Source organism: Streptosporangium sp. NPDC051023 (assembly GCF_040689595.1).
Classification (GTDB): domain Bacteria; phylum Actinomycetota; class Actinomycetes; order Streptosporangiales; family Streptosporangiaceae; genus Streptosporangium.
Window position 1 is genome coordinate 57,672 of the sequence record NZ_JBFBCE010000034.1, and the last position, 41,738, is coordinate 99,409.

Genomic DNA, 41,738 nt, shown 5'->3' on the forward strand with positions numbered 1-41,738 from the left:
GTGTAGGCGGTGGAGACGTCGACATGCTGGTGCACCCTGTCGCGAATCTCGTCGGGGATGCCCATCATGTCGCAGATGACATGAATGGGCAGCCGGGCGGCGACCTGGCCGACGAAGTCGCCTGGCCCGGCGGCCACCACGTCGTCGACAATCCTCGCGCACGCCGTGTCGATGTCGCCCTGCAGACCGGCCAGCATCTTGGGACTGAAGGCACGCGAGACGATGCGGCGCAGGCGGGCGTGCCTGGGGTCGTCCATGTTCACCATGGACTCGCCGAACACGTGCTTGACCCAGCCCGGCGGCTCCGGGTTGGTCACCGCGGGCTCGCTGGAGAACACCTTGGCGTTGCGGCTGGCCTCGACCACGTCGGCATGCCGGACCAGGGCGTAGAACCCCTTGCCGGAACGGAGCAGCGGTACTCGTTTCTCCTGGAAGAACACCGGCCGGTCCAGCTCCCGCAGCCGCGCGAACGCCTCGTGGCGCTCCTTGAGCGGGCGGCGCCAGAACCCGAGATCAGCCAGGTCGATTTCCATCAGAGTCTCCCGAGGGGACCGTTGCCTTCAGGCGACGGGGGAATCAGGAGCGGGAGGGCCGTCAGGGCACGAGCGTGCCCTGATCGGGTTGGTCTGCGCATCAGAAATCTCCGATCACCGTGCGTTAGATGTTGTAGTGCTGTTGTAATGGCCGTGTGACTCGTCAGGTACGCACCTCCCCCGGCGCGGCGTATGACTTCGGCTACCACGTCGTGCGGTGTCCGGGGTACCGCCGCCCCGTTCTCGCGGGGCGCGTCAAGACCCGCCTGGAGGGGAGCGGCCGTGCGTAGGTCGTTCAAGTTCCTGCTGCGTCCGACCCGCCACCAGCAGATCGCGCTCGCCGCGTGCCTGGAGGACCACCGTCAGTTGTACAACGGCGCGTTGGAGCACCGCCGTACCGCCTACCGCAAGGCCGGGGTGAGCGTCCGCTACGGTGACCAGTCGGGGGAGTTGAAGCACATCCGCGCCGACGACCCCACCGGGCAGGGCCGTTGGTCGTTCTCCTCCCAGCAGGCCACCCTGCGCCGCCTGGACAAGGCGTTCGCGGCGTTCTTCGCACGGGTCCGCCAGGGCCGCACGCCCGGGTTCCCGCGCTTCAAGGGCAGGGGCCGGTTCGACACGGTCACCTGGCCCAGGGACGGCGACGGCTGCCGCTGGGACTCCCAGCCCGGCCACCCCGCCGCAACGTTCGTGCGCCTGCAAGGCATCGGGCATGTCCGTGTCCACCGGCATCGCCGCGTGCTCGGCACCGTCAAGACGGTCGGCGTCAAACGGGAGGGCTCCCGCTGGTACGTGGTGCTGTCCTGCGAGGACGTGCCCGCCCAGGCCCTGCCCGCCACGGGGGCGGCGGTCGGGATCGACCTGGGCGTCGCCTCCCTGGTGACAACCAGCGACGGCGCTCACCTGGCCAACCCGCGCCACCTGGCCGCCTCCGCCGGCCGCCTCGCCGCGGCGCAGCGGGCTCTGGCCCGCAAGAAGCGCGGCAGCGGGCGTCGCCGTAAGGCCGCCGCCCGGGTGGCGGCGCTGCACGCGAAGGTGCGCCGTCAGCGCCTGGACCACGCGCATAAAGTCGCGCTCGCGCTGGTGGCCGGGTACGGCGTGATCGTGCACGAGGACCTGCGGATCGCGAACATGACCCGCTCGGCGTCCGGCACGCTCAACGCCCCCGGCCAGCGGGTTGCGGCCAAGTCCGGCCTCAACCGGTCGATTCTGGACGCGGGCTGGGGGGTGTTCCTTGCGGTCCTTGCGGACAAGGCTGAAAGCGCCGGTCGCACGCTGATCACGGTGAACCCCGCCCACACCTCCCGCACCTGCGCCCAATGCGGGCACGCGGCGAAGGAGAACCGCGTCAGCCAGGCCGCGTTCCGGTGTACGGCGTGCGGGCACGCCGCGCACGCCGACGTCAACGCGGCGATCAACATCTTGAGGGCAGGGCTTGCCCTTCGCGACGCCGCATAAGCGGTTTGGCGAGAAGCCGCTTTCTTTAGGAAGCGGAGGAGTCACGACCCAATCCTGGCACGTTCTTTACCCGCCCAGCCCACGGAGATCTCATCCCCCGCCGAGCGCCACACCCCACGAGGACCTCATCTCCCGGCGAGCACCACACCCGGGCGAGGGACACGCGGGAAACGCCAGGCGACGGGCGGAAAGTGGCCTGACCTGGCATGTGCCCGGCGGCGGGGAGAGACGGGGCAAACGCCCGCCGCCGGGAACGTCCTCTTCGGCTACAGCTCAGGGGAGACCGTTCCAACGCTCACGGGAGCACCGGTCGCCCGGGTTTCGGGCTTCCCGCGCTCGCGGGCCTCTCGGGCTCCCCCCGAAGCTCACAGCACCTTCGACTTCGCGTTGATGTGGTGGCGGATCGTCTTGGCGAGTCTCTTCACGGAGACGTCCGGATTGTCGGTGACGGCCGCGCCGAACCTCGCCACGGCGGTGCCTCTGCGCGAACCGACCCATCCCCTGATCTTGATGGCCGTCGAGTCTCCCTTGTCGAGAGAGGAGATCATGCAGACCAGGGTCCGCCGCTTGACGGAGCACTTGACGCTGCGCGGCTTGTCGATCACCTTGACCCTGCGGAAGTGCCCGGAGAACTCACCGACGAGCGCCACGTAGTGCTGGCCCTTGGCTTTCCTGTTGCGCACTTTGACGTTGTAGGTGAGGTACCCGCCCCTGCGGGTGTACTTGGGGAAGTAGACCTCGTAGTGGAAGTCGGCGGTGGCCGCGGCGGCTCCCGCGGCGGACACAGTGGACAGGGCGGGGAGGGCCGCGGCCGTTGCGGGGGTCTGGACGAGGAGGGTACCGCCCAGCACAGCGGCGAGGGCCACGGCGGCGAGTCTCCTAGGAAGATCACTCATATGCCGCATCATCCAACAAAATCATCAGAATTCCCTGCGAATAGATCAAGGCAGGATTAGATCAAGGCAGACTGCCCGGCGGGGACGGTGAAGCGGGCACCGGTCTTCGCCGGGGCGCCCCGGCGGCTGATGTAGTCCAGCGTGCGGAAATCGGCGTGCAGTTCCTCCGGGGTGACCCGGCAGACGATGTAGCCACGCCGCTGGTCGATGTAGGAGATGTGCGGGTTCTCCGCGATGGCCTCGGCCATCCTGCCCTCGTCCCGATAGCCGTCGCCGTCACTGGCGACCGAGGAGGTGACGAGCTCGACCGCCACCTGAGGCGAGTCGGGGTCGTCGAAGTCGAGCCTGAGGTCGGCCGCGTGGTGCATGTGCATGTCACCGGTCAGCACCACCGGGTTGGCGGCGCCCGAGTCGCGGAAGCCGGTCAGCAGGCGGGTGCGTTCGGCGGCGTAACCGTCCCAGGAGTCCAGGTTGACCTCGGTGCCGGGGCCGACCTTGTAGTCGCGCTGGGCCATCAGAACCTGCTGGGCGACCAGGTTCCACCGGGCACGCGAGGAGGCGAGCCCGTCCAGCAGCCAGCTCCGCTGGTCCTCCCCCAGCAGGGTGCGCCGGGTCGCGAGCCGGTCGTCGCATCCGGACCTGAGTCCGTCCTCACAGGCCTGGTCGTCGCGGAACTGACGCGTGTCGAGCAGATGGAAGCGGGCCAGCGGCCCCCAGTCGACCCGCCGGTGGATCCGTATCGACGCTCCGTGCGGCACACTCGCCCTGCGCAGCGGCATGTTCTCGTAGTAGGCCTGGAACGCGTTGGCCCTGCGCTGTGCGAACTCCGGCGCGTCGGTGCTGGAGACGCCCCCCGCCCAGTTGTTCTCGATCTCGTGGTCGTCGAAGGCGACCAGCCACGGCGCCACCGCGTGCGCGGCCTGCAGGTCGGCGTCGCTCTTGTACTGCGCGTGCCGCATCCGGTAGTCGGCCAGTGTGGCGCACTTGCCCTCGGTGTGCTTGCGGACGCTGCCGCCGAGGGCGGTGTATCCCTGGGGCCCGTACTCGTACATGTAGTCGCCCAGGTGGACGACCAGGTCGGGGTCCTGCTCCGCCAGTCTCCGATAGGCCGTGTAGTAGCCGTGCTCGTAGTGGGCGCAGGCGGCGACGGCCAGGGTCAGCGGGGGCGGCGCGGAGGCCTGGGCGGCCGGGGCGGTGCGGGTACGGCCCGCCGGGGAAAGGTGGCCCTCGGCCCGGAAGCGGTAGAAGTATTCCCGTCCCGGCTCGAGCCCGTCCAGCTCGACATGGACGCTGTGCGCCTGCTCCCATCGCGCGGTCTCCGTGCCGGTCCGCACCACCTTGGCGAACCGCTCGTCGGTGGCCAGCTGCCATTCGACGTCCACGTCCCTGCCCGGCATCCCGCCGTGCCCCTGCGAGCCGAGCGGATCCGGGGCGAGCCTGGTCCACAGCACGAACCCGTCCTGCGACGGATCGCCCGAGGCGATTCCGAGGGTGAACGGGTCACGGCCGAGAGCCCTGGCGGGCGCGAGTCCCGCCCCGGTGAGCAACAGGCCGCCCGCACCAGCGGCGGCGACGGAAAGGAACACTCTGCGTGACGGCTTCTGCTCCACACCGTCAGTGCAACCTTTCCACCTTTCTCCGCCGTGGCCTGCGAATCACGACAAAATGAACAGCCGTTGCACAGGCAAGAGCCTTACCCACCGTTATTGAACGCCGCTCGACCCACAGGCGACGTCCCGGCGAAGAACTCCCCTCGCGCCGCTGTCCTCGCCCCGGACCGGACGGGCCCGTCGCACTCGCGGCGAGCACCGTCCACTCGGCGATGACGGATCAGTGAAGGTATGGTTTCAAGTGCTCGTTGAGCGCGCCGCACCCGAGGTAGTTCTTCACGGTGTGGAAGTCCAGCCAGTCGAGGTTCACCAGCGCCTCCTGGTCGACCCCGGTGAAGCGCTGTCGGAGCTCGGCGGGAATCGCCGCGATGTCGTCCCTGTCGGCGATGTTGACCCAGCGCCTGACCGCCGGCGGTTTCTTGCCCCGGCCGTTGGTCGGGGCGGGCAGCAGACGCTCGAAGATCACATTGTGCATCCCGAGCGGGCTGCCGAGGGTGATCAGCAGGTCCACCTCCAGGTCGGGGTTGGACCAGAGCGTCTCGTAGGTCACCACGCTGCCGAGCGAGTGGGCGATCACCACCTTCGGCTGGTTGTGCCTGATCGTCTCCGCCACCGCGCCCCGCACCTTCGCCCGCGTCTCGCCGTCCGCGGTCATGTAGGCGGCGACCTCGGGGCAGAAGAACTTGGCGAAGTCGGCGGCGTTGGTCTGCAGGCGGTCCAGCAGCCAGCCCGCGACCGCGTGCAGCGCGCCGGTCAGCCCCTCCCCCAGCGCGGGGAGCTGCTTGGCCCAGGCGACGAAGACCTCCTGGGAGGAGGCGTCCATGCTCTGTACGGCGCGGGGGGAGTCGTCCTCCTTGTGCTCGCCCAGCAGGTGGGCGTAGTAGGCGATGTCGCTGAGATAGCGCTCGTTGGCGTACGGCGCACCGCCGGTCAGCCCTCTGTGCAGGTAAAGGTCCCATTTTTCGCGTACGGCCTGAGCCGCACCCGTGACCGAGTTACCGGCATCGCGGTAGTAGTGGTACTTGCCTATTCCGTGCACGCCGACGATCTTGTCCACGCGCCCCCGCCCTTCCTCGTAGAGATCTCCACGCTGCGGCCCCCTGAGCCACTGTGGCGGAAGGCGTGGGGCCCCACAAGACCGGATCCGGCGGCCCCTGACCGGAGATGGGATAAATCGCTTGATCGATGCGTTTACCCCCTGGATATCCTGGAGCCACAGCTCGTGAGCGCGCGGGCCCGTGAACTCAGGATCCGTGAACCCGGGAGAAGGAGTCGTCCGTCATGCCTGGCCCGCTTCAGATCAGCGGCTCGGTCTCCATCCCCGAGGCCGAGCTCCACTGGCGGTTCTCCCGTTCCTCAGGTCCGGGCGGCCAGGGGGTCAACACCACCGACAGCCGGGTTGAGCTGAGCTTCGACCTGGCCGCGACGGAGGCGCTCGGGCCGCTGTTCAAGACCCGCGCGCTTGAACGTCTCGGCTCCCGGCTGGTGAACGGCGTCATCACCATCGCCGCCTCCGAGTTCCGCTCCCAGCTGCGCAACCGCGAGGCCGCAGAGATGCGCCTGGCCCAGCTCCTGCGGGAGGCCGTCGCCCCGCCGCCGAAGAAGCGCCGCCCGACCAAGCCGAGCAGGGGCGCCGTCGAGCGGCGGATCACCGCCAAGAAACAGCGCTCGGACCTCAAGCGCCTGCGCCGGGGCGACCACTGACCCACTGCCCCGCTGACCTGCTTGACCCACTGCCCCGCTGGCCCGCTGCCCTGGTGACCCGCTGACCCGTCGGCGACCCGCGCCGGGGCCGGGCCGCCCGCCGTACCGCGCCGGGAGCGAGCCGGCCGAGCAGGGATGACCGGGCAGGAACAGCTGGGCGGGACGGGAGCGACGGCGGCCCCGTCGCGGTGCGTGTGGAATCCGGATTGTCTGGTCCTGGTGACACAATGGGCAGATGCCTCTCGTCCCCAGCGTCCGCGCGGTGCTCCTCGACGACGACCAGCTCGTGCTGTTCCGGCGCACGATCCCCGGGGAGGAGCTCTACTGGTCGATCCCCGGCGGCCACGTCGAGCCGGAGGACGCCTCCCTCGAGCACACCCTTCACCGCGAGGTCCTGGAGGAGCTGGGCGCCGTCGTCTCCGACGTCACGCCGCTGACCACCCTGGAGTGCGTCCGCGACGGGGCCGTCAAGACCCAGCACGTCTACGGCTGCCGCCTGGTCTCCATGGACCCTGCCCTGCGCTGCGGCCCGGAGTTCTCCGATCCCGCCCGGGGCGTCTACGAGGTGGTGCGGCTGCCGCTCGACCCCGCCGAGATCACCGCCATCAACCTGATCCCGCCCGAGCTCGGCGCCTACCTCGCCGACAACATCAGCAGGCTGCCCGACCTGATCTCCCAATGACACGAAAAGCGGCGGAGGGGCCGGGCGGAACCGCGCCGCCCAGCCCCTCACGCGCTCCGTCAGCAGCCGTTCATGCAGGCGGTGTAGTCGGTCGAGCAGTCGGCGTAGACCCAGTAGCGCTTGTACCAGTTCTTGTCGCACTGGACGCAGTAGGTCTGCGGGCGGCAGAACGCCCCGGCCGTCGCGGTGGGCAGCAGGTGGGACAGGAGGCGTTCTCCGGCCAGCTGCGCGATCTTGATCATTGTCGTTCTTCCTTTCCTCACCGGCCGGCGGACTACCGGCGCGGAGACCGTGGCAGGTGGCGGACGACCACGCCGAGCAGCTGCTGGGCGTGCACGTAGCCGAACCCGCGTGAATCGAGGCTGAGCGGGAGGTTGTCGCCGATGACGACCAGGCGGCCCGCGGGCACGACGAGGTCGCGGGTGCGGGCCAGCGCCGGGATCTCGTCGCGCGGGACCGGGTCGCCGGGCACGGCGAGCACTCGTTTGACCATCAGGTCCCGGCCGGTCCCGGGGGGCGCGGCAATGACCGCGAGCCGGCCCGCGCGCACGGCGCCGATGCCCGCCCTGCGCACCACGACCAGGTCGCCGTGCCGCAGCGTCGGCTCCATGCTCAGGCCGCTGACGGTGACGGCGAGGAAGCGCCGCCGCAGAACCGTGAGGACGGACGCGCCCGCCACGAGCCCGGCCCCCAGCACGAGCGCGAGCGCGGTCACGGCGTGCCCGCCGCGGCGTATCCCCTGGCCTGGGTCTCGAACAACTCCGCGTAGCGGCCGCCCGCGCGCATCAGGTCGTCGTGGCCGCCGAGTTCCGCGATCCGCCCGTCGGCGAGCACGGCGATCACGTCGGCGTCGCGGACCGCGCTCAGCCGGTGCGAGATCAGCAGCGTGGTACGGCCCGCCCGGTGCTCGCGCAGGACGGTGTGCACCTCGTGCTCCGCCCGCGGATCGAGACCCGAACTCGGCTCGTCGAGGATCATGAGGTCGCTCCGCTCCCGCAGCAGGCCGCGGGCCAGGGCGACGCGCTGCCACTGCCCGCCCGACAGCGTCACGCCTGTCTGTTCCTCCTCGTCCGCGGAGCCGCGGAAGAACATCTTGGTCAGCAGCGTGTCGTAGCCGCGCGGCAGCCCGCGGACCACCGCGTCCGCGCCCGCGCGCCGCGCCGCCGCCTCGACGCGGGCCCGGTCGCCGAGCGCGGAGAGGTCTCCGACGGAGATGTTCTCCTCCGCGCTGAGGTCGTAGGCCCCGAAGTCCTGGAAGACTGCGCCGACGCGCTCGCGCAGTGCGGCCGGTTCCAGCTCCCGCAGGTCGACGCCGTCCCATCGGATGGATCCCCGGTCCGGGTCGTGGAAGCGGCACAGCAGCTTGACCAGGGTGCTCTTGCCCGCCCCGTTGAGGCCGACCACCGCGAGCGAGCGGCCGAACGGGATGGACAGGTCGACCCCGCGCAGGATCCACGGCTGCTCGGGGCCGTACCTGAACCAGACGTCCCGCAGCTCGACGCCCCGGCTGAGCGCGGGCGTCGCCGTAGGGCGGGGCCGCAGCGGCAGGTCCGGCCCGGCCGCGCTCACCGCCTGGTAGTGGTCGAACAGCAGCAGGGCCTGGTGCCCTGCGGCGAGGCCCTGCACCGCGCCCGCGAGCGCGGCCTGCGTGCCCGCGACGGCCGCCACGAACACCGACAGGTCGCCCACGGTCGCCCTGCCCGCCACCGCCTCGCCGACGATCCAGAGCAGCCCGGCGCCCGCGATCGCCGCCGCCAGCAGCGCCAGGGCTCCCTGGCCGCGCAGCCGGCGCAGCCCGACCCGGCGCTGCTCGGCGTTCACCGCGCGCAGCTCGTCCAGCATGCGGTCGCGGAAGAAGTCGCCGAGGCCGAACAGGCGCACCTCCTTGGCCGCGTGCGGCATGCTCAGCAGGCGGGCGAAGAACAGTTCGCGGCGCTGGCCGTGCCCGGTGCTCCAGAGCATCGCCGCCTGCTCACGGCTGAGCCGGAGGTGCACGCGGACGAGCGGCACGACCGCCAGCAGGACCGCGGCCGCGGCGACGGGGCTCACGCTCGTCAGGGTGAGCAGGAAACCGCCGATCATGATGGCCGCCTGGGCCAGGCCGAGAGCGCTCGTCACCAGGCGGCCGGGGCCCGATCTGCTCGCCTGCTCGGCGAGGTGCAGCCGGTCCTGGAATTCCGGGTCCTCGAGGCGGACGAGGCCGGGCAGCCGGTTCACCGCGGTGTACAGCCGCTCCCTGGCCAGCAGGCCGACCCCGCGTTCCAGCTCCGCCTCCGCGTACCCCGCCAGGTGCGGGACGGTCCCGGCCAGCGCGCCCAGGACCAGCAGGGCGGCCGCGCAGGCAAGCAGCGCGGGCACCGTGGCTCCCGGCCCGGTCAGCCGGTCCAGGAGGATCTTGGTGAACCAGGCCGTCAGCACGGGCGCCAGGCCCGCGGCGCAGGCGAGCACGGCCTGCGCGGCCAGGAGTCCGGGGCCGCCGCGCCAGGCCAGGGCCACCGCCGCGCGAGCGTGCCCGAGGCCGGCGCGCGGGCCCAGGGGGCGGTTCACGCCGGTACGGTGACCGGGAAGCCGGTCAGGTCGGTGCCGGACGCGCGGATCACGCCCCGGTCGTCCATCAGGTACATCGCGGGCAGCCCCTTCACCCCGAACGCCCGGAACACCGGGCCCTCGATCTCCTCGACGACGACGCGCGCCACTGGGGCGAGCTCCGCGACGAGCTCGTCCGTCTCGTCACCGTCGCCGATCACCACCGCCAGCACGTCCTCGCGGCGCAACCCGCCGCGCCCGGCGTACTCCAGCACCTGCGGCATCCGCTCGTGGCACAGCGAACAGCCCGGCGCGAAGAAGGCGACCAGCCTGGCGCCCCCGGCGCCGACAGGATCGCCGTCGACGTCGACCGCCGTGAACGCCTCCGGCGTTGCGCCGGGCGGCAGCACGGGCTGGAGCGCCTCGTGGCCCTGGGAGTGGCCCTGGGGATGTCCCCGGGACCGCCCAGCGGCGAGCTCGCGTAGCCGGGCGGCGACCCCCAGCAGCACGACGAGGTTCAGCACCGTCAGCGTCGTGCTGAGCACGGTTGCGGCGACGAGGTAGGTCATCGGAGCACGCTCCTGTCGAGAGAGTCGGCCGGGTGAAAGATGTGCGCGAGGTCGTCGAACCGGATGAGCAGCAGCGCCCCGACCGCCCCCGCGCAGACGGCAACCGCCACACCCGCGGCACGGACCGGGTGCGCGCCCGTAGCACCCGCGGCCCCCGCGGCTGTCGCGGTGGCGTAGCCGAGGCCGGCGACGGCCGCCAGGATCGCGTTGCGAACCGCGTGGGGCCACCCCATCCGGCTCGGCCGCGCGCCGAAGCACAGGCACGAGGCCGGTATCCGCCGCAGCAGGGTCAGCGTGACCGCGCCGGTGAGGACCGCGCACAGCGTGGCGGCGACCGCGAAGCCGAGCGCGGCGGAACCCGGCGTCGCGAGCAGCGGCACGACCGCGGCCTCGACGAGGATCACGCAGGCGGCGGCGCCCGTACGCCACCCGCGTCGCACCAGGCGTGCCTCCACCAGGGAACGGGCGAAGGCGTGGAAGGCCCGTACGCCGCGCGCCTTGCCCGCGACGGCGACGGTGAACACGACGGCCTGGGTGACGCCGCACCCGATCGCGACATATTCCACGACTCTTCCCGTCTCTGCGAACCGGTGTTTTCGGTCATGACGGTAAAGAACGGCACCGTGTGCTTTACTAAAAAGCTTCTTAACAGATCAGCGGCACGCCCGGTGCCGCCGGTCGTCCCCCCACGCAGGCAGAACGCCGCCGTCCGGCGGGCGGGCCGCGAGGACGAGCGGCGGGAACCGGCAGAAATTCCGGCAGCAGTACGCGTTATCGGCGCGAGCGCGACAGGAGATACGTGTGGCCACGCAGGGACGGTCGACACAGGTTTCGGCGGGCGAAACGCTTCGACGCGCACGGGTCGCCGCAGGCTGGAGCCAGCACGAACTCGCGGCCAGGACCGGCCTGGGCGTCCGGACGATCCGCGACATCGAGCAGGGAAGGGTGAGCCGCCCGCACCGGGCCTCCCTGGAACGGCTGCTCTCGGCTCTGCCGTTCCAGGAGGCCGAGCGGCTTGACCTGCTGGCGGCCTTCGAGGCGCCGCGGAGCCGTACGGCCGAGCCCGGCCTGTGGATCGGCGTGCTGGGCGCGCTGTCCGTACGGCGGGGCGACGTCACGCTGGAGATCGGCTCCGCCATGCCGCGCGCTCTGCTCGGCCTCCTGGCGCTGCGGCTGCGGCGCCCGGTCTCGATCGGAGAGATCGTCGACGTGCTGTGGGAGCACAACCCGCCGCGGACCTGCGCCAACCTGGTCCAGGTCTACGTCGGCAGGCTGCGGGCCGGCCTGGAACCCGCGCGCGCGGCCGGCGGGGCGGCGCTGACGATCCGCCGCACGCCGGACGGGTACGTTCTGGACCTGGCCGACGACCAGGTCGACCTCGGCTGGTTCGGCAGACTGTGCGCGCGGGCCGAGCACGTGAGGGCAGCGGGAGACCGGAACGGGGCACGAGAGCTGCTGGCCGAGGCGTTGCGGTGCTGGCGCGGCCCGGTGCTGACCGGAGCGCCCGCCTCCCTCCGAGGCCACCCCGCCGCGGTCGCGGCGTCCCGCCGCCGTGTCGAGGCGGCGCTCGGCTACGCCGACATGGCGGCGGACGGAGCCGCGGGCGAAGCGGGCCACCGGCACATCGCCGAGGCGCTGTGGCCGCTCGTCGAGGACGAACCCCTGCACGAGGGGCTGACCGCCCGGCTCATGACGGCGCTCGCCGGATGCGGCGAGCAGGCCGTGGCACTGCGCCTTTTCACCGGCATCCGGGACAGGCTGGCCGACGAGCTCGGCGTCGAACCGGGCGCGGAACTGCGCGCGGCCCACCTACGCATCCTCCGCGGGCAACCGGCCGCAGGCGGCATCCCGGACGCGCGCCGGGGACCCCGGCGCCCTCGGGGAGAGCAAGAACGGGGAGAGCGAGGACAGGGCCTCGTCGCGGCCGCGGCACCCTCACCGCCGTCCTCCCCGCCGCCCCTCCAGCCGCCCCCGCGGCCGTCCGCCCGGCCGCCCGCCCAGCTTCCAGCCGGGGTGGCCGCGTTCACCGGGCGTACCGTGGCGCTGCGCCTGCTGGACCGGCTGCTGGACAGACATGAGGAGACCCTGACGATCGCGGTGGTCACCGGAACCGCCGGGGTCGGCAAGACCGCCTTCGCGGTGCACTGGGCGCACCGGGTAAGGAACCGGTTCCCCGACGGGCAGCTGCACGTGAACCTCAGGGGGTACGCCGACGAGGGCCCGCTGCGCCCGGCCGACGCGCTGTCACGGTTCCTGCACTCCCTCGGCGTGCCACCCGAGCAGGTGCCCTCGGACCAGGAGGAGGCCGCGGCGCTCTACCGCACCCTGCTGTCCGGCAGGCGCGTGCTCATCCTGCTGGACAACGCCGCGAGCCCCGACCAGGTCAGGCCGCTGCTGCCGGGAGACGCGGGATCGGTCGCCGTCATCACCAGCCGCGACGCGATGGCGGGGCTCGTCGCACGCGACGGGGCGCACAGGGTGGCCCTCGGAGTGCTGACGGAAAGGGAGTCACACACCCTCCTGACCCGTCTGCTCGGCTCGGCCCGGGTACGGGCGGAGCCCTCGGCCGTGCTCGACCTCGCCATCCTCTGCGGGCACCTGCCGCTCGCCCTGCGGATCGCCGCGGCCAACCTCCTCGGCGGCGGGCGCAGGACGGTCGCGGAGTACGCGGGTGAGCTGCGCGCGGGCAACCGGCTCAACGCGCTGGAGGTGCCGGGAGACCCCGAGTCCGCCGTCAGGGCCGCCTTCCGGCTCTCCTACACCGGCCTGCCCGCCCCGGCCCGGCGGCTCTTCCGGCTGCTCGGACTCGTCACCGGACCCGACGTCACCACCGCCGCGGCCGCCGCGCTCATGGGGACGACCCAGGAGAAGGCCGCCGAGCTCGCGCGCGTCCTGACCTCGGCGCACCTGGTCGACGAGCCCTCCCCCGGGCGGTTCGCCCAGCACGACCTGCTGCGCCTGTGCGCGGCCGAGTACGCGCGGGCGGAGGAGACGCGACAGGAGCGCGCGGCCGCGCTCGCCCGCCTGCACGGGCACTACCTGTCGACCGCGGACGTCGCGGCCCGGCTGCTGTACCCGCAGTTCATGCGCCTGGAGCCGCCGGCCGCCGAGGTCCCGCCCTCGCCCTCCGGCTTCGACGACCACGCGGCGGCGTCCGCCTGGCTCGACGCCGAGGCGCAGAACCTGGTCGCCGCCGTCACCTTCACCGCCGTGCACGGACCGCGCGAGCTGGCCTGGCTCATCGCGGACACGCTGCGGGGATACTTCTTCATGCGCCACAGCTCCGTCGACTGGGCGACGGTCGCCGAGGCGGGGCTCGCCGCGGCGGAGGCGGAGGGGGACCGGAAGGCGCAGGCCGTGCTCCAGCTCAGCCTGGCGGGGCTGCACGGCTTCCAGGGACGGCAGCGCCAGGCCATCCGGCACTACACGCTCTCCCTGGAGCTGGCAGAGCGGGCCCGCTGGCGCGAAGGCCAGGCCGCCGTACTCGGCAACCTGGGCGTCACGCACGCCGACCTCGGCATGCTCGCCCAGGCGAGCGACTACCTCCGGCGCGCCTTCGACCTCAACCTCGCGCTCGGAAGCGAGGAGCGACAGGCCGTCAACCTGGGCAACCTGGGCTGCGTCTACCTCGAGATGGGCCGCCTGGCGCAGGCGGCCGACTGCCTCGACCGTTCGCTGGCCGTGTGCCGCCGTCTCGGGAACCACGCCGGGGAGGCGAACAACCTCGCCGTGCTCGGCGAGGTGAGGCATTTCATGGGCCTGCTCGACGCGGCGTACGACGACCTCGTCGCGGCGCTCGCGCTGCACCGGGAGGTCGGCAACCGGGGGAACGAGGCGGACACCATGCGCAACCTCGCCGCGGTGCACCGAGACGCGGGGCGGCTCGGCGAGGCGTTCGACCTGGCCCAGGCCGCGCTGGAGGCGTCCTGGCAGACCGGGCACCGGCGCCTGGTCGCCGACGCCCTCAACACGCTCGGCACCGTGTGCCGGCATCTCGGCGACCTCCCCGCCGCCGGGGAGCACCAGCGGGAGGCGCTGCGGACCGCCCGCGCGGCGGGCACCAGATACCCCGAGATGAAGGCACTCCTGGAGCTGGCCGCGTGCTCGAACGCGCTCGGCGAGCACGGCGCGGCCGTCAGGCACGCCGACCTGGCCCTGGCGATCGCCCGCGGCGCCGGATACCGGCTGCACGAGGGGCAGGCCCTGACCGCGCGGTCGCGGGCGAGGCACGGGCTGCACGACCGGGAGGGAGCCCGGCGCGACGCGGAGCTGGCACTCGCGACGCATCGGGAGACCGGTCACGCGCCGGGTGAGGCGGCAGCCCTCGGCCTGCTGGCACGACGACAGGACCGGCAGGCCGATCAGGAGGTCACCGGCTCCCCGGGCCACTGACGGCGGCCACGCCCGGCGAACTCATCCGTCTAGTGTCCCGGTTCTGAGATTCCGTGTCGTCGACCGTGGGATCGCCGAGGCGCTGACCAGGTATTTGATGCTGGGTGCACCTCATGTGGCGCGCCAGGAACTCGAACCCGGCTCACTGGTGAGGACGGTGCCCGAGGAGGCCGAACCGCCGGGCGAACGCCGACAGTTCCTCGCGCTGCTGCTCAGGTTCGGTGGCGGCGGTGTTCACGACGACACGGGTCACCCCCTGCGCGGCGAGTCCCTCAACCCACTCGACGGGCATGTCGATCGATCCGAAACGGGTGTACTCCAGCGCCCGCGGATCGCGCCCGGCCTCGGCGGCGCTCGACCGGACGAGTTCCCACTGGACGGCCCGCTCCGTCGCGTCGAGCGCGCCCCCGGGGAAGTAGCCGTCGCCGCGCAGCCCGGCCCGGCGCGCGGCCGCCCGGCTCGATCCCCCGATGTGGATCGGCAGCCGGGTGGTCTCGTGGGGCTTGGGGAAACTGCACAGATTGTCGAAGGAGAAGAACTCCCCGGTGAAACTGACGCCGTCCTCTCCTCCGGCCCACAGCAGCCGCAGCACGTCGATCGCCTCGTCGGCGCGGCGGCCCCGGCTGGCGTAGTCGACCCCCACCGCCCGCGCCTCGCCCGGCATGGCGCCGATGCCCGCGGTCAGCAGCCGCATCCGGCCCTTGGACAGCAGGTCGATGGTGGCCAGACGCTTGGCCAGGGTCACCGGATGGTGGTACGGCAGCAGCAGCACACCGGTGCCGAGCAGGATCCGCTCCGTGGCCGCCGCGACGAAGTTCAGGCAGTCGAGCGGGTCGGCGTACGGCAGCGACGGCGGCATCTCGTACGGCCCCACCTTCGCGCCCGGATACAGCACGATGTGCTCGGGCATGTACAACGACTCGAAGCCACACTCCTCGGCAAGCCGCGCGAAGGCCACGATCTTCTCGGGGTCGACTCCGAAATAGGGCGTGCCGTAGCTGATTCCGAACTTCATCGCCGTTCCTCCGGTCCGTTCACGCCGCGGATCCGCGGCGCGGGGCATGCGTGTCGGAGGATCGGGCGCGGCCTCCGGCAGGTCACCCGCCCGTTGGTCCCCCGCCGGGATGCTAGAACCCTGACACCGGCGTCAAGGCAAACCCGCGCTCGGACACACCCCGGCGAGGGCACGCCCGCCGACCGGCGAACGCCCCTTCGCTCCGTCCGGCCAAATCGAAGAGCCCCCACGCCGCCCTGACCAGTGCGACGGCCCGTTCCGCCTCCGCCGCACCGACCGGCTCGCCGTCCAGTGCGGGAATCGCCTCGATTGCCCCGAAATCGGTGGTCGTCCCGCCCTTCGCACGCTCGACGACCACCGGATCGCCGGGCTCGAAGACCAGCCCTGCCCGCTCGGCGACCGTCCGGTAACGCGGCGCGTAGTCCACGAGGGCCTCCAGCGCCGCCTCCTCCGATCCGGCACCAGCCGGGCCACTCGACCGAGCAGGCGAAGACCTTCTTGGGACCGATCTCCAGGTAAACGCGTGTCATGCCCCCAGCCTCGCACCGGAGGGTGACAGGTGATGTCAGGTACCGGCGTCGATCAGGTCGATCAGGTCGGCGACAGAGTTGGCCACCTGGGACGGCCGGAAGGGGTAGCGGTCTATCTGGTCCTTGGTCGTGACGCCGCTGAGCACCAGGATCGTGTGCAGCCCGGCCTCCATGCCGGAGACGATGTCGGTGTCCATCCGGTCACCGATCATGGCGGTGGTCTCGCTGTGGCCCTCGATGGCCCGCAGCGCGCTGCGCATCATCATCGGGTTGGGCTTTCCGACGAAGTAGGGCTGCACACCGGTCGCCTTGGTGATCATCGCCGCGACCGCGCCGCACGCGGGCAGCGAGCCCTCGTTGGACGGGCCGACCGGGTCGGGGTTGGTCGCGATGAAACGGGCGCCGCCCTCGATCAGCCGGATGGCCCGGGTGATCTGGGTGAAGCTGTAGGTGCGGGTCTCGCCGAGCACCACGTAGTCGGGCTCGATGTCGGTCAGCACGTAGTCCGCCTCGTGCAGGGCGGTGGTCAGTCCCGCCTCACCGATCACGTAGGCCGAGCCACCGGGGCGCTGGCCGTCCAGGAACTTCGCGGTGGCGAGCGCCGAGGTCCAGATCGACTCCGGGGGGATCTCCAGACCGGCGGCGCGCAGCCGTACGGCCAGGTCACGCGGCGTGTAGATGGAGTTGTTCGTGAGCACGAGGAAGCGCTTGCCCGACTCGCGCAGACGGCGAACGAACTCGTCGGCGCCGGGAACGGGGTGCCCCTCGTGGACGAGGACCCCGTCCATGTCCGACAGCCAGCACTCGATCGGCTTGCGCTCTTTCACCGTTCCCCCGCGTTCCAGCCCGACAGATACGACATACACGGCACCAAGGATGACAGGTCCGGCGCGCGCCGCATCGCCTACCACACGACGCGCCAGGCCTGTTCCTCGACCAGTTCCCTGCTGCGCCAGCCGTAGGGCGTACGGACCATGCGGTGGTGGTGCCATCCGCCGCCGCGGACCAGTCCGGGTGTGTCGGCGGGGAGCGTGTCCCTGGAGGGGGCGAGCGTTCCGGTGAACGAGGCCGTGACCACGGCCTCGTCCCCCTCGAACCTGATGATCGGCGCACCGATCAGGTGATGCCGCCCCGGCCAGCGCGGCAGCGCCTCCGCCAGCCATCGCCGGGCCTCCTCACGGGTGCCCCTGACGCCGCCCGACGAGGTGTAGTCGATTATCGCGTCCGCGGTGAACACGAGGTCGAGCCGCGCCCAGTCCCCGTTGTCGATGGCGTAGGCGTACTTGGCGAGCAGGTCGCCGATCTCGAGCCGGTCCGCGATCTCCTGTTCCCTCATACCCCCATCCAACCCAACGCTTGGTCAGGGCGCGAGGGTCTCCAGGGCTGCTTCCGCCCTGCGCATCGACTCCTCGGGGTCCGCGTCCGGCGAGCCGATCTCCGGATCGAAGTTGAGGTCGTGGAAGACATCGGTGACGCCCCTGGCCTCCAGCATGGTCACGTCCTGCCGGATCTCCTCGAACGAGCCGGTCAGCGGGGCGCGTCCGGCGGTTCCCGCGGGGCGGATCCGAGTGGGGCCGCGGGTGACGAAGCGCAGCGTCTCGGGATCGCGGCCCGCGGCACGGGCGGCCTCCTTTACAATGTAGATTTTCTCATCGATACGGCCGAGATCCTCCTGGCTGGCGCTGATCCAGCCGTCCGCGAGCCGTCCCGCACGCCGCAGCGCGATCTCGGCGCTCCCGCCGAGCAGGATGGGCGGCTGCGTCGGCGGCTTGGGGTCCTGGTGCACGGGCGGCAGCTGGTAGAACTCGCCCCTGTGCTCGACCGTCTCCTCCGACCAGAGCCGCCGCAGCACGTGGATGTACTCCTCGCCGCGCCGTCCCCGCCGGTCGAACGGCACCCCGGAGGCCGCGAACTCCTCCCGCAGCCAGCCGAGTCCGAGCCCGACGTCCAGGCGCCCGCCGGAGACCGCCTGCAGGCTGGCGAGCTGCTTGGCGAGCAGCGCGGGCGAGGCGAACGGCATGTTGAGCACCGCGACGCCGAGCCTCACAGTCTCGGTCACCCCCGCCAGGTAGGCCAGCGTCACCACCGGGTCGTGCACGCTGCGGTAGACCGGGCCCATCGAGTGGCCCTGCGGGTACAGCAGCCTCTGGAAGGTCCACACCTCGTGATAGCCGAGCTCCTCCGCCCTGCGAGCGATCCGCACCATGTTGCCCGGCGTCGCCCAGGAGCCCGAAACGGGTATCGCGAATCCGATCCTCATGGCAGCACTTTATGCGCCCGTACGGCGAGGCTCCGATCAGTGGTTCACTTGCCGGATGAGCGAAAGCGACGACCTGATCGACGAGCTCCGCCGCATCGCGGCCCGGTACGGCACCGCCCCCGCCGAGGTGGTGCCAACCCGGCCCGACGTGGTCATCGTGCGGGCCGGGGCCGTCGTGGTGAAGGCGCACGCCCCCGGGGCCGAGCGGGCGCCACTGGCGGAGCGGATGCGGGCCGTCGCGCATCCGGCGCTGCGCGGGATCATGCTTGAGCCCGTCACCGAGGAGGTCGAGACCGTCGGCGGCAGGCTGGTCACCGTATGGCCCGCCGGGACCCCGGTCGACCATCTGGACCCGGACGCGGCCCCGTGGGAGGCGGCGGCGCGGCTGCTGGCCAGGCTGCACGCCGTACCGGTACGGACGCTGCCCCCACTGCCCGGGGCGGGCGGGCCCGCGCGGGTGGCCGCGACGGTCGCCCGGTTGCAGGGCGACTCCGCCGCCGCGCTCGTCGTGCGCAGGGCCATGGCCTGCCTGTCCCTGGACTCTCCGGCCACCGCGGGCCAGGCCCCGGCCCCTGAGGCGGGCCCCGGAGCGGGATCGGGGGCGCACGGGCTGGCCCACGGCGACTGGCACATGGGCCAGCTCGTCAGGATCGGGGACGAGTGGATCCTCATCGACGTCGACGACCTGGGGATCGGTGACCCCGCCTGGGACCTGGCCAGACCCGCCGCCTGGTTCGCCGCCGGGCTGCTCGACCCCGGTGTCTGGCACCGCTTCCTCGCCGCCTACCGGGCCGCGGGCGGACTCGCCGCCGGGGCGGACGGCGACCCGTGGGAGCGGCTGAACCTCCCGGCGCAGGCGATGACCGTGCAGCTCACCGCGGCGGCGGTGGCCAACGCCGAGCGGGAGGAACGGCCGCTGGACGAGGTCGAGCAGGTGCTTGTCGACACCTGTCAAAGGATTGTCCAGTTCCGAAGCGCCTGCCATAGTGTGCCGACGCAGTAGGTTGTGGTTACGTCAAACGCAACCCCAGGACAAGGAGATCGGCCAGATGCAGTGCCCGAAGTGTCGGGGCAACATGCGCACCTATGAGCGCAACGGTGTCCACATCGACCAGTGCGACAGTTGTCGCGGCATCTTCCTGGACTACGGCGAGCTGGAGACGCTGACTCGGATGGAGAGCCAGTGGTCCCAGCAGCACCACGCCGCTCCCCCGCCGCCTCCGCCGCCGCCGACGCACCACGGGGCTCCCGCCTGGGGCGCGCCGCACCATGGTGGCCACTACGGCCACCACCGTAACCGCAGCTGGGTGGGCATGCTGTTCTCCACCTGATCTCTCCCCCCGACTCGACCGAGGGGGAACCGGGACCGCGATCTCGCGACGGGGGTCGCGGTCTTCGCGTCCCGGTCACCTCCTCCGGGAAGCCGGGAGATCACGGTCAGCCGGGGAAGTCACCCGGCTTGATGCGCTTGGGCCGTACGTTTCCGCCCACGACCGGGTTGAGGGTGAGGGTCCAGTTGCTCCAGCGGATCTCCGTCCTGGTGTGGATCGTCTTGAACCGCACGGATTTGCCGAACTGCTGGAAGGCGCACGAGCGGCTGAAGGCGCGGGCCTTGGAGTCCCAGTCGACGCCGAGGGTATAGAAGATCTTGTACTTCCCGTCCCGCACTCCCTTGATCTTGAAAGAGGACTTCTTGCGGACGTAGACGGTGATCGCCTTCTTCCCTCCCCGCATCAGCACGACGACCGCGTCCTGGTTGTTGCCGTTCTTCAGCTCCAGGGAGGCACGCCCGGGAAGGCTCTCCGACTTGATGTAGGAGCCGTTGCGCAGGCGGCGAGACCTCTCTCCACTGATCTTGACCGGGACGACGTCGGTCGGGTAGTCGCCCAGATCGGCCAGCGCGCTCGCGCTGTCGCGCACCGGTGAGATGCGTCCGATCTCGTCGGCTCCCGTCAGCACGGCGGGCCCGGTGCACACGTCCTGCGCCTGCACGTCGTCCTTGGCGTCGGCCAGGGCGTCGGTGAGGCTCCTGAGCGTGCCCACGTAGTTCCCGTGCTGGATCTTCACCGCAGACGGCGGGATGAGGATCTCAAGCCCCGAGACCGCGGTCTCCAGCGCGGCGACCGTCTTCTCCAGTTGCGTGTCGAGTCCCTTGCGGCCGGTCCCGTCCAGTTTCGCGATGGCGTCCCTGATGGGGCCGCGTGCCCTGTCCAGCTCGGCCCGGTAGGCCTCGGCCGTCAGCTCGGCCGCCGTGGGCACACCGCTCGGGGACGAAGAGCCGATCGGCCCGTTCGTTCCGGCGGCCGGTCCGGGGCCCTGCCCGACCACGCCGCCCGCGACGGGGCCGCCGACCACGGGGTCACTGGAACCGGGAGAGGTGCAGGCGCTCAGGGCCATCATGGTGACCACGGCGCATGAGATCAATCGGGGGGCAGTCACCTGCCCCACTATCGCCCGATCGATCACGACCCGTCAAACATCATTCCTCCCCGATAATGGTCCATTCCGTTCACGGACCGGCATATGGATGATTACGGCGGCTCCGGAAACGGCCGGCCGGCGCGCCTGAACCGTCGACACCGATCAGCCCGGTCCCGCCGGCCGGGAAACCCACGTCGAGACCGTCGAAGGCCGCGGTTCCGGCCGCCCGGCCGACAGGCGGCGAGGTCCCCGGCCCGGTACGCCGCCGCCACACCGCACCCCCGGCCCGTCCTGCCTCCGCGGCCCTGGGCCACAGCCGCCGGGTCAGCAGCCCGGCCGCCACACCGACCCCCGCCCCCGCCAGTACGTCGCCCGGATAGTGCACGCCGGTGTAGACGCGGGAGAAGCAGACCGCCGCGGCGAGCAGCGCGACGGGGGCGGTTACCACGAGGGGTGCCTCGAGCGCGACGGCCGTGGCGAAGGCGGCCGCCGAGGCGGAGTGGCCGGACGGGAACGACGCCGAGGTGGGCATCTTGATCAGCCGGGCCAGCGGCAGGCCCTCCGGGGACGGCCGCTGCCTGCGGAACGCCTGTTTGCCGACCAGGTTCACCAGCGGGCTCGCCAGGCTGACCGCCAGCAGCCCGCGGGTCGCCGCGCGGCGCAGCCCCCTGTGCCCGCTGAGCGCGCCCCCTCCGGCGAGCCCCGCCCACAGCAGCGAGTTGTCCGCCGCGCGCGTCAGGACGGGCAGCAGCCGTTCGAGACCGGGGAGTTTCGCGTCCGCGACCGCCGCGAACACCCGCCGATCCAGCGCGCTCAACCATGACCTCACCCGCATGACCCACCCTCCCAATAATGACGAATAAGTGAACAGAGCCTTAATTCTGACGCATACCTCGATATCCCGCGCGCATCCGTTTCCTCTCCTCTCATAATTCCAACAAGAGGAGTTATTTACAGAAATGGGGTGGAATGAAGCGGTCGATCGGCATCGTTCTCGCGCTGCTGCTCGGCGCCGCCGTCGTGGTCGCGATCATCCTGGGCAACGGGGGTGGTGACGGCAAACCGGCCGTGGCCACCGTCCGAGGCGTGATCGGTTCGGAGAAGAAGCCCTTCTTCGATGATCCCCGGGTGCGGGCGGCGTTCGAGAAGCACGGTCTGCGGGTAGAGGTGGACACCGCCGGATCCCGGCAGATCGCGACCGAGGTCAAGCTCGACAACTACGCGTTCGCCTTTCCTTCCAGCGTCCCCGCCGCCGAGAAAATCAAGAAGGACCGCAAGGTCTCCACGACCTTCTCGCCTTTCTACTCCCCCATGGCCATCGCGACCTTCCAGCCGATCGCCGACCTGCTGACCAAGGCGGGCCTGGTGCGCGACTCGGGCAACGGCTACCAGGTGTTCGACGTCGCCAAGTACATGGACCTGGTCGCCAAGGGCACCCGGTGGGACAAGCTTCCCGGCAACACCGCCTATCCGGCCCGCAAGCGGATCCTGCTGACCACGACCGACGTCAGGAGCTCCAACTCTGCGGCCATGTACCTGGCGATGACCAGCTACGTCGCCAACGGCGAGGACGTGGTCACCACCTCGTCCCAGGTGCCCAAGGTCGCGGGCGTGGTCGCGCCCATCTTCCTCGACCAGGGCTACTCGCAGTCGTCGTCCGAGGCACCGTTCGACGACTACCTGGTCATGGGGTCCGGCAAGACACCGATGGTCATGATCTACGAGGCCCAGTACCTGTCCCGCGTGTTCGCGGGCGACGGCTCGATCAAGCCCGACATGCGGCTGCTGTATCCCTCGCCGACCGTGCTGAGCAAGCACACGCTGGTGCCCTTCACCCCGCAGGCCGCCGAGGTCGGGCGGCTGCTGACCGAGGATCCCGAACTCAGGAACCTCGCCGCGCAGTACGGCTTCCGCACCGCCGATCCGAAGGCCTTCGCCGACCTGGTCGCCAAGCACAAGGCTCCGGCGGCGCGTGACCTGGTGGACGTGGTCGAGCCTCCCACGTACGAGCACCTGGAAGGGCTCATCGCGAACATCGACCGGCTGTACGCCAGCGGCGCCGTGCCGCAGTCAGCCAGCGGCGCCGCGCCGCGGACAGAAGGAGGGCCCTGACGTGGCCGAGAGCGAACTGACCCTCACACCGCCGGCTCCCGTGGCGGCCGTGTCCACCTCGACGGCGGCGACCATGCTGCCGCTGGCGGACGAGCGTGAGACCGAACTCGCCGCCAAGGCGCAGCAGTTCGCCGCCGAGCTGGCCGCGCTCGACCACCGGACTCCGGACTTCACGCGCAAGGTGCACGACATCTCCTCGATGGGCGACACCGAGATCCGCTCCGCCTCCCAGGTGGCCAACCGGATGCTCAAGCGTCCCGTGGCGGCCCTGGCCTCGGCCAAGGGCGAGGGCGCGGACGCCCAGGGCCGGGTGGCGGGCCAGCTGGTCGCGCTGCGCCGTACGGTGGTCGACCTCGACCCCAAGCAGGCGGCGAGCGGCACGCGCAAGCTGCTCGGGCTCATCCCGTTCGGAGACCGGCTTCGCGACTACTTCGCCAAGTACCAGTCCGCCCAGAAGCATCTGGACGACATCATCAGGGCGCTGAAGTCGGGCCAGGACGAGCTGCTGAAGGACAACGCCGCGATCGAGGGTGAGAAGGCGAACCTGTGGGAGGCGATGACCCGCCTGCAGGAGTACGCCGTGATGGCCGCCGCGATCGACACCGCGATCGAGGACCGCATCCTCGCCCTCGACGCGGCGGAGCCGGAGAAGGCGACCGCGCTGCGCTCGGACGCCCTGTTCGCCGTACGGCAGAAGCACCAGGACATCCTCACCCAGCTCGCGGTCTCCGTTCAGGGCTACCTGGCCCTCGACCTGGTCCGTAAGAACAACCTCGAGCTCAGCAAGGGCGTCGACCGCGCGACGACAACGACGGTCGCCGCGCTGCGCACCGCGGTGACCGTGGCCCAGGCGCTGGCCAACCAGAAGCTGGTGCTCGACCAGATCACCGCGCTCAACTCCACGACCAGCGACCTGATCCTCGCCACCAGCGAGATGCTGCGCACCCAGGCCGGGGCGATCCAGACGCAGGCGGCCTCGACGACCGTCGACATGGATGTGCTGCGCAAGGCCTTCGACAACGTCTACTCGACCATGGACATGATCGACAACTTCAGGGCGCAGGCCGTCGAGAGCATGGCCGTCACCGTGGACAGCCTGAGCACCGAGCTGACCCACGCCAAGACCTACCTGGAGCGCGCGGAGGGAACCCCTTGAGCAAGCCCTCCTCCCCCTCTTCCCACCGTACGGCGGCGCGGGCGGCGGTCGCGCTGGCGCTGCTGGCCATGACCACGCTGGCGGCGTGCTCCTCCGGTGACGTGCCCGACGACGGCCCGGACGTGCTCAGGGTGCTGGCCGGAAGCGAGATCAAAGACCTCGAACCGATGCTGAAACGGTCGGGGGTGAAGGTGAAGATCTCCTACACCGGCACCCTGGACGGCGCCGAGCAGGTGGCGAGCGGCGGCGCCGACAGCTCGTACGACGCGATCTGGTTCTCCTCGAACCGCTACCTGTCGCTGATCAATGGCGCGACGGCCCGGCTCTCCACCGAAACCAAGATCATGTCGTCCCCGGTGCTGCTCGGCCTCAAGACCGCCAAGGTGAAGGAACTCGGCTGGGAGGGCAAGCCGGTCAGCTGGGACCAGATCGCGACCGCGGCGCGCGAGGGGCGTTTCACCTTCGGCATGACCAACCCCGCTTCCTCGAACTCGGGCTTCTCCGCACTGGTCGGGGTCGCGGCCGCGCTGTCGGACGCGGGAGAGGCGCTGAGCGCCCAGCAGGTCACGGCGGTCACGCCCAAGCTGAAGGAGTTCTTCTCCGCGCAACGGCTGACCTCCGGCTCCTCGGGCTGGCTCGCCGACGCCTACGCGAAGGAGGGCAAGGTCGACGGCATCGTGAACTACGAGTCGGTGCTGCTCGGCCTGAAGGGGCTGAGCCTGGTCTACCCCAGCGACGGTGTGGTCACCGCGGACTACCCGCTGACCCTCCTGGCATCGGCGAAACCGGAGAAGAAGGAGCTGTACGGCAAGCTGACCGCCTGGCTGCGGACCCCGGACACGCAGCGGGAGATCATGACGACCACCCACAGGCGGCCCGCCGTCCCCGAGGTGAAACCGGGCCCCGAGTTCGGCACCGCCCCGCTCCTCGAGCTGCCGTTCCCCAACCGCAGGACCGCCGCCGACGGGCTGATCACCGCCTACCTCGACAAGGTGCGCGTCCCGGCGCAGGCCCTGTTCGTGCTGGACACCTCCGGGTCGATGGAGGGTGAAAGGATCGAGGCGCTGCGCCACGCGCTGGTCACCCTCACCGGCGCCGACGCCACGGCCTCCGGCATGTTCTCCCGCTTCCGCAGCCGGGAGAAGGTGGTCATGGTCCCGTTCAACGACTCGGCCGGGCAGCCGCAGTCGTTCGCGCTCCCCGAGCAGAACCCGCAGCCGGTCCTGGGTCAGATCAAGTCATACGCGGAGAGCCTCCAGGCGGGCGGCGGAACGGCGATCTTCGACGGGCTGCGCACCGCCTACCAGCAGGCGGCGGGGAGCGGCGCCGACCACTACACCTCGGTCGTGCTGATGACCGACGGCGAGAACACCAACGGCATCTCCTACGAGGACTTCGTGAGCTTCTACCAGGGGCTGCCCCCGGCGCAGCAGCAGATCAGGACGTTCGTCGTGCTGTTCGGCGACAGCGACGTCGACGAGATGAACAAGATCGCCACGCTGACCAGGGGCGCGGTCTTCGACGCCCGCAGCGGGTCGCTGGCCTCGGCGTTCAAGGAGATCCGTGGCTACCAGTGAGGACCGCGCCGCCCGCGCGGGGCGGGACGCGCCCGCCCCGCCTGTCCCGGACGCCAGAGCCGCCCGCGGGTGCGGTCATGTCCGTTGACCGGGTGCTGGGGTATCTGGGCTCGACCAGGAACATCGTCGGCTGTTTCCTGGCCCTGCTGGGGTTCGGCGCGCACTTCCTCGGCCTGGCGGGCGCGTTCTGGCCGGTGGTCGTCGCCGGCCTGTACGGCGTCGGCGCGCTGGTGACCCCGCCCGACAAGGTCAGGCTGGCCATCTCCCACGCCGAGGTCGAGACCGCCCAGCTCAGGACCGACCTCGACGCCCTGCTGCGGAAGGTGGACGGCTCGCAGCGTTTCCCTGAGGACGTGCGGGCCAAAGTGGGCGGCCTGGCCGACGTGCTCAGCGGCGTCCTGGGCCGGGCCGAGGTCCTGACCACCTCCCCCGACCACCTGCACATCGTCTCCCAGGCGATCCGCGACTACCTTCCCTCCAGCCTGGAGGCCTACGCCAACCTGCCCCGCTCCTACGCCCTGAACCGCCGTTCCGAGCGTGAGCGCAGCGCCCACGAGGAACTCCTCGTCCAGCTCGACCTGCTGGACACCAAGCTGCGTGAGGTGGCCCAGGCCGTGCACAGGGGCGACGAGCAGGCGCTGCGCGACCAGGGCCGCTTCCTGCGCGACCGCTTCGGCGGCTCGGACCTCGACCTGTAGGAGGCGGGAAACCGTCACGCAGCAGGCTGCCCCAGCTCCCCTGCCGCACCACGGACCTCGACCTGCAGCCCGGCGGCGACGGTCACTCCGCTCTAGGGGGCCTCGCCGCCGGGCTCACGGTGGACTCGCTCAGGTCGTAGCCCTGGGCGAGCAGCCCCGCCTCGACCGCGGCGCACACCGTCTCGACGACCTCGACGCGGGCGAACCGCTTGTCGTCGCCCGCGACGACGTGCCACGGCGTGCTCGGCTGGTCGGTCCTGGCGAGCATCTCCTCGACGGCGGCCTCGTACTGCGGGCGCTTCTCCCGATTGCGCCAGTCCTCGTCGGTGAGCTTCCAGACCCGCAGCGGGTCGCCGGCCCTGTCCTTGAAACGCCGGAGCTGCTCCTCCTCCGAGACGTGCATCCAGAACTTGACCATGATCATGCCCTCGGCGACGAGGGTCCGCTCGAACTCCACGATCTCGTCGTAGGCGCGCGACCACTGCTCCTCGGTCGCGAACCCCTCGACCCGCTCGACCAGCACCCGCCCGTACCAGGAACGGTCGAGCACGGTCATCCCGCCCCAGCCCGGCAGCACCGGCCAGAACCGCCACAGGAAGTGGTGCCGCTTCTCGTCGTAGGTCGGCGCGGCGAACTGGGCGACCCGCACGTGTCTGGGGTCGAGCGGACGCACCAGCCGCTTGATGGCCCCGCCCTTGCCCGAGGCGTCCCAGCCCTCGAACACCACGCACAGCGGCGGCCCGATGCGCCGCTCGCCGATCTGACCGCCCAGCATGAGCCGCAGGCGCAACAGATGGTCCAGCGCGGCCTCGAGCCGCTCCGCGGCCTCCTTCTTCGGCAGTTTCTGCGACAGGTCGACCTCAGACAAGCGATTCATGGCACCAGCCTCGCATCCCCGCGGGGAACGGGCCACCCGCCGCCGGGCGAGGGCGCCGGGGTCAGGCGACGGTGATCCTGAAGATCGCCTCACCCGTCCCGGGCCCGCTCGGCGGCTGCGTGGGCGTCGCGCCGCCCGCGCAGTGCCGGCAGGCGTAAAGCGTGACGGTGGTCGTGCCGGGATACTTGGCGTTGAAGACGAAGTAGCGCACCCCGCCGGTGCCGCCGCCCGCCCGATACTCCTCGCTGATGAACGAGGCCACCTTGACGTCCGGCAGGGCCGCCATCCGCCAGCCGTCCCCCGTTGCGGGGTTCTCGTCGACGGCCAGGGAGAAGCGCCTGCCCGGGGTGAGCCGCACGTCGGCGGTCTTGCCCGCCTCTCCGTGCACGACCACGCCGAAGTCGTAGACGGCGCTTCCGGCGCCGCACCCCGTGACCAGCCCGACCAACAGCAGCACTACGGCCCACATTCGGTAAACCACGCAGGCCACAGTAGCGAGCGAGGCGGCCGGTGCCTCACGAGGCCACGCCAGGCGGCGCCCGCCCGCCCGCGCATGGCTCTCACAGGGCTTGCGCAGGAGCTCTCACAGGGGCGCGGCATCTCCCGCGACGGCCGCGCCCAGACGCATCTTCATCGCGTGCTCGACCAGGGTGATCAGCACCTTCTTGCCCGACTCCCGCTGCCTGGCGTCGCACAGCACGATCGGGATCTCCGGATGGAGGGTCAGGCCGAGCCGTACCTCCTCGAGGTCGTAGCGGCGGGCTCCGTCGAAGCAGTTCACCGCGACGATGAAGGGCGTCTGGCGCCGCTCGAAGTAGTCCAGGGAGGGAAAGCAGTCGGCCAGCCTGCGGGTGTCCGCCAAGACCACCGCACCGAGCGCGCCGAGGGCCAGCTCGTCCCACAGGAACCAGAAGCGCTCCTGACCCGGGGTCCCGAAGAGGTAGAGCCGGTAGGCGTCACCGATGGTGATGCGGCCGAAGTCCATCGCGACCGTGGTCGTCCGCTTGCTCTCGACGCCGGACAGGTCGTCGACCCCGATGCCCCTGTCGGTCAGCGTCTCCTCGGTGCTCAGCGGCTCGATCTCGGAGACCGCGCCGACCATCGTCGTCTTCCCCGCCCCGAAACCGCCCGCGACCAGGATCTTGATCGCCTTGGGCAGCCTGACGCGTCCCGCGTCGCGGCTAGAGCGCACGGAGTCCATCGAGCACCGCCCTGTACAGCCTCTCGTCGTGCATGTCAGTCTCCGAATGGGGCTCTTGCAGGGCGATGAACCCCTGGTCGAGCAGGTCACTGAGCAGGACACGGACAGTGCCCGCGGGAAGGTTCGTGTGCGCGGCGATCTCGGCTACCGACTGCGGCTGGTGGCAGAGCCTCACGATGGCGAGGCACTCCGGGTCGAGTCCGGACTCCCTCGGCGAGACGGACCTGACGGTCACCGCCAGTGTGATGAGGTCGAACCGGCCGCGCGTCGGTTCGGTCCTGCCGCGCGTCAGGACGTAGGGCCGGACGATCGGTCCGGCCTCCTCGCCCACCCACTGCGTGTCGGGCAGTTCCTCGAAGGGGGGGTTCATCGTGGAACGTCGTCCTTGGCGGATTCCGCGGCTCTGGCGGGCGAGATGAGGTACTGGCCGACCCGCGTGACGAGCATCGCCATCTCGTAGGCCACCAGACCGACGTCGGCCTCGCTCGTGCAGAGCACCGCCAGGCAGGCACCCTGCCCCGCGGCCGTCACGATCAGGTAGGCGGAGCGCATTTCGATGATGGTCTGGCGCACCGCGCCGCCGTTGATCCGGTCGCTGACGCCCTTGCCGAGACTCTGGATCGCCGATCCAACGGCGGCCAGGTGCTCGGCGTCCGAACGGTCGAACTCCGCCGAGGTCGCCAGCAGCAGACCATCGGTGGAGAAGACGATTCCGTGCTCGGCCTCTCCCACTCGGTCGACCAGGTCGTCCAGCAACCAGGCCAGGTCGGTGAAAGATCCTGTTCCCTGCACCACTCGTTGTCCTCTTTCTGCCGGTGGGCGTTCGGTCGTGTGTCTCTGGCGGCTCGTCTGCGCCGGATCGGCACGCGCGAATCGAAGTCGTCACTGGCGTCAGGTGCGGGATCCGCCGCCGTCGGCGCGATCACCCTCTTTGCCCAGCAGCTGGGCGGCGTCCGAGCGGCCCCTGCGGGTGCCGTCCTGGAAGGACGCCATGGCCGCGCGGATCGTCTCCGGCGAGCGCTCGTCCGCGTCGTCGAGGCCTGGCTCCCGCGATGTGGACTCGTCCTCCTGCAGCGGGGCGGCGAGGTGTGTCTGCGGCACGCGGCGCGGAAGGCCGCCGGGTGTGTGGCTGCTGTCCGGCGGAGGCAGGACGGGAGGCAGCGAGGGGGCAGGACCGTCCTGGTCTCCCCGACCACCGGGGATGCCGGGAGCGGCAGGGCCGCCACTGAGAGCGCCGGGGATGCCGGGAGCGGCGGGGCCGCCACCACCGGGACCGCCACTGGAGGCGCCGGGACCGCCACGACCGGCGGCGTGCCGCGGCATCTCACGCCGCTCGGGGGGCGTCACCCCACCGGGCTCGTCGATGGCCCTCTCCCTCCTGCTAGCCGGCCCGGGGCCGGCGATTCCCAGCGGGTCGCTTCCCCGGTCGAATCCTCCCGCGGATGCCCCGGCCGCCAGCGCGCCCGCGTTCACCGTGCGGGGTTGCGGCACGGCGACGGCGGGCTCAGGCTCCGGCTCGGCCTGCTCTCTGATCAGATCCTGGGGCAGCAGGACCACGACGGTCGTGCCCCCGTACGGCGAGGCCTTGAACGTCACTCGGATCTCGTGCCGCTCCGCCAGGCGACTGACCACGTAGAGCCCGAGGCGGGCGTTGCCGGACAGCTTGAGCTCGGGCGGGTTCGCGATCCGCTCGTTGGCGGAGGTGAGGTCCTCCGGGCTCATGCCCAGGCCGCGGTCCTCGATCTCCAGGGCGTACCCGTGGGCCACGGCGTAACCGCTGACCTGGACCGTCGTGTAGGGCGGCGAGAAGGAGGCCGCGTTCTCTGCCAGCTCTGCGACGAGGTGGATGACGTCGCCGACGGCTCGCCCGTCCAGCGCGACCCCGCCGAGCGGAAGCACGTCGATCCGGGTGTAGTCCTCGATCTCGGCCAGCGCGCCGCGGACCACGTCGATCATCGGCACCGAGTCACGCCACGCGCGCCCCGGCGCCGCCCCGGAGAGCACGAGGAGGTTCTCCGCGTAGCGCCGCATGCGGGTCGCCAGGTGGTCGAGGCGGAACAGGTCGCGGAGCTCCTGCGGGTCGTTCTCCCGCCGCTCCATGACGTCCAGCACGCTCAGCTGCCGGTGGACGAGCGACTGGGTACGGCGGGCGAGGTTGCGCAGGATGTCGGCGATGTCCCGCCGTAGCTGTGCCTGCTCGACCGCGACCTTGATGGCGGTCCGCTGCACGGCGTTGAAGGCCTGACCGACGTGGCCGATCTGGTCGTTGCCGAACTCGAGCGGCGGCGCCTCCGCCGCGATGTCGACGTGCTGCCCGTGGCCGATGCGATCGACCACGGAGGGGAGGCGCTCGTTGGCGAGCTCCCAGGCCGCGACCCTGAGCTTGTCGAGCTGCTGGACCAGGGCCCGCGCGGTGGTGATGGACAGGATGATCGAGGCGATGACGGCCAGGAGCCCGAGGCCGCCCGCCAGCGAGAGCCGTACGATCACACCTGCGGCGACCGGGGTCGCCCGCTCGACGATGCCGTCACCGGCGCTGAGCACCATCTCTTGGAGCTTGGCCAGCACGGGCTGGGAGGCGGAGGCCCACTGCCGGGCGTCGACGGCCTCGGCGGGGGCCGGGGCAGCGCCCCGCATGAGCTGTTCCTCCATGCTGCGCATGCGGTTGAAGGACTCGCTCGCGATCAGCCGTTCGCAGGCCGCCCTGTCTGCGGCGGGCAACTCGGCCACGGCCTCCTGGAAGAGGAACCGTCTCGTCCCGACGGTCTGCGCGAACAGGGCGCGCTCGGTTTCGGTCATCCGGCCCGCGGCGAGACCGCCCGCGGCGATGGCGTCCTCCAGGGACAGGATGTCCCTGGCCCTGCTCAGCTGGATGGTCGTCCGGGTGTCCTTGGCGATGGCGACGTCGTCGAGCGTCGCCATCGAGTCGTAGACGCGGTACAGGGAGTCGATGACGTCGGTGAAGATGTCGGCGGCCTTGACCCGGTCGGCCGTTCCCGCGTCGACACCCTTGCGTCCCGCCTGCAGGCCGTCTAGTTTCTGGAACATCTCCTTGAGGCGCCGGTCGAGGGCCGCGCTGCCCAGCAACTGCACGTCGCTGCCGCCCGCGAGCGTCTTGAAGTTCGCGCTCGCGTCCTCGGTCCGCTTGCGCTGGGCGTTCAGGGCGTCGCGCTGCTGGCGGGCGGAGCCGGAGGCGCCGAGAAAGGTCAGGCTGAGCCTGCGCTCGTTCTGCAGTTCGACCAGGAGTCGCTCGCTCGGCTGGGCGATGCCCGCGTCGAGCCTGGCGACGCCCAGCATGTTCAGGCCCTCACGTACGGTGACCCACGCGGTGAAGGCCCACAGAGCGATAAGTGACACCAGCAGTGCCGTGACCTTGGTCCGCAAACGCGCATTGCGCAAGCGCATAGCACCCATCCTGGCGAAAGTGAAAGAAAATCACATTATCTTTTCACGACGATTAATACGTGTGAATAAATAGGTGCCACATTGCGCCGGATGACGGCATCCGGCAGGGCACCCGGAGAACCTTAGCAATGTCGCCAATTACACTCAAGGCAACTTTGACCAGATGTAGCCGTCTGTCCTTTTTGCAGATCAAAATTCTGCATTGAATTCCGGTGACCGTCCGTCGCCGGATATGCACCATCCGGATTTTCGGCCTCCCGCCGGGCGGGGCGGGAGGCCGACGGGAGGTCACGGAAGGTCATCTCGGACGGGCGACGGGCAGGACGGCTACTCGGGCGGCCGGGCACGCACGGCCAGGTGCAACGCCCCGAGGATCGCGGCCCTGACGATCGCCGACGGGAAGTACAGGTCTTTGTCGTGCCAGAGCGCGGGCGCGTCGATCGGCTCACCGCGGCCGGTGACCATGGCCAGCAGCCTGCGGTGCCCGCGTTCGACGGCCACCGCGCGCGGGTCGGCTCTGGCCGGGGCCGTCAGCAGCAGGGTCTGCAGCGCGTACGCGGTCTCCTCCGCCGTCCCCTCCCAGCAGCCCCACGAGCCATCCTCCCGCTGGGTGCCCAGCAGCCAGCGCACGGCGGCCCGCACCGCGCCCGCGGACTCGGCGCCGCCGTACTCCTGCAGGGCGAGCGCGCAGCAGGCCGTCGCGTAGTACGGCGAGGCGTGCCAACGGTCCAGCCAGCTTCCGTCCGCCCGCTGGCAGTCGCGCAGCCACGCGGCCAGCTTGCGGACGGCCGCCGCGTAACGCCCCGCGGCCTCCGGGGGGTCCGCACACACGCGCAGGTACTCGCCGAAGGCGTCGAGCACGTGCGCGTTGACCGTTGGCGAGGCCCCCTCCTCCCCCTGCCAGGTACAGAAGTGGGTCTCGGTCTCGTAGGTCCAGAGGGCGCCGGGCTCCCTGGGCGCCCGCAGGAGCGCCAGCGCGTACAGCCCGACGGAGGTGGTGTCGGCGTCCGGCGGCAATCCCGGTCCCGCCGCGGTGCCGCCGGGACCTATCGCGGCGTCCAGCGCGGTGACCAGTTCCTCCGGCACGGTCACCGGGACGCCCGCGCGCCGCAGCCAGCTCAGCGTCCAGCTCCGTTCGAAGACGGTGACGGGGACGGCGCAGGGCACGGGGCCGCCGTAATGGGCGGCGACCGTCTCCAGGTACCGCCGTACGGGCGAGTCCTCGTCGCCACTCCCCCGGACGCCGAGCCACGCGGCGCCCGCCGCGGGCGAGGCGCCGATCGCGTGGGCTTCAGGAGGCCGGGAATCCTCCGTGCTCACCGCGACCCGCGGGGACGTCTTCTCCCCCGGCCGGGGCGAGGCCTCCTCAGGGGACGGGATCGGGCTGGGAACGACCCCGGGGGCCCCGGCCGCCGTCTCTCCCGCAACCTCGAGGGCGTGCAGCACCTTCTGCGGGACGGCGGCACCCGAGGCGAGCCTGGTCCGTACCACCGACAGCTTCGCCGTGCTCATGCCCGGGGGGAGCTCGAGCGGCTCCCCCTCGCCCATCGCCGCGAGATGCCCGTTGACCATCGCGGTCAGCGCGGGCACGATGAGCTCGATCGCCGGCATGTCCGGCAGCTCACGTGAGTCGCAGGGGTTCTTCGAATCACACTGGTCGCACGGGTCGTGCCCGTGCGACCAGCGGCGCAGCGCGCCGAGTCCGCGCCAAGTGGTCCGTACCACGGCGTCACGGCCTCCGCCCGAGTCCTCACGCCGGAGTTCGGCGAGCAGCGCCTCGGTCGCGCTGAGGGTGGGGACCAGCGCGTATCCACCGCGAGCGCCCCAGCCGCCGTCAGGACGTTGGGCGGCCAGCAGGAACTCGACGCGCGGGGCATGGCCGGCCAGCCACGGCGCCAGGCTCACCAGCCGCCCCGTCTCGTACACCGAGACCGAGACCTGGCCCCACGGCTCGGCCAGCAGCCCGGCGACCAGTTCGCGCGCCGCCGCGGCCACACGGGTCTCCGTATGGAGCGCTCTCCCGGCCAGGCCGAGAAGTTTCCTCGCCGCGTCCGGGACCTTCCGCAGCTCGGTGCCGGACAGGAGGATGTCGTCGATGGTCACAGAGAGCCCCAGTAGTCGGCGACCTGGTAGAAGCCCGCGCAGAAGTCCATCTGCCGTTCCAGATAGCCCGCCAGCTCTGGATTCTCCACCCGCAGCGGGGCGATCAGCTCACGGCTCGTGGCGGCCAGCCCCGCGATGTGCCGCTCGACCTCGGCGCGTTCGAGACCGAGCAGCAGGGCGTTGAGGTCGCCCCAGAGCAGGTCGCGTTCGTAGGTGCCCAGGTCGTTGAGGAGGCGCAGCACCCGCTGCACCGCCCTCGACGCCTCCGCGACCGCGCCGGGATCGGCGGTGACGACGGGACCGGAGGTGTACAGCCAGTGCGCGGCGAACGCGAAGGAGAAGCCGAGGTTGTCGGCGTTGCCGAGGTACTCCTCGAACCCCGGGGTGACCTTCGCGCCCTTCCAGCGCGCCTCCTTCAGCATCGCCTCGAGCATCTGCCGCAGTTCCTCGTGCCAGATGGGGCCGAGCACGGGGTAGGCGGGTGAGGCGGTCAGCTCGTCGCGGATGGCGGCGAGCATCAAGGTGAGGTCGTCGCCGTCCCGCGGCGGGGCGCCGCCCGCCACGTCGAGGCAGCGCCGCGCGATGTCCTCAACCTCCTGCGGGGAGGTCGCGACGTAATCGACGAGCCAGTCGAGGCCGAACGCCCACAGGCAGACCTTGTTGGCCATCCGCAGCCGCTCCGCCGTGAACCAGGGCCCGCTGAAGGCCATGGCCAGCGACAGGGTGCTGTAAAGGGCCGCGTCGAACGGCTTCGCGGAGAACAGGCCGGGGTAGGCCTCCGCCCATCCGCGCATGTCGCGCTGGGCCTGCCCCGCCACGGCGCAGATCGTCCCGCACTCCGCGGCCGAGGGCCACGCCGTGGGACCGGTGCCGCCCGTCACGCCGCCGCGCCCGGGCCATGCCGGACGGGGCCTAGGTTCAGCGTGACCTTCTCGCGAGGTCTCAGCGAGGCGGCGGGGAACGGTGTGTACGGCCCGGCGGTGGCAAGCTGGGGACGAAACCGGCTCAGGATCGCGGCGATCATGAGAGGCGCCTCGACGTAGAACAGGTGCTTGCCCAGGCACTGGTGCGAGCCGCCGCCGAAGGGGAAGTACGCGTACCTGTGCATACGCTCATGTGCGCCGGGGGCGAAGCGCTCCGGATCGAACTCGAGCGGGCGCTCCCAGAACTCGTCGAGCCGGTGCGTGGAGTAGGGGCTGATCAGCACCTGCGCGCCCGCCTTGATGCGCACGCCGCCGATCTCCGCGGACTTCATGGCCATCCTGGGGAGGATCCAGCCCGCAGGATAGAGGCGCAGGAGCTCCTGCAGGACCATGCGTGTGTAGTGCAGCTCCGCCAGGTGCTCGGGTGCGACGGGCCCGGCGCCGACCACCCGGTCGATCTCCTCGTAAAGCCTGGCCGCGACCCCCGGATGGGCGTCCAGCAACGGCCACAGCCAGGTCAGGGACATGGCCGTCGACTCGGAGGCCGCGCCGTAGACGCTGACGAGGTTGTCGCGGATCTGCCGGTCGTCGAGCCCCGTCCCGTCGTCCCCCTTGACACGGCAGAGCGCGGAGATGACATCGAGGCCGTCGCCGCTGTCGGCCCGCGCGTTGCGGATCACCGGGAAGACCACGTCGTCCACCGTCCTGACGGCCTTCATGAAGGACCGGTCACCGGGGACCCGTACCGAGTAGGGCATGAACGGCATGAGCAGCCGGAAGTTGATCGAGGTCGCGGCCGTGTCGTAGGCGGGGGCGAGGCGCTCGCCCTCCTCACGGGTGATCCTGTCGCCGAACAGCACCTTGAGGACGGCCCGGTTCACGATCCTGGACATCTCCTCCAGGACGTCGATCTGCTGTCCGGCCAGGGCGTACTCGTCCAGTTCCGTGACACGCGAGGTGATCACCCCTGCCATCTCCCCGGCGATCGAGTCGATGTATCTCCGGGTGAAGAGGGGCTGCAGGACCTTTCTGCTGGACTCCCAGGGCTCGTCCTCACCCAGGATGCTGGCGCCGATCATGCGCCGTAGGGGCCGCCAGAACATGCCTTCGCGGCGGTAGTTGGTCCAGTCCGACTTCAGCACCTGCTGAACGTGGTCGGGGTGGGTCACCAGGTAGGGGCGGAAGAGTCCCAGCTCTAGCCGGACGACCTCCCCCTGCGCCCGCCTGCCTATCTCGGCGAGGGTGTTCACGGGGTCTTTCATCAGCCCTGACAGGGCGCGGTGGACGGGGACGGTCCTGCTCCGCCGGAACGTTCCGGCAGCCGCGTCGATCGACATTACTACGTTCTCCCACCTCGCGTGACGCGAACATACGCAGCGTGACCGCCGCCCGCGGCGACGCCGGGGCGGTGGGAGCGCAATCAGGGACAAGCGGCCACTCCGTTGTGACCTATCCCACACGGGAAGTAGTCAGGGCCGGTCGACCGGCAGCCCCTCCATGATCTTCCCGCGCCTCGCCATGCGCCCTCTCACACTCACGTATGTAAAGGGCTTTATTACGACTTTCAGAACCCTTTGGGCGAAGTATCACATGATCGACAGGGGGCGATCAAGGTTGCAGCCGGATAATAGTTTTGCCATAACTGCGACGAATCGGTTTCTTAAGCAAGAGTTCATGTAATGTGGGCAGAATTCGCAAACCAGTTCCCACATTTTCGTCACTCAGCGTGACGGATACTGTGGTCGCCGTGACCTTTTCTCCACACAAAACGGGACCGAAACTCGGACGGGACCCTCTATTCCCATCCAGATTCCACAGGAAACCCCGCTACCTCCAAGACCGGATGAGAATACCCATTCCTCCCCAAACCCGGACGAAACCCCCCGTTTCCCTCCCAGACCCGGACTAGACCACCCATTTCTCTCCAGAGTGGTCCAGTCCAGTAAAGGGCTCAGTGCCCGAAGGCGTCCAGGAGGCGGTCGGCGGCGAGGGAGGGCGTCAGGTCACCTGCCTGCACCTCCCGCTCGACCTCCGCGGCGATCGCGGCAACCCGGGGATGCTCGTGGAGCCTGGCCAGCAGGCGCTCGGTCACCAGGGACCAGGTCCAGCCGACCTGCTGGCGGCGGCGGCGGGCGGCGAGCTCTCCGGAGGCCTCCATGGTCTCCTGATGCGTCACGATCTGGCGCCACAGCTCGTCCATGCCGGTGCCCTCCCGTCCGCTGCAGGTCAGCACCGGCACCGCGCGCTCGGAGCGCAGCAGCCGCAGCGCCCCGGCCAGTTCCCTGGCCGCCTTCTTGGCCTCCAGCTCGTACGGGCCGTCAGCCTTGTTGACCGCGATCACGTCCGCGAGCTCGAGCACGCCCTTCTTGATGCCCTGGAGCTGGTCGCCGGTCCTGGCCAGGGCGAGCAGCAGGAAGGTGTCGACCATGTCGGCGACCGCGGTCTCCGACTGGCCGACCCCGACGGTCTCGACGAGCACGACGTCGTATCCCGCCGCCTCGACCACGACCATCGCCTCGCGGGTCGCCTTGGCGACCCCGCCGAGCGTGCCCGAGGTGGGGGAAGGACGGATGAAGGCGGCCGGGTCGACGGCGAGCCTGGACATCCTGGTTTTGTCGCCCAGGACACTGCCGCCCGTCCTGGTGGACGACGGATCGACGGCGAGCACCGCGACGCGGTGCCCCTGTCCGGTCAGGCGGGTGCCGAGCGCGTCGATGAACGTGGACTTGCCCACGCCGGGCACACCGGTCACGCCGACCCTGCGCGCCCTGCCCGAGAGCGGGGTCAGCTCGACCAGCAGCCGCTGGGCCAGGTCCCTGTGATCGGCCCTGGAGGACTCGACCAGCGTGATCGCCCTGGCGATCCACACCCTCGAGCCCTCCTTGACCCCCTGGACGTAGTCCTCAAGCGTCCTGGGCATGGCCCAGCCGGGTGCGCAGGTCGGCCACCAGCCCCCGGGCGGCGTCGGCGATCACGGTGCCGGGCGGGAAGATGGCCGAGGCCCCCGCGGCACGCAGCTCGTCGAAGTCGCCCGGCGGGATGACACCGCCGACCACGATCATGATGTCCTCCGCGCCCAGCTCGGCGAGCGCCTCGCGGAGGGCGGGGACCAGCGTCAGGTGCCCGGCCGCCAAGGAGGAGACCCCGACCACGTGCACATCGGCCTCGACCGCCTGGCGGGCGACCTCCTCCGGCGTCTGGAACAGCGGGCCGACGTCCACGTCGAACCCGAGGTCGGCGAAGGCGGTCGCGATCACCTTCTGCCCCCGGTCGTGGCCGTCCTGCCCCATCTTGGCGACCAGGATGCGGGGGCGGCGGCCCTCAAGGCGCTCGAACTCGGCGCATGCGGTACGGACCTCGTCCACGCCCGATCCAACCTCCTCGCGGTAGACCCCGGAGATCGTGCGGATCTGGCCCTCGTGCCTGCCGAACACCCGCTCCAGAGCGTCGGAGATCTCTCCGACCGTGGCCTTGGCCCGCGCCGCCTCGACGGCCAGCGCGAGCAGGTTGCCCTCGCCGGCCGCCCCCTTGGTGAGCGCCTCGAGCGCCTGGCCGACCCGCTCCGCGTCGCGCTCCTCGCGTAGGCGACGGAGCTTGTCGAGCTGCTGGGCGCGCACCGAGGTGTTGTCGACCTTGAGCACCTCGATGGCCTCGTCGGCGTCCGGACGGTACTTGTTGACGCCGATCACCGGCTGGCGTCCCGAGTCGATGCGGGCCTGGGTGCGGGCGGCGGCCTCCTCGATGCGCAGTTTGGGCAGGCCCTGGTCGATCGCCTGCGCCATGCCTCCCGCGGCCTCGACCTCCTGGATATGCCCCCACGCCTTGCTCGCCAGCTCGTGGGTGAGCCGCTCGACGTAGTAGGAGCCGCCCCAGGGGTCGATCACCCGGCAGGTGCCCGACTCCTGCTGGAGCAGGAGCTGGGTGTTGCGGGCGATCCTGGCGGAGAAGTCGGTCGGCAGCGCCAGCGCCTCGTCGAGGGCGTTGGTGTGCAGCGACTGGGTGTGCCCCTGGGTCGCGGCCATCGCCTCGACGCAGGTGCGCACGACGTTGTTGAAGACGTCCTGGGCGGTGAGCGACCAGCCGGAGGTCTGCGAGTGGGTCCGCAGCGACAGCGACTTGGGGTTCTTCGCGCCGAACCCGGAGACCAGGCGCGCCCACAGCAGCCGGGCGGCGCGCAGCTTGGCGATCTCCATGAAGAAGTTCATGCCGATGCACCAGAAGAACGACAGCCTCGGCGCGAACCTGTCGATGTCCAGTCCCGCCTCGGTGCCCGCCCTGAGGTACTCGACGCCGTCCGCGAGGGTGTAGGCCAGCTCCAGGTCGCACGTGGCCCCGGCCTCCTGGATGTGGTACCCGGAGATCGAGATGGAGTTGAACTTGGGCATCCGCTCACTGGTGTAGGAGAAGATGTCCGAGATGATCCGCATCGATGGGGCGGGCGGGTAGATGTAGGTGTTGCGGACCATGAACTCCTTGAGGATGTCGTTCTGGATGGTCCCCGCCAGCTGCTCCGGTGCGACCCCCTGCTCCTCCGCGGCGACGATGTAGAGCGCGAGCACCGGGAGCACCGCGCCGTTCATGGTCATCGACACGCTCATCCTGTCGAGGGGAATCCCGTCGAAGAGCTGCCGCATGTCGTAGATGGAGTCGATGGCGACCCCCGCCATGCCCACGTCTCCCGCCACGCGCGGGTGGTCGGAGTCGTAGCCCCGGTGGGTCGCCAGGTCGAAGGCGACCGAGAGGCCCTTCTGCCCGGCCGCCAGGTTGCGGCGGTAGAAGGCGTTCGACTCCTCCGCGGTGGAGAACCCGGCGTACTGCCTGATGGTCCACGGCTGGTTGACGTACATGGTCGGGTAGGGCCCGCGCAGGTACGGCGCAGCCCCCGGGTAGGTCCGCAGGAAGTCCAGCTCGGCCAGGTCGTCCGCCGTGTAGAGCGGCTTGACGCCGATCCCCTCCGGCGTCTCCCACACCAGTTCTTCCGGGGTCTTCCCGGTGGCCTGCCGTACGGCCCGCGCCCAGCCGTCCCGGTCGGCCTCCGAGGGCTCCCTCTTCAGCCCGATTCCGGAGAAGTCGGGAATCATCGAGCCACCTCCAGGTCGTCGAAGGTCGTGCGGAGCACGCCGAGCGCGTCGCACCCGGCGTAGAGGTTGGCGTCCACTCCCGCGTAGTCTCCCTTCCCCGCCAGCCACACCTTCGCCGCTCCCGCGCCGCGCAGCGCGGCGGCCACGGCCTCGGCGTGCTCGCCGTACAGCCTGTCGCTTGAGCACAGGCAGGCGATCCTCGCGCCGCTGGCGGTGAACGCCTCGGCGATCGCGGCGGGGTCGGCCGCGGCCGCAGGGCCGGTGACGGTCGCGATGCCCCCGGCCTGGAACAGGTTGGCCGCGAACGACGCCCTCGCGGTGTGGACGGCGACCGGGCCGATGGTGGCCAGGAACACCGAGGGCCTGACCTCCTGCGCGTCCGCCAGGTCGCGCAGCTCCTCGAACTCCTGGGCGTAGCGGACGCCCTCCGCGCCGCCCGGCCTGGGGGCGCGGGCGGGGAGCCGCTCGCCGAGGTTGGGGAACTCGCTCACCCCGGTGATCGGGTCGCGGCGGTGGGCGATGTTGTCCGAGCGCCTCCGCCAGGTGGCGGCCAGCCGGTCGGCGACGAGCCCGGAGTCCAGGGCCGCGGCCATGCCGCCCGCGCGCTCTATCTCCTGGAACCACTCCCAGGCCTTACCCGCCAGGTCCTCGGTGAGCCGCTCGACGTACCAGGATCCGCCCGCGGGATCGATCACCCTGGCCGCTCCCGCCTCCTCGACGAGCAGCGACTGGGTGTTGCGCGCGATGCGGCGCGCGAAGGCGTCCGGCAGGCCGAGGCGGGCGTCGAACGGCTGCACGGTCACCGCGTCCGCCCCTCCCGCCCCCGCGGCGAAACAGGCCAGCGTGGTGCGGAGCATGTTCACCCACGGGTCGCGGGCGGTCATCATGGCCGAGCTGGTCACGGCGTGCTGCCGCTGCCCGAATCCCGTGCCCGCCCCCGTCGCCGCTTCCTCCGCCGTGCCCGTCCCCGCCCCGCACACCTCGGCGACGCGCGCCCAGAGCCCGCGCGCGGCGCGGAGCTTGGCGACGGTGAGGAACTGGTCGGCGGTCGCGGCGTAGCGGAACTCCAGCTGCCCGAACGCCTCCTCGACGGTGAGGCCCGCGCCGGTCAGCGCCCGCAGGGCCGCGACCCCCGCGGCGACCGAGCAGCCGAGCTCCTCGGCGTCGCTCCCGCCCGCGTCGTGGTACGGCGTGCCGTCGACCATGACCGCCCGCAGCCCGGGGAAGCCGTCCACGCAGCGCCTGGCCAGCTCGGCCGCGGTCGCGGCATCGCGCAGCGGGTCCGCGCCCAGGTTGCCCGTCGGCGTGACCCCTCGCCGCCCGGCCAGCGCCAGCAGCGTCTCTGCCGCCTCGCGGGTACGCTCCCCCGCGTCCAGGGTGACCGAGATCAGCTCCAGGTAGACGCGGTCGTCGAGGACACGCGGCAGATCCTCCGGCTCCAGGGCGAGCCACAGCGAGGTGACACCGTTCTCCAGGTCGGCGAGGACCGCCTCGGGGTCGGCCACCTCGTGCCGCTGCCTGACGTCCCAGCCGCCCTCAGGACGGGATCCCCTGATGTAGGGTGCCGCGCCCGGCAGGCCGGGGTCGTCGGGAAGGTCCGACTCGTCGTAGAGCGGCGCGATGGTCACACCGTCGTAGGTGGTGGAGGACAGCGCCTCCTCGGGGGAGCCGGTTTCGATACCGGACTTGTGCAGAACACCGAGCGCGAGCTCACGCCACCGCTCCCGCGTGGTCGGCGGGAAGCCGGCGGCCGTTCGAAGTTCCTCAGGCGGCACCGTCATGAACCGGATAGTAAGCCCACCGCCCGAAGGCGCTCTCCGCCAGGTCCCGGTCACCGGGCCGCCCGTTCCTGTGACGCCTGGTGACAGGGCTCTTCTCCCGGACGCGCGGGACACCGTTCTCGCGGACGCGCGGGGCATGCACGATCCGCAGCCGCACCGGATGCGCCAGTAGCTCCAAAGTTTCCACGATGCAACGGTCTCATATCGTGCTACCGTTCGCAAAATAGT

39 protein-coding genes (1 of these 39 only partly in view) are annotated in these 41,738 nt (G+C 71.0%); 10 read left to right on the top strand and 29 right to left on the bottom strand.

Annotated elements, in window-relative coordinates; translation table 11 throughout:
* Nucleotides 1-533, bottom strand: the 5' portion of a protein-coding gene (locus AB0395_RS23040) for a cytochrome P450 (protein WP_366283504.1). 697 nt of this gene lie to the left of the window's left edge; 533 of the gene's 1,230 nt are visible here — the first part of the coding sequence; the start codon lies at nucleotides 531-533; its stop codon lies beyond the left edge, outside the window.
* Nucleotides 534-815: 282 nt separating this feature from the next.
* Between AB0395_RS23040 and AB0395_RS23045 the strand changes: the two genes are divergently transcribed.
* A complete protein-coding gene (locus AB0395_RS23045) occupies nucleotides 816-1,991 on the top strand; it encodes a transposase (protein WP_366283505.1) in 1,176 nt (391 codons plus the stop codon).
* A 365-nt stretch (nucleotides 1,992-2,356) separates the two neighbouring features.
* Here the strand turns inward: AB0395_RS23045 and AB0395_RS23050 are convergent, their stop codons facing one another.
* From AB0395_RS23050 to AB0395_RS23060, 3 genes are all read right to left on the bottom strand, one after another.
* A complete protein-coding gene (locus AB0395_RS23050; RefSeq protein ID WP_366283507.1) occupies nucleotides 2,357-2,887 on the bottom strand; it encodes a hypothetical protein in 531 nt (176 codons plus the stop codon).
* A gap of 56 nt (nucleotides 2,888-2,943) precedes the next feature.
* Complete coding sequence (locus AB0395_RS23055) at nucleotides 2,944-4,497, bottom strand: alkaline phosphatase D family protein (protein WP_366283508.1); 1,554 nt, start codon at nucleotides 4,495-4,497, stop codon at nucleotides 2,944-2,946.
* Nucleotides 4,498-4,717: 220 nt separating this feature from the next.
* A complete protein-coding gene (locus AB0395_RS23060) occupies nucleotides 4,718-5,554 on the bottom strand; it encodes a hypothetical protein (RefSeq protein ID WP_366283509.1) in 837 nt (278 codons plus the stop codon).
* Between the two features lie 224 nt (nucleotides 5,555-5,778).
* Between AB0395_RS23060 and arfB the strand changes: the two genes are divergently transcribed.
* Together arfB and AB0395_RS23070 are read left to right on the top strand one after the other, a co-directional pair.
* A complete protein-coding gene (gene arfB / locus AB0395_RS23065; protein WP_366283511.1) occupies nucleotides 5,779-6,201 on the top strand; it encodes an alternative ribosome rescue aminoacyl-tRNA hydrolase ArfB in 423 nt (140 codons plus the stop codon).
* Between the two features lie 235 nt (nucleotides 6,202-6,436).
* Nucleotides 6,437-6,883 (top strand): NUDIX hydrolase, encoded by a 447-nt coding sequence (locus AB0395_RS23070; protein WP_366283512.1) that lies wholly within the window; start codon nucleotides 6,437-6,439, stop codon nucleotides 6,881-6,883.
* Between the two features lie 59 nt (nucleotides 6,884-6,942).
* Here AB0395_RS23070 and AB0395_RS23075 read toward each other — a convergent pair whose 3' ends face one another.
* The 5 genes from AB0395_RS23075 to AB0395_RS23095 are packed head-to-tail and all read right to left on the bottom strand — an operon-like array spanning nucleotide 6,943 to nucleotide 10,544.
* On the bottom strand, nucleotides 6,943-7,125 hold the full coding sequence (locus AB0395_RS23075; protein WP_366283514.1) for a hypothetical protein: 183 nt from the start codon (nucleotides 7,123-7,125) through the stop codon (nucleotides 6,943-6,945).
* Between the two features lie 32 nt (nucleotides 7,126-7,157).
* Complete coding sequence (locus tag AB0395_RS23080; RefSeq protein WP_366283515.1) at nucleotides 7,158-7,598, bottom strand: S26 family signal peptidase; 441 nt, start codon at nucleotides 7,596-7,598, stop codon at nucleotides 7,158-7,160.
* A complete protein-coding gene (locus tag AB0395_RS23085) occupies nucleotides 7,595-9,430 on the bottom strand; it encodes an ABC transporter ATP-binding protein (protein ID WP_366283516.1) in 1,836 nt (611 codons plus the stop codon). The genes AB0395_RS23080 and AB0395_RS23085 overlap by 4 nt, the downstream gene beginning before the upstream one ends.
* Entirely contained in the window at nucleotides 9,427-9,978 is a 552-nt protein-coding gene (locus AB0395_RS23090) for a TlpA disulfide reductase family protein (protein WP_366283518.1), read from the bottom strand. The genes AB0395_RS23085 and AB0395_RS23090 overlap by 4 nt, the downstream gene beginning before the upstream one ends.
* On the bottom strand, nucleotides 9,975-10,544 hold the full coding sequence (locus AB0395_RS23095) for a MauE/DoxX family redox-associated membrane protein (RefSeq protein ID WP_366283519.1): 570 nt from the start codon (nucleotides 10,542-10,544) through the stop codon (nucleotides 9,975-9,977). The genes AB0395_RS23090 and AB0395_RS23095 overlap by 4 nt, the downstream gene beginning before the upstream one ends.
* Nucleotides 10,545-10,779: 235 nt before the next feature.
* Here AB0395_RS23095 and AB0395_RS23100 point away from each other — a divergent pair, with 235 nt between their 5' ends.
* Complete coding sequence (locus AB0395_RS23100; protein WP_366283520.1) at nucleotides 10,780-14,370, top strand: tetratricopeptide repeat protein; 3,591 nt, start codon at nucleotides 10,780-10,782, stop codon at nucleotides 14,368-14,370.
* Between the two features lie 142 nt (nucleotides 14,371-14,512).
* Here AB0395_RS23100 and AB0395_RS23105 read toward each other — a convergent pair whose 3' ends face one another.
* From AB0395_RS23105 to AB0395_RS23125, 5 genes are all read right to left on the bottom strand, one after another.
* Nucleotides 14,513-15,385 (bottom strand): TIGR03619 family F420-dependent LLM class oxidoreductase, encoded by an 873-nt coding sequence (locus AB0395_RS23105; protein ID WP_366283522.1) that lies wholly within the window; start codon nucleotides 15,383-15,385, stop codon nucleotides 14,513-14,515.
* A 112-nt stretch (nucleotides 15,386-15,497) separates the two neighbouring features.
* A complete protein-coding gene (locus AB0395_RS23110) occupies nucleotides 15,498-15,812 on the bottom strand; it encodes a hypothetical protein (protein ID WP_366283523.1) in 315 nt (104 codons plus the stop codon).
* A gap of 138 nt (nucleotides 15,813-15,950) precedes the next feature.
* Nucleotides 15,951-16,703, bottom strand: a complete 753-nt coding sequence (locus tag AB0395_RS23115) for an HAD-IIA family hydrolase (protein WP_366283563.1) — start codon at nucleotides 16,701-16,703, stop codon at nucleotides 15,951-15,953.
* Between the two features lie 116 nt (nucleotides 16,704-16,819).
* Nucleotides 16,820-17,251 carry a nuclear transport factor 2 family protein gene (locus AB0395_RS23120; protein ID WP_366283524.1) on the bottom strand — a complete coding sequence of 144 codons (432 nt, stop codon included), beginning with the start codon at nucleotides 17,249-17,251 and terminating at the stop codon, nucleotides 16,820-16,822.
* 24 nt (nucleotides 17,252-17,275) lie between these two features.
* Nucleotides 17,276-18,175 carry a TIGR03619 family F420-dependent LLM class oxidoreductase gene (locus tag AB0395_RS23125; RefSeq protein ID WP_366283526.1) on the bottom strand — a complete coding sequence of 300 codons (900 nt, stop codon included), beginning with the start codon at nucleotides 18,173-18,175 and terminating at the stop codon, nucleotides 17,276-17,278.
* Nucleotides 18,176-18,230: 55 nt separating this feature from the next.
* Here AB0395_RS23125 and AB0395_RS23130 point away from each other — a divergent pair, with 55 nt between their 5' ends.
* Together AB0395_RS23130 and AB0395_RS23135 are read left to right on the top strand one after the other, a co-directional pair.
* Complete coding sequence (locus tag AB0395_RS23130; RefSeq protein ID WP_366283527.1) at nucleotides 18,231-19,178, top strand: phosphotransferase; 948 nt, start codon at nucleotides 18,231-18,233, stop codon at nucleotides 19,176-19,178.
* Nucleotides 19,179-19,224: 46 nt separating this feature from the next.
* Nucleotides 19,225-19,506, top strand: a complete 282-nt coding sequence (locus AB0395_RS23135) for a zf-TFIIB domain-containing protein (RefSeq protein ID WP_366283529.1) — start codon at nucleotides 19,225-19,227, stop codon at nucleotides 19,504-19,506.
* A gap of 106 nt (nucleotides 19,507-19,612) precedes the next feature.
* Here AB0395_RS23135 and AB0395_RS23140 read toward each other — a convergent pair whose 3' ends face one another.
* Nucleotides 19,613-20,614, bottom strand: coding sequence for a hypothetical protein (locus tag AB0395_RS23140; protein WP_366283530.1), 1,002 nt, complete (start codon nucleotides 20,612-20,614; stop codon nucleotides 19,613-19,615).
* 70 nt (nucleotides 20,615-20,684) lie between these two features.
* Complete coding sequence (locus tag AB0395_RS23145) at nucleotides 20,685-21,431, bottom strand: phosphatase PAP2 family protein (protein WP_366283531.1); 747 nt, start codon at nucleotides 21,429-21,431, stop codon at nucleotides 20,685-20,687.
* A gap of 134 nt (nucleotides 21,432-21,565) precedes the next feature.
* On the opposite strand from AB0395_RS23145, the gene AB0395_RS23150 reads away from it, so the two are divergent.
* The 4 genes from AB0395_RS23150 (at nucleotide 21,566) to AB0395_RS23165 (ending at nucleotide 26,139) form a co-directional block, all read left to right on the top strand.
* On the top strand, nucleotides 21,566-22,708 hold the full coding sequence (locus AB0395_RS23150; protein ID WP_366283533.1) for a hypothetical protein: 1,143 nt from the start codon (nucleotides 21,566-21,568) through the stop codon (nucleotides 22,706-22,708).
* A 1-nt stretch (nucleotide 22,709) separates the two neighbouring features.
* Nucleotides 22,710-23,864, top strand: coding sequence for a toxic anion resistance protein (locus AB0395_RS23155; protein WP_366283534.1), 1,155 nt, complete (start codon nucleotides 22,710-22,712; stop codon nucleotides 23,862-23,864).
* Nucleotides 23,861-25,441 (top strand): VWA domain-containing protein, encoded by a 1,581-nt coding sequence (locus AB0395_RS23160; protein ID WP_366283536.1) that lies wholly within the window; start codon nucleotides 23,861-23,863, stop codon nucleotides 25,439-25,441. The genes AB0395_RS23155 and AB0395_RS23160 overlap by 4 nt, the downstream gene beginning before the upstream one ends.
* Before the next feature lie 77 nt (nucleotides 25,442-25,518).
* Complete coding sequence (locus AB0395_RS23165; protein ID WP_366283538.1) at nucleotides 25,519-26,139, top strand: hypothetical protein; 621 nt, start codon at nucleotides 25,519-25,521, stop codon at nucleotides 26,137-26,139.
* Between the two features lie 82 nt (nucleotides 26,140-26,221).
* Here the strand turns inward: AB0395_RS23165 and AB0395_RS23170 are convergent, their stop codons facing one another.
* From AB0395_RS23170 to AB0395_RS23230, 13 genes are all read right to left on the bottom strand, one after another.
* Nucleotides 26,222-27,016, bottom strand: coding sequence for a UDP-galactose-lipid carrier transferase (locus AB0395_RS23170; RefSeq protein WP_366283539.1), 795 nt, complete (start codon nucleotides 27,014-27,016; stop codon nucleotides 26,222-26,224).
* 61 nt (nucleotides 27,017-27,077) lie between these two features.
* On the bottom strand, nucleotides 27,078-27,497 hold the full coding sequence (locus tag AB0395_RS23175) for a protease inhibitor I42 family protein (RefSeq protein ID WP_366283541.1): 420 nt from the start codon (nucleotides 27,495-27,497) through the stop codon (nucleotides 27,078-27,080).
* Between the two features lie 102 nt (nucleotides 27,498-27,599).
* The gene (locus AB0395_RS23180) at nucleotides 27,600-28,217 is read right to left on the bottom strand and encodes an ATP/GTP-binding protein (RefSeq protein ID WP_366283542.1); all 618 of its coding nucleotides are present in this window, start codon (nucleotides 28,215-28,217) and stop codon (nucleotides 27,600-27,602) included.
* Entirely contained in the window at nucleotides 28,198-28,587 is a 390-nt protein-coding gene (locus AB0395_RS23185; RefSeq protein WP_366283543.1) for a DUF742 domain-containing protein, read from the bottom strand. The genes AB0395_RS23180 and AB0395_RS23185 overlap by 20 nt, the downstream gene beginning before the upstream one ends.
* Nucleotides 28,584-29,009, bottom strand: a complete 426-nt coding sequence (locus AB0395_RS23190; RefSeq protein ID WP_366283544.1) for a roadblock/LC7 domain-containing protein — start codon at nucleotides 29,007-29,009, stop codon at nucleotides 28,584-28,586. Before AB0395_RS23190 ends, AB0395_RS23185 begins: the two co-directional genes overlap by 4 nt.
* A 99-nt stretch (nucleotides 29,010-29,108) precedes the next feature.
* Nucleotides 29,109-31,622, bottom strand: a complete 2,514-nt coding sequence (locus AB0395_RS23195; RefSeq protein ID WP_366283545.1) for a nitrate- and nitrite sensing domain-containing protein — start codon at nucleotides 31,620-31,622, stop codon at nucleotides 29,109-29,111.
* A 327-nt stretch (nucleotides 31,623-31,949) separates the two neighbouring features.
* The gene (locus AB0395_RS23200) at nucleotides 31,950-33,725 is read right to left on the bottom strand and encodes a prenyltransferase/squalene oxidase repeat-containing protein (protein WP_366283546.1); all 1,776 of its coding nucleotides are present in this window, start codon (nucleotides 33,723-33,725) and stop codon (nucleotides 31,950-31,952) included.
* The gene (locus AB0395_RS23205) at nucleotides 33,722-34,606 is read right to left on the bottom strand and encodes a terpene synthase family protein (protein WP_366283548.1); all 885 of its coding nucleotides are present in this window, start codon (nucleotides 34,604-34,606) and stop codon (nucleotides 33,722-33,724) included. The genes AB0395_RS23200 and AB0395_RS23205 overlap by 4 nt, the downstream gene beginning before the upstream one ends.
* Complete coding sequence (locus AB0395_RS23210; RefSeq protein ID WP_366283550.1) at nucleotides 34,603-35,985, bottom strand: cytochrome P450; 1,383 nt, start codon at nucleotides 35,983-35,985, stop codon at nucleotides 34,603-34,605. The genes AB0395_RS23205 and AB0395_RS23210 overlap by 4 nt, the downstream gene beginning before the upstream one ends.
* A 614-nt stretch (nucleotides 35,986-36,599) precedes the next feature.
* On the bottom strand, nucleotides 36,600-37,568 hold the full coding sequence (gene meaB / locus AB0395_RS23215) for a methylmalonyl Co-A mutase-associated GTPase MeaB (protein ID WP_366283552.1): 969 nt from the start codon (nucleotides 37,566-37,568) through the stop codon (nucleotides 36,600-36,602).
* A complete protein-coding gene (scpA, locus tag AB0395_RS23220; protein WP_366283554.1) occupies nucleotides 37,552-39,729 on the bottom strand; it encodes a methylmalonyl-CoA mutase in 2,178 nt (725 codons plus the stop codon). The genes meaB and scpA overlap by 17 nt, the downstream gene beginning before the upstream one ends.
* Nucleotides 39,726-41,510, bottom strand: coding sequence for a methylmalonyl-CoA mutase subunit beta (locus AB0395_RS23225; protein ID WP_366283555.1), 1,785 nt, complete (start codon nucleotides 41,508-41,510; stop codon nucleotides 39,726-39,728). The genes scpA and AB0395_RS23225 overlap by 4 nt, the downstream gene beginning before the upstream one ends.
* Nucleotides 41,494-41,697 (bottom strand): hypothetical protein, encoded by a 204-nt coding sequence (locus AB0395_RS23230; protein ID WP_366283557.1) that lies wholly within the window; start codon nucleotides 41,695-41,697, stop codon nucleotides 41,494-41,496. Before AB0395_RS23230 ends, AB0395_RS23225 begins: the two co-directional genes overlap by 17 nt.
* Nucleotides 41,698-41,738: the final 41 nt, after the last annotated feature.

Bases quoted from the DNA above. Each gene is read 5' to 3' on its own strand.
- AB0395_RS23070 (WP_366283512.1), top strand. From the start codon at position 6,437: ATGCCTCTCGTCCCCAGCGTCCGCGCGGTGCTCCTCGACGACGACCAG.
- AB0395_RS23125 (WP_366283526.1), bottom strand. From the start codon at position 18,175: ATGAGGATCGGATTCGCGATACCCGTTTCGGGCTCCTGGGCGACGCCG.
- AB0395_RS23075 (WP_366283514.1), bottom strand. From the start codon at position 7,125: ATGATCAAGATCGCGCAGCTGGCCGGAGAACGCCTCCTGTCCCACCTG.
- AB0395_RS23225 (WP_366283555.1), bottom strand. From the start codon at position 41,510: ATGACGGTGCCGCCTGAGGAACTTCGAACGGCCGCCGGCTTCCCGCCG.
- meaB (WP_366283552.1), bottom strand. From the start codon at position 37,568: ATGCCCAGGACGCTTGAGGACTACGTCCAGGGGGTCAAGGAGGGCTCG.
- AB0395_RS23090 (WP_366283518.1), bottom strand. From the start codon at position 9,978: ATGACCTACCTCGTCGCCGCAACCGTGCTCAGCACGACGCTGACGGTG.
- AB0395_RS23105 (WP_366283522.1), bottom strand. From the start codon at position 15,385: ATGAAGTTCGGAATCAGCTACGGCACGCCCTATTTCGGAGTCGACCCC.
- AB0395_RS23185 (WP_366283543.1), bottom strand. From the start codon at position 28,587: ATGAACCCCCCCTTCGAGGAACTGCCCGACACGCAGTGGGTGGGCGAG.
- scpA (WP_366283554.1), bottom strand. From the start codon at position 39,729: ATGATTCCCGACTTCTCCGGAATCGGGCTGAAGAGGGAGCCCTCGGAG.
- AB0395_RS23195 (WP_366283545.1), bottom strand. From the start codon at position 31,622: ATGCGCTTGCGCAATGCGCGTTTGCGGACCAAGGTCACGGCACTGCTG.
- AB0395_RS23145 (WP_366283531.1), bottom strand. From the start codon at position 21,431: ATGCGGGTGAGGTCATGGTTGAGCGCGCTGGATCGGCGGGTGTTCGCG.
- AB0395_RS23115 (WP_366283563.1), bottom strand. From the start codon at position 16,703: ATGGACGGGGTCCTCGTCCACGAGGGGCACCCCGTTCCCGGCGCCGAC.
- AB0395_RS23210 (WP_366283550.1), bottom strand. From the start codon at position 35,985: ATGTCGATCGACGCGGCTGCCGGAACGTTCCGGCGGAGCAGGACCGTC.
- AB0395_RS23165 (WP_366283538.1), top strand. From the start codon at position 25,519: ATGTCCGTTGACCGGGTGCTGGGGTATCTGGGCTCGACCAGGAACATC.
- AB0395_RS23050 (WP_366283507.1), bottom strand. From the start codon at position 2,887: ATGAGTGATCTTCCTAGGAGACTCGCCGCCGTGGCCCTCGCCGCTGTG.
- arfB (WP_366283511.1), top strand. From the start codon at position 5,779: ATGCCTGGCCCGCTTCAGATCAGCGGCTCGGTCTCCATCCCCGAGGCC.
- AB0395_RS23135 (WP_366283529.1), top strand. From the start codon at position 19,225: ATGCAGTGCCCGAAGTGTCGGGGCAACATGCGCACCTATGAGCGCAAC.
- AB0395_RS23170 (WP_366283539.1), bottom strand. From the start codon at position 27,016: ATGAATCGCTTGTCTGAGGTCGACCTGTCGCAGAAACTGCCGAAGAAG.
- AB0395_RS23120 (WP_366283524.1), bottom strand. From the start codon at position 17,251: ATGAGGGAACAGGAGATCGCGGACCGGCTCGAGATCGGCGACCTGCTC.
- AB0395_RS23150 (WP_366283533.1), top strand. From the start codon at position 21,566: ATGAAGCGGTCGATCGGCATCGTTCTCGCGCTGCTGCTCGGCGCCGCC.
- AB0395_RS23130 (WP_366283527.1), top strand. From the start codon at position 18,231: ATGAGCGAAAGCGACGACCTGATCGACGAGCTCCGCCGCATCGCGGCC.
- AB0395_RS23180 (WP_366283542.1), bottom strand. From the start codon at position 28,217: ATGGACTCCGTGCGCTCTAGCCGCGACGCGGGACGCGTCAGGCTGCCC.